The 55,370-nt window shown below is 59.1% G+C and carries 58 protein-coding genes, 1 tRNA gene and 1 pseudogene (1 of these 60 running past the window's edge); 30 read left to right on the forward strand and 30 right to left on the reverse strand.

The features are described 5' to 3' along the window. Positions 1-158 precede the first annotated feature (158 nt). Both AC13Q5_RS00005 and AC13Q5_RS00010 read right to left on the reverse strand, forming a co-directional pair. On the reverse strand, positions 159-2,168 hold the full coding sequence (locus tag AC13Q5_RS00005) for an acetyl-CoA carboxylase biotin carboxylase subunit (RefSeq protein WP_488500520.1): 2,010 nt from the start codon (positions 2,166-2,168) through the stop codon (positions 159-161). Between the two features lie 81 nt (positions 2,169-2,249). Next, the gene (locus tag AC13Q5_RS00010; protein ID WP_075856899.1) at positions 2,250-3,185 is read right to left on the reverse strand and encodes a DMT family transporter; all 936 of its coding nucleotides are present in this window, start codon (positions 3,183-3,185) and stop codon (positions 2,250-2,252) included. A 217-nt stretch (positions 3,186-3,402) separates the two neighbouring features. On the opposite strand from AC13Q5_RS00010, the gene AC13Q5_RS00015 reads away from it, so the two are divergent. Then, complete coding sequence (locus tag AC13Q5_RS00015; protein WP_488500521.1) at positions 3,403-3,825, forward strand: helix-turn-helix domain-containing protein; 423 nt, start codon at positions 3,403-3,405, stop codon at positions 3,823-3,825. A gap of 18 nt (positions 3,826-3,843) precedes the next feature. Here the strand turns inward: AC13Q5_RS00015 and AC13Q5_RS00020 are convergent, their stop codons facing one another. The 3 genes from AC13Q5_RS00020 to AC13Q5_RS00030 form a co-directional block, all read right to left on the reverse strand. Further along, a complete protein-coding gene (locus tag AC13Q5_RS00020; RefSeq protein ID WP_488500522.1) occupies positions 3,844-4,038 on the reverse strand; it encodes a hypothetical protein in 195 nt (64 codons plus the stop codon). A 76-nt stretch (positions 4,039-4,114) separates the two neighbouring features. Continuing rightward, a complete protein-coding gene (locus AC13Q5_RS00025; RefSeq protein WP_488500523.1) occupies positions 4,115-4,330 on the reverse strand; it encodes a hypothetical protein in 216 nt (71 codons plus the stop codon). Positions 4,331-4,551: 221 nt separating this feature from the next. Beyond that, positions 4,552-4,890 (reverse strand): hypothetical protein, encoded by a 339-nt coding sequence (locus tag AC13Q5_RS00030; protein ID WP_075856903.1) that lies wholly within the window; start codon positions 4,888-4,890, stop codon positions 4,552-4,554. A 313-nt stretch (positions 4,891-5,203) separates the two neighbouring features. Here AC13Q5_RS00030 and AC13Q5_RS00035 point away from each other — a divergent pair. After that, positions 5,204-5,677: pseudogene (locus AC13Q5_RS00035) on the forward strand (ribonuclease H family protein). Between the two features lie 204 nt (positions 5,678-5,881). Here AC13Q5_RS00035 and AC13Q5_RS00040 read toward each other — a convergent pair. Continuing rightward, positions 5,882-5,966: transfer RNA gene (locus AC13Q5_RS00040), tRNA-Leu, on the reverse strand. Between the two features lie 239 nt (positions 5,967-6,205). Between AC13Q5_RS00040 and lipB the strand changes: the two genes are divergently transcribed. The 3 genes from lipB (at position 6,206) to AC13Q5_RS00055 (ending at position 9,228) form a co-directional block, all read left to right on the forward strand. Beyond that, a complete protein-coding gene (gene lipB / locus AC13Q5_RS00045) occupies positions 6,206-6,922 on the forward strand; it encodes a lipoyl(octanoyl) transferase LipB (RefSeq protein WP_488500524.1) in 717 nt (238 codons plus the stop codon). Positions 6,923-7,785: 863 nt separating this feature from the next. Next, complete coding sequence (locus tag AC13Q5_RS00050) at positions 7,786-8,103, forward strand: hypothetical protein (protein WP_075856907.1); 318 nt, start codon at positions 7,786-7,788, stop codon at positions 8,101-8,103. 585 nt (positions 8,104-8,688) lie between these two features. Beyond that, positions 8,689-9,228: a hypothetical protein gene (locus tag AC13Q5_RS00055; RefSeq protein WP_488500525.1), complete on the forward strand. Its 540-nt coding sequence runs from the start codon at positions 8,689-8,691 to the stop codon at positions 9,226-9,228. Between the two features lie 60 nt (positions 9,229-9,288). Here AC13Q5_RS00055 and AC13Q5_RS00060 read toward each other — a convergent pair whose 3' ends face one another. Next, positions 9,289-9,783: a peptide deformylase gene (locus tag AC13Q5_RS00060; RefSeq protein WP_075856910.1), complete on the reverse strand. Its 495-nt coding sequence runs from the start codon at positions 9,781-9,783 to the stop codon at positions 9,289-9,291. A gap of 444 nt (positions 9,784-10,227) precedes the next feature. Here AC13Q5_RS00060 and AC13Q5_RS00065 point away from each other — a divergent pair, with 444 nt between their 5' ends. Together AC13Q5_RS00065 and AC13Q5_RS00070 are read left to right on the forward strand one after the other, a co-directional pair. Beyond that, positions 10,228-10,617: a MerR family transcriptional regulator gene (locus AC13Q5_RS00065; protein ID WP_069612249.1), complete on the forward strand. Its 390-nt coding sequence runs from the start codon at positions 10,228-10,230 to the stop codon at positions 10,615-10,617. Between the two features lie 94 nt (positions 10,618-10,711). Then, on the forward strand, positions 10,712-11,161 hold the full coding sequence (locus AC13Q5_RS00070; RefSeq protein ID WP_488500526.1) for a hypothetical protein: 450 nt from the start codon (positions 10,712-10,714) through the stop codon (positions 11,159-11,161). Between the two features lie 46 nt (positions 11,162-11,207). Here the strand turns inward: AC13Q5_RS00070 and AC13Q5_RS00075 are convergent, their stop codons facing one another. The 3 genes from AC13Q5_RS00075 to AC13Q5_RS00085 form a co-directional block, all read right to left on the reverse strand. Beyond that, positions 11,208-11,681 carry a methyltransferase family protein gene (locus AC13Q5_RS00075; protein WP_075856912.1) on the reverse strand — a complete coding sequence of 158 codons (474 nt, stop codon included), beginning with the start codon at positions 11,679-11,681 and terminating at the stop codon, positions 11,208-11,210. Between the two features lie 12 nt (positions 11,682-11,693). Next, positions 11,694-12,683 (reverse strand): heparan-alpha-glucosaminide N-acetyltransferase, encoded by a 990-nt coding sequence (locus AC13Q5_RS00080; RefSeq protein ID WP_488500527.1) that lies wholly within the window; start codon positions 12,681-12,683, stop codon positions 11,694-11,696. A gap of 61 nt (positions 12,684-12,744) precedes the next feature. After that, a complete protein-coding gene (locus AC13Q5_RS00085) occupies positions 12,745-13,437 on the reverse strand; it encodes a DUF599 domain-containing protein (RefSeq protein WP_457880760.1) in 693 nt (230 codons plus the stop codon). A 198-nt stretch (positions 13,438-13,635) separates the two neighbouring features. Here AC13Q5_RS00085 and AC13Q5_RS00090 point away from each other — a divergent pair, with 198 nt between their 5' ends. Continuing rightward, positions 13,636-15,045, forward strand: a complete 1,410-nt coding sequence (locus tag AC13Q5_RS00090; protein WP_488500528.1) for an L-serine ammonia-lyase — start codon at positions 13,636-13,638, stop codon at positions 15,043-15,045. A 36-nt stretch (positions 15,046-15,081) separates the two neighbouring features. Here the strand turns inward: AC13Q5_RS00090 and AC13Q5_RS00095 are convergent, their stop codons facing one another. Continuing rightward, positions 15,082-16,098, reverse strand: a complete 1,017-nt coding sequence (locus AC13Q5_RS00095; RefSeq protein WP_488500529.1) for a serine hydrolase domain-containing protein — start codon at positions 16,096-16,098, stop codon at positions 15,082-15,084. A 110-nt stretch (positions 16,099-16,208) separates the two neighbouring features. On the opposite strand from AC13Q5_RS00095, the gene AC13Q5_RS00100 reads away from it, so the two are divergent. Next, the gene (locus AC13Q5_RS00100; RefSeq protein ID WP_075856982.1) at positions 16,209-16,643 is read left to right on the forward strand and encodes a DUF1489 family protein; all 435 of its coding nucleotides are present in this window, start codon (positions 16,209-16,211) and stop codon (positions 16,641-16,643) included. 98 nt (positions 16,644-16,741) lie between these two features. On the opposite strand, the gene AC13Q5_RS00105 is transcribed toward AC13Q5_RS00100, so the two are convergent. The 7 genes from AC13Q5_RS00105 to AC13Q5_RS00135 form a co-directional block, all read right to left on the reverse strand. Beyond that, positions 16,742-17,017: a hypothetical protein gene (locus AC13Q5_RS00105; RefSeq protein ID WP_488500530.1), complete on the reverse strand. Its 276-nt coding sequence runs from the start codon at positions 17,015-17,017 to the stop codon at positions 16,742-16,744. Between the two features lie 126 nt (positions 17,018-17,143). Beyond that, a complete protein-coding gene (locus AC13Q5_RS00110) occupies positions 17,144-18,637 on the reverse strand; it encodes a D-alanyl-D-alanine carboxypeptidase (RefSeq protein WP_075856918.1) in 1,494 nt (497 codons plus the stop codon). Between the two features lie 117 nt (positions 18,638-18,754). Next, positions 18,755-19,498 (reverse strand): hypothetical protein, encoded by a 744-nt coding sequence (locus AC13Q5_RS00115; RefSeq protein ID WP_488500531.1) that lies wholly within the window; start codon positions 19,496-19,498, stop codon positions 18,755-18,757. Positions 19,499-19,864: 366 nt separating this feature from the next. After that, a complete protein-coding gene (locus AC13Q5_RS00120; RefSeq protein ID WP_457880765.1) occupies positions 19,865-20,470 on the reverse strand; it encodes a transglutaminase-like cysteine peptidase in 606 nt (201 codons plus the stop codon). 390 nt (positions 20,471-20,860) lie between these two features. After that, positions 20,861-21,823, reverse strand: coding sequence for a prolyl aminopeptidase (gene pip, locus AC13Q5_RS00125; protein WP_488500532.1), 963 nt, complete (start codon positions 21,821-21,823; stop codon positions 20,861-20,863). A gap of 73 nt (positions 21,824-21,896) precedes the next feature. Then, the gene (locus tag AC13Q5_RS00130; protein WP_075856922.1) at positions 21,897-22,526 is read right to left on the reverse strand and encodes a PilZ domain-containing protein; all 630 of its coding nucleotides are present in this window, start codon (positions 22,524-22,526) and stop codon (positions 21,897-21,899) included. A gap of 83 nt (positions 22,527-22,609) precedes the next feature. Beyond that, entirely contained in the window at positions 22,610-23,272 is a 663-nt protein-coding gene (locus AC13Q5_RS00135; RefSeq protein WP_244558012.1) for a PAS domain-containing protein, read from the reverse strand. 317 nt (positions 23,273-23,589) lie between these two features. Here AC13Q5_RS00135 and AC13Q5_RS00140 point away from each other — a divergent pair, with 317 nt between their 5' ends. Both AC13Q5_RS00140 and AC13Q5_RS00145 read left to right on the forward strand, forming a co-directional pair. Continuing rightward, positions 23,590-24,360: a rhomboid family intramembrane serine protease gene (locus AC13Q5_RS00140; RefSeq protein ID WP_488500533.1), complete on the forward strand. Its 771-nt coding sequence runs from the start codon at positions 23,590-23,592 to the stop codon at positions 24,358-24,360. A gap of 165 nt (positions 24,361-24,525) precedes the next feature. Then, on the forward strand, positions 24,526-24,960 hold the full coding sequence (locus AC13Q5_RS00145; protein WP_075856925.1) for a CBS domain-containing protein: 435 nt from the start codon (positions 24,526-24,528) through the stop codon (positions 24,958-24,960). A gap of 159 nt (positions 24,961-25,119) precedes the next feature. Here the strand turns inward: AC13Q5_RS00145 and AC13Q5_RS00150 are convergent, their stop codons facing one another. The 3 genes from AC13Q5_RS00150 to folE form a co-directional block, all read right to left on the reverse strand. After that, positions 25,120-26,079 (reverse strand): patatin-like phospholipase family protein, encoded by a 960-nt coding sequence (locus tag AC13Q5_RS00150; RefSeq protein WP_488500534.1) that lies wholly within the window; start codon positions 26,077-26,079, stop codon positions 25,120-25,122. Positions 26,080-26,186: 107 nt separating this feature from the next. After that, a complete protein-coding gene (gene hisI / locus AC13Q5_RS00155; RefSeq protein WP_075856927.1) occupies positions 26,187-26,636 on the reverse strand; it encodes a phosphoribosyl-AMP cyclohydrolase in 450 nt (149 codons plus the stop codon). Between the two features lie 25 nt (positions 26,637-26,661). Beyond that, positions 26,662-27,273: a GTP cyclohydrolase I FolE gene (gene folE / locus AC13Q5_RS00160; RefSeq protein WP_075856928.1), complete on the reverse strand. Its 612-nt coding sequence runs from the start codon at positions 27,271-27,273 to the stop codon at positions 26,662-26,664. A 289-nt stretch (positions 27,274-27,562) separates the two neighbouring features. On the opposite strand from folE, the gene AC13Q5_RS00165 reads away from it, so the two are divergent. The 5 genes from AC13Q5_RS00165 to AC13Q5_RS00185 all read left to right on the forward strand — a co-directional run bounded on the left by AC13Q5_RS00165 (position 27,563) and on the right by AC13Q5_RS00185 (position 32,094). Next, positions 27,563-28,027: an iron-sulfur cluster assembly scaffold protein gene (locus tag AC13Q5_RS00165; protein ID WP_143525598.1), complete on the forward strand. Its 465-nt coding sequence runs from the start codon at positions 27,563-27,565 to the stop codon at positions 28,025-28,027. 14 nt (positions 28,028-28,041) lie between these two features. Continuing rightward, positions 28,042-28,464 carry a membrane protein insertion efficiency factor YidD gene (gene yidD, locus AC13Q5_RS00170; RefSeq protein ID WP_488500535.1) on the forward strand — a complete coding sequence of 141 codons (423 nt, stop codon included), beginning with the start codon at positions 28,042-28,044 and terminating at the stop codon, positions 28,462-28,464. A gap of 4 nt (positions 28,465-28,468) precedes the next feature. Further along, positions 28,469-28,996: a DUF1697 domain-containing protein gene (locus AC13Q5_RS00175; RefSeq protein ID WP_488500536.1), complete on the forward strand. Its 528-nt coding sequence runs from the start codon at positions 28,469-28,471 to the stop codon at positions 28,994-28,996. Positions 28,997-29,122: 126 nt separating this feature from the next. After that, positions 29,123-31,111: a threonine--tRNA ligase gene (gene thrS, locus AC13Q5_RS00180; protein WP_488500537.1), complete on the forward strand. Its 1,989-nt coding sequence runs from the start codon at positions 29,123-29,125 to the stop codon at positions 31,109-31,111. Between the two features lie 143 nt (positions 31,112-31,254). After that, positions 31,255-32,094: a lysophospholipid acyltransferase family protein gene (locus AC13Q5_RS00185; RefSeq protein WP_075856934.1), complete on the forward strand. Its 840-nt coding sequence runs from the start codon at positions 31,255-31,257 to the stop codon at positions 32,092-32,094. An 83-nt stretch (positions 32,095-32,177) separates the two neighbouring features. Here AC13Q5_RS00185 and AC13Q5_RS00190 read toward each other — a convergent pair whose 3' ends face one another. Beyond that, positions 32,178-33,248 carry a hypothetical protein gene (locus AC13Q5_RS00190; protein WP_488500538.1) on the reverse strand — a complete coding sequence of 357 codons (1,071 nt, stop codon included), beginning with the start codon at positions 33,246-33,248 and terminating at the stop codon, positions 32,178-32,180. Positions 33,249-33,401: 153 nt separating this feature from the next. Here AC13Q5_RS00190 and AC13Q5_RS00195 point away from each other — a divergent pair, with 153 nt between their 5' ends. From AC13Q5_RS00195 to AC13Q5_RS00210, 4 genes are all read left to right on the forward strand, one after another. Beyond that, positions 33,402-33,989, forward strand: coding sequence for a nitroreductase family protein (locus AC13Q5_RS00195; RefSeq protein WP_488500539.1), 588 nt, complete (start codon positions 33,402-33,404; stop codon positions 33,987-33,989). Continuing rightward, the gene (locus AC13Q5_RS00200) at positions 33,989-34,594 is read left to right on the forward strand and encodes a flavin reductase family protein (RefSeq protein ID WP_457880773.1); all 606 of its coding nucleotides are present in this window, start codon (positions 33,989-33,991) and stop codon (positions 34,592-34,594) included. Before AC13Q5_RS00195 ends, AC13Q5_RS00200 begins: the two co-directional genes overlap by 1 nt. A gap of 113 nt (positions 34,595-34,707) precedes the next feature. Next, positions 34,708-35,862 (forward strand): DUF2336 domain-containing protein, encoded by a 1,155-nt coding sequence (locus AC13Q5_RS00205; RefSeq protein WP_075856938.1) that lies wholly within the window; start codon positions 34,708-34,710, stop codon positions 35,860-35,862. A 34-nt stretch (positions 35,863-35,896) separates the two neighbouring features. Continuing rightward, entirely contained in the window at positions 35,897-36,364 is a 468-nt protein-coding gene (locus AC13Q5_RS00210; RefSeq protein WP_208621608.1) for a GNAT family N-acetyltransferase, read from the forward strand. 4 nt (positions 36,365-36,368) lie between these two features. Here AC13Q5_RS00210 and AC13Q5_RS00215 read toward each other — a convergent pair whose 3' ends face one another. The 3 genes from AC13Q5_RS00215 to parE form a co-directional block, all read right to left on the reverse strand. Then, entirely contained in the window at positions 36,369-37,547 is a 1,179-nt protein-coding gene (locus AC13Q5_RS00215; protein ID WP_075856939.1) for an AI-2E family transporter, read from the reverse strand. A 127-nt stretch (positions 37,548-37,674) separates the two neighbouring features. Then, entirely contained in the window at positions 37,675-38,805 is a 1,131-nt protein-coding gene (locus tag AC13Q5_RS00220; RefSeq protein WP_488500540.1) for an esterase-like activity of phytase family protein, read from the reverse strand. Positions 38,806-38,958: 153 nt separating this feature from the next. Continuing rightward, a complete protein-coding gene (parE, locus tag AC13Q5_RS00225) occupies positions 38,959-41,022 on the reverse strand; it encodes a DNA topoisomerase IV subunit B (protein ID WP_075856941.1) in 2,064 nt (687 codons plus the stop codon). A gap of 206 nt (positions 41,023-41,228) precedes the next feature. Between parE and AC13Q5_RS00230 the strand changes: the two genes are divergently transcribed. The 4 genes from AC13Q5_RS00230 to pyrG all read left to right on the forward strand — a co-directional run bounded on the left by AC13Q5_RS00230 (position 41,229) and on the right by pyrG (position 45,439). Continuing rightward, positions 41,229-42,125, forward strand: coding sequence for an alpha/beta hydrolase (locus AC13Q5_RS00230; RefSeq protein ID WP_488500541.1), 897 nt, complete (start codon positions 41,229-41,231; stop codon positions 42,123-42,125). A 139-nt stretch (positions 42,126-42,264) separates the two neighbouring features. Next, entirely contained in the window at positions 42,265-43,035 is a 771-nt protein-coding gene (gene tpiA / locus AC13Q5_RS00235) for a triose-phosphate isomerase (protein WP_075856943.1), read from the forward strand. A 113-nt stretch (positions 43,036-43,148) separates the two neighbouring features. Further along, entirely contained in the window at positions 43,149-43,667 is a 519-nt protein-coding gene (gene secG, locus AC13Q5_RS00240) for a preprotein translocase subunit SecG (protein ID WP_075856944.1), read from the forward strand. A gap of 134 nt (positions 43,668-43,801) precedes the next feature. Beyond that, a complete protein-coding gene (pyrG, locus tag AC13Q5_RS00245) occupies positions 43,802-45,439 on the forward strand; it encodes a CTP synthase (RefSeq protein WP_488501145.1) in 1,638 nt (545 codons plus the stop codon). Positions 45,440-45,472: 33 nt separating this feature from the next. On the opposite strand, the gene ftrA is transcribed toward pyrG, so the two are convergent. After that, on the reverse strand, positions 45,473-46,525 hold the full coding sequence (gene ftrA / locus AC13Q5_RS00250) for a transcriptional regulator FtrA (protein WP_488500542.1): 1,053 nt from the start codon (positions 46,523-46,525) through the stop codon (positions 45,473-45,475). 65 nt (positions 46,526-46,590) lie between these two features. On the opposite strand from ftrA, the gene AC13Q5_RS00255 reads away from it, so the two are divergent. The 4 genes from AC13Q5_RS00255 (at position 46,591) to AC13Q5_RS00270 (ending at position 50,662) form a co-directional block, all read left to right on the forward strand. After that, the gene (locus AC13Q5_RS00255) at positions 46,591-46,983 is read left to right on the forward strand and encodes a rhodanese-like domain-containing protein (protein WP_488500543.1); all 393 of its coding nucleotides are present in this window, start codon (positions 46,591-46,593) and stop codon (positions 46,981-46,983) included. 143 nt (positions 46,984-47,126) lie between these two features. Continuing rightward, entirely contained in the window at positions 47,127-48,176 is a 1,050-nt protein-coding gene (locus AC13Q5_RS00260; RefSeq protein ID WP_488500544.1) for a HoxN/HupN/NixA family nickel/cobalt transporter, read from the forward strand. Positions 48,177-48,261: 85 nt separating this feature from the next. Beyond that, positions 48,262-48,795, forward strand: coding sequence for a FecR domain-containing protein (locus AC13Q5_RS00265; protein ID WP_488500545.1), 534 nt, complete (start codon positions 48,262-48,264; stop codon positions 48,793-48,795). A 13-nt stretch (positions 48,796-48,808) separates the two neighbouring features. Beyond that, a complete protein-coding gene (locus tag AC13Q5_RS00270) occupies positions 48,809-50,662 on the forward strand; it encodes a CHASE2 domain-containing protein (RefSeq protein ID WP_488500546.1) in 1,854 nt (617 codons plus the stop codon). 33 nt (positions 50,663-50,695) lie between these two features. On the opposite strand, the gene AC13Q5_RS00275 is transcribed toward AC13Q5_RS00270, so the two are convergent. Next, the gene (locus AC13Q5_RS00275) at positions 50,696-51,295 is read right to left on the reverse strand and encodes a LysE family translocator (RefSeq protein ID WP_488500547.1); all 600 of its coding nucleotides are present in this window, start codon (positions 51,293-51,295) and stop codon (positions 50,696-50,698) included. Between the two features lie 99 nt (positions 51,296-51,394). Between AC13Q5_RS00275 and AC13Q5_RS00280 the strand changes: the two genes are divergently transcribed. Beyond that, complete coding sequence (locus AC13Q5_RS00280; protein WP_488500548.1) at positions 51,395-52,270, forward strand: LysR family transcriptional regulator; 876 nt, start codon at positions 51,395-51,397, stop codon at positions 52,268-52,270. Positions 52,271-52,293: 23 nt separating this feature from the next. Here the strand turns inward: AC13Q5_RS00280 and AC13Q5_RS00285 are convergent, their stop codons facing one another. Then, positions 52,294-53,382 (reverse strand): citrate synthase/methylcitrate synthase, encoded by a 1,089-nt coding sequence (locus tag AC13Q5_RS00285; protein ID WP_488500549.1) that lies wholly within the window; start codon positions 53,380-53,382, stop codon positions 52,294-52,296. Positions 53,383-53,466: 84 nt separating this feature from the next. Here AC13Q5_RS00285 and AC13Q5_RS00290 point away from each other — a divergent pair, with 84 nt between their 5' ends. Further along, on the forward strand, positions 53,467-54,627 hold the full coding sequence (locus tag AC13Q5_RS00290) for a citrate synthase (RefSeq protein WP_488500550.1): 1,161 nt from the start codon (positions 53,467-53,469) through the stop codon (positions 54,625-54,627). A gap of 27 nt (positions 54,628-54,654) precedes the next feature. On the opposite strand, the gene AC13Q5_RS00295 is transcribed toward AC13Q5_RS00290, so the two are convergent. After that, complete coding sequence (locus tag AC13Q5_RS00295) at positions 54,655-55,215, reverse strand: alpha/beta hydrolase (RefSeq protein ID WP_244558013.1); 561 nt, start codon at positions 55,213-55,215, stop codon at positions 54,655-54,657. Positions 55,216-55,311: 96 nt separating this feature from the next. Then, on the reverse strand, positions 55,312-55,370 hold the 3' portion of the coding sequence (locus tag AC13Q5_RS00300) for a VOC family protein (protein ID WP_075856955.1). The gene runs 313 nt beyond the window's last position; the window shows 59 of its 372 coding nt (coding positions 314-372); the start codon falls outside the window, past its right edge; its stop codon occupies positions 55,312-55,314.

Below are 55,370 nucleotides of genomic sequence, written 5' to 3' on the forward strand. Positions count from 1 at the left end.
ATCTCATCCCTTCCTGCTGTGATTTGGTCCGCGCGACATTGCCATGGCCGCGCATCGCGGCTCAAGCCAAAATCAGACACTTAGCGTCGCAATCGTCAGGTTTTAGCCGAACAACCGCCGCGCAGTTTTCCGGAATTTACCCGGATGCTCTGATTGGATCACGCGAATTCCATGATGACGGCATCGACGGCGAGGCTTTCGCCCGGTCCGGCATTGATCTTGCCGATGACCAGATCGCGTTCGGCGCGCAGGACATTTTCCATCTTCATCGCTTCGACGATCGCCAGCGTCTCACCTGCCTTGACTTCCTGCCCCTCGGCAACGGCTATGGCGACGACCAGGCCGGGCATGGGGCAGAGCAGCAGTTTCGACGTATCCGGCGGCAGTTTGACCGGCATAAGCTTGTCGAGTTCGGCCTGACGCGGCGTGAACACCTTGGCCCGGACGGAAATACCTTGCCAATCGATGCGCAGGCCATTGAGCACGGTGCGGATCTGGGCCGTCAGCTTGCGGTCGCCGATGGTGCCGACCCATACGGAATCGCCGGGACGCCAATCGCTTGCGACAGTCACGGTCTTGCCGCCGATCTGCATGTCCGTTTCGAAGGGAATGGTCACGACGCTTTCAAGCAGCGTCACAGGCAAATAGTTGGCACCGAGCTTGACGACCCAGCTATCCCGCAGCGGCGCGGCGGCTGGACGCAGCCGGTCGCCATAGCGTTCGCGGCGGTTGGATTCGATCAGGCTGCAGGAAAGGGCGATTGCAGACAGTAAAGCGGTTTGGTCTTCGTCCGGCGTCACCGGCGCGAAACCGTCGGGATATTCCTCGGCAATGAAGCCGGTGGAGAGGCGGCCTTCGCGCCAGCGCGGATGCTTCATCAGCGCAGAGAGGAACGGCATGTTGTGCTCGATGCCGTCGACAACGAAGCCGTCCAAAGCTTCGCCCATGGCTTCGATCGCCTCAAGCCTCGTCGGCGCCCAAGTGCAGAGCTTGGCGATCATCGGATCGTAATACATCGAGATCTCGGCACCTTCGAAGACACCGGTGTCGTTGCGGACGACCGATTTCTCCGTTCGGCCTTCGCGCGGCGGGCGATAGCGCGTCAGGCGACCGATCGAAGGCAGGAAGTTGCGATAGGGATCTTCCGCATAGAGGCGGCTTTCGATCGCCCAGCCATTGAGCCTAATATCTGCCTGCTTGAGCGGCAATTTTTCGCCGGCGGCGACGCGGATCATCTGCTCGACGAGATCGATGGCCGTTACAAGCTCCGTCACCGGGTGCTCGACCTGCAGGCGGGTGTTCATTTCGAGGAAGTAGAAATTCCTGTCACGGTCGACGATGAATTCGACCGTGCCGGCGCTTTGATAGTCGACGGCCTTGGCCAGCGCCACCGACTGCTCGCCCATCGCCTTCCGCGTCGCTTCGTCGAGGAACGGTGAGGGCGCTTCTTCCACGACCTTCTGGTTCCGGCGCTGGATGGAGCATTCGCGCTCGCCGAGATAGACGACATTGCCATGAGCATCGGCCAGAACCTGTATCTCGATGTGCCGGGGGTCTACGACGAATTTCTCGATGAAGACGCGGTCGTCGCCGAAGGAGCTTTTCGCCTCCGAACGGGCGCGCTCGAAGCCGTCGCGCACTTCGTCCTTGCTCCAGGCGATGCGCATGCCCTTGCCGCCACCGCCGGCGGACGCCTTGATCATGACGGGATAACCGATTTCGCCTGCAATTCTCTCTGCATGATCCGCGTCATCGATGATGCCGAGGTAGCCTGGAACAGTGGAAACCTTGGCGGCATTGGCGAATTTCTTCGATTCGATCTTATCGCCCATGGCCTCGATCGCCTTCGGCTTCGGACCGATGAAAACGATGCCTTCCTTTTCCAGTGCCGCGCAGAAGGAGGCGCGCTCAGAGAGGAAGCCGTAACCCGGATGAACCGCCTCGGCGCCGGTCTCTTTACAGGCGGCGATGATCTTGTCGGCGACGAGATAGCTTTCGGAAGCAGGGGCTGGGCCGATATGGACTGATTCATCGGCCATTTCGACATGCAGAGCATCCCGATCGGCATCGGAGTAGACGGCGACCGTGAGGATGCCCATACGGCGTGCGGTCTTGATGACGCGGCAGGCGATCTCGCCGCGATTGGCGATCAGGATTTTCTTGAACATGCAATCTCCGCCCAATACTTCTGCTGTCTCAGTGTTTTAGCCACAAATTGTGCTGTCGGTCCATGTGCAAGATATTTGCGCTCACGCGGTTTTTTCCAATCTCGACTGAACGCGCTCTCGCCAGATGATGAAGAGGCCGGAGCTGACGATGATGGCGATGCCGATCCATTTGGAAAGATTGGGAAAATCGCCGAAGATCGCGTAGCCGAGGACGGTGGCGGAAATGATCTCGAAATATTGAAACGGTGCAAGCAGCGAGAGCGGCGCCAGCCGGAAGGCTCTGACGACGAGCATATGCGCATAGCCCGATATCGAGCCCAGAATCAGCAGAAGCACGAGGCCGAGGGCAGAGGCGGGCAGGGAAGGTTCGAAATCAGCGATGCCAGCGGATGCCCCGGCCAACAGGGTGACCGACATGAACAGCGTGCCGCCAACGCCGGCCATGACCTGCATCGTCATCGGCGAATCCGCCTCGCCGACCGCCCGGTTCATGAACAGGTAGAGCGCAAAGAGGAAGGCGCAGGCAACAGGCAGCAGCGCCTTCAGGCCGAAAATCTCAAAACTCGGCTGGATGACGATCATCGCTCCGACAAAACCGATGACGATCGCCAGCCAGCGCCTCCAGCCGACCTTGTCTCCGAGAAACAGCGCCGAAAGTGCCGTCAGCATGAAGGGTTCGACGAAGTAGATCGCGAAAACATCGGCAAGCGGCATGTATTTGACCGCCGCGAAGAATAGCAGGCTGGCAGCGCCGTGCAGCGCGCCGCGCAGCAGGTTCATCCAGGGGCGCTTTGCCGAAAAGGCCGACCGTCCGGCCATGGTCGCCAGCATCGGCAGCATGCAGACAAGCTGAAAGAAGAAGCGATAGAAGGTCACCTGGCCGGGCGACATGCCTTCGAAGCTCGCCATGTATTTGGCGATCGCATCCATCGTTGGCAGCAGGATCATGGCGCTTGCCATGATCGTCATGCCTCTAAGCGGATTTTGCTGCGTGGGGATGGCGGGAGAAACGGACATGCACGAACATCAAACACAGGACAGGCATGCAATCAAGGCGCGATCAGGAGTGGTTGCAAGTATCGGCAACTGTCATCGGAAAATGTCGCACTTTTCCAATTGGGACAGATCGCAATGGCGAGATGACGCCCTTAGACCTATCTGGAGCTTTGGAAACAGCTAAAACATGAATGCGCGGCACAAAATAGCTGGCGCGACCAGGAAAGGGATCGCACCGATGTTCAAACCAGAACAAGAGACGACCGTTTTTTCGGATGAAGGCGGCGATACGCTAGGTGGGCGTTTGTCCATGGCGCGCGACGCTGCGGGAATCAGTCTCGAAACACTGGCCCGACAACTTGGCGTCAGCGAGGAGACCATGCTCGCGTGGGAATCCGATCGTGCCGAGCCCAATGCTTCCGCGCTGATCAAGATGTCGGCTCTTTTCGATGTTTCTCCGGCGTGGCTGATGACCGGATCGGGTGACGGACCTGGAGAGGACAACGACGAGCGCGCCCTGGAAGCCGTCAGGAATGAGCTTTCGCGGTTGCGAACGGCCTATCAGGAAATCGGCCGGCTGATCGAGACAACGACAAGCCAGCTCGAACGCCTCGACCATCAGATCAAGCTGCGCAATCTCAGCAAGGACGTGGCGCATTGAGCGCGGTGCTGGTCATTTCTAGCTGAGGCGGGCAATCGTATCGTCGAGGTTGTCGATCGCGAGCTGCTCGCGGGCGATCATGCCGTCAAGGTCGATATCCTGGCTAGCCCCTTTTGTATTTGCATTCTGCATCTTCATCGCCAGCAGTTCGTTACGATGGGCGATCTTTTCGCCTCTGATTTTGATAAGCTTCAAGCGAAAATCATCATTCATCTCCAATCCCTCCGTTGGAATGAGTTATCCGCTGTTTCGAACTGTCATTCGTTTTCCGGACTTACCTCCGCTAGCTTCAGTCGTGCCCACGTCCGCGATAGGTCGTGGGAACGCCGGCCTGCTCATGGCATTGGGCGAGAGTTTCCAGCCAGGTTGCCAATCCAACCGGCACCTCGGCATTCCCAGCCTCCATCGCCTCCACCCATGAGAGGTCGCATTGCAGGGCGCTCGCCAGATTGATCGGCGTCCAGCGGATATGCAAAAGGCATTCGGAAAAGCGTTCTGGCGTCATGCATCCTCCAACGTCTCAGGAAATTTCACGGTGCCAGAGAGGAGCGCGAAGTCAAGTGAGCATGAAAATCCGGCCGCTTTTGCCATCAAGGGCGAGGAAGGCGAATTCGCTTGGATTTCAGCCTCCGCTTTGATTATTTTCGCTTCTCCCGTTTTGGATGAAGCCGCTTCGCTCCCACGGCTGCTACCCCATCGTTATGGTGGAAAGGTCCATCAACGAAGTCAGGTTAAAAAGGGCATGATATCGACGCCGTCGCCGGGAAAGACGGTAATATGGGGGTGGTCCTGGAAAAGCCTTGCGGCAGCATCTGCGGTTTCAGCCTCGACCACCAGGTAGCCGCAGAATGGATTGACCGCGTCGGCGACGCCGTTCCTGGTGATGCGAGTCGTCTTTCCCACCATGCCGCCACGATCAAGGATAGAGGCAGCGTTTCTTTCTTCCCACGCAGCCCACTGTGCGATGCCGATAGCATCGACAGCATCCTGCTCGGCTTTGGGTAGGCTTCGAAAAGACGCGAGATCTTCGGGCTTCATAGTGTAAACGGCAAGGAAACGGGGCATGAGCCACCTCCAAGGTTTTCAATGATTGCCAGCTTACACGCCGCGCGCCTGAAAACATCCATGGAAATCTATCATGGTGCGACGCATCGAATGGAACACGACGCGCGTTTTCGTCACCGTCGTCCGCTGCCTTCATTTCCCGCCGCATCATCCTGATAGACGGGCAGGGCATTTACATCGCCCCAAATCGGAGACCGGATTCCATCGTCGTTATCCGCGAGAAAGCGAGAGCGGCCTCTAAGCGAAGGAACCCGTTCGCGAAAGCCCTGGAACTCTCCCCTAGCCACTTCCCTGTTGATGTTATGTTCTCCGCATGACCGACTCGCTTCACATCTACACCGACGGCTCCTTCAACGCCGCCTCCCGCTCCGGAGGATGGGCGTTCGTGGTCTATCAAGGCGACCGACAGCTATATGCCGGTTGTGGCAAGGGGGCCGGCACATCGAACAACACGTTCGAAGTCCTCGCCGTTCTAAACGCAATGGCCTGGATCGCCGCCTAGACTCCGGCACAGCCGGCCACGCTCTGGACGGACGCCGCCCACGTCATAGAAGGCTGCTGTCGGTGGAGGGCAATCTGGCGCACCAACGGCTGGAAGCGGATTACTCCGAACCCGCACACGCGACGCCGGCGGATCCACGACATGGAGATCTGGCAACAACTCGACCGCCTGCTTGAACAGCATCCGAATGTGGTTGTGGAATGGTGCAAGGGGCATTCAGGAGCAGCAGGCAACGAGCTCGCCGACTTCCTGGCGCGCGATGCCGCGTGCTCAGCGGTGACTTAGCCCGCGCTCCTCAGTCACGGAGCGCGATCTGCCGCCTGTAGATGATCGGGTCACCCTTGGTACGAGCAGTTTTCCAAATTCTGGACCCAAAACTGAAGATCCGTTTGGAGGGCTGCAACGCGAGCGCCCAAATTGATGCAAGGCGCAGACCTTTGTGGTTTCGCCAAGGGCTAAAAACAAAAAACCCGGCCAAAGCCGGGTTCTTGGTGCGGTCGAGAAGACTCGAACTTCCACGGGTTGCCCCACAGCGACCTCAACGCTGCGCGTCTACCAATTCCGCCACGACCGCATCGTGGTAGGCCGGATTGCTCCGGCGCGGCTGCATGTAGCAAAAGCATTCGGGGGGCACAAGAGCGATATGTCAGTTTTTTTAAATTCCTTCACAGCTCCTCCGATCACGCCCGTCCGGATATGGCGGAAACGCCTTAGATGTTTGAATTCCCGCCCGAATGGCGCCATATGTGGACATCTCGCCGGCACGCAGGTTTTCCACATATGCGGTCGGCGCGGCGCGCAAAGGACTGCCATATGCTTCGCACAGAACTTTCTCATCAAATGTTTCCCGCCCAAGGCACGCCGCCCGTCCGCTGGCGGATCAGCGATCACCTCGTGCCATATGAAGAGGCAGTCGCCACCATGGAGGCGGAAGTGGCCGCGATTGCCGAGGGGCAGGCGTCGGAACTCGTCTGGCTGGTCGAACATCCGCCACTCTATACCGCAGGCACCAGCGCCAATGCCGCCGATCTGATCGAGCCGGATCGATTTCCGGTCTTTGCCACCGGACGCGGTGGCGAATATACCTATCACGGGCCAGGTCAGCGCGTGGCCTATGTCATGCTGGATCTCAAGTGTCGGCGGCAGGATATCCGCGCCTTCGTGGGCGCGCTCGAAGAGGTCATCATTCGCACGCTCGAATCGATGAATGTACGCGGCGAGAGGCGTGAAGATCGGGTCGGCGTATGGGTCAGGCGCCCAGAAAAGCCGATTCTGCCCGATGGTACCGTGGCCGAGGACAAGATCGCAGCGCTTGGCATCCGCGTGCGCAAATGGGTGACATTTCACGGTCTCTCGCTGAACGTCGATCCCGATCTCGGACATTTCACCGGTATTATTCCTTGCGGAATCTCGGCCTATGGCGTCACCAGCCTTGTCGATCTTGGCTTGCCGGTGATGATGGCGGATGTCGATATCCGCCTTCGTGACGCGTTCGAGCAAGTTTTCGGCGAAACGGTCAATGACGCGTGAAGCCGATCGGTGATCGCGTGAAGAAGACGATCACGGATGTTACGTTGAATTTCAATGCAAAGCGGGACAGGTCAAACGACCTGTCCGATTGACCGCGAAAAACTGCTGCGGCTCACAAGCGGCTCACAAGGGAGCGCCTTCTGCGTCCTCTGCTACGGGCACTTCCAACTCATCCGGAGTGCACCGTTTCGATTTCTCCAAAAGGTCTATCCTGTCTTCTGCCTTGAGAAGATCATGCAGTTTCTGATCGCTCAGTATATTGTCATGATTGTCATGCGAGGTCATGCGGGAAACTCCTTGACCTTCGCAGGCGAGAGCGCGTTGTCTCTCTCAGCCGCCGGCGCCTACGGATTCGGTAGCCAACGGTAAAGATAGCGTACGCCCATTTAGGAGCCGTGGCGAATCATTTGGTGCAATGGTCCATCCACTGCACCTCGCTCGCCAGGAAAAGTGCCCCGAAAGAAAAATGCCCTGGAAGGGAGAGCATCCAGGGCACAGAGAGGGGAACTGCACTAGGGAAGCTAGGGCGACGCGACTGCACTTCAAGATCTGAAGTTCATGATAGGTTGCATCCGCTCCGCAATCGCTCTTATTCCTCGCGAAACAGTGATCGCCAGCGGTTCTTTGATAGGGTCCTAATGACTTTTTCGCTCCGCGCCGTGGTGGTATTATCGTCAGTTAAGAGACGGACGAAAATCCCGATGGTTCCCCACCATCATGCCAAGGCAAGGCGCCTGCGACGTTCGGTGCATCTCATGGCTAGAAATTGCGGACGAGAAAGGTTCCGCAACAGACGGAGAAACGGAAGAAACATTCCGAAACTAGAATTCATTCCCAAACAAATTGCAGGATGGAGTAAGCATATGAGAGCCGTTGTTGGCGCAACCCGTTATTGGAAGACAGGCTGCAAGGCATTGTTTCTCTTTGTCGTGTCTGCTCTGCCGGTCATGGCGCAGACCACTGGTAACAACCAGAATGCCCAGAATTCGGCTTCGAGCTTCAGCTATCGGCGCGCGGATCTTGGCAGCGGCTATTCCACCTCGAGCATTCTGAAGATGCCGAACAACTCGTCCTATTTCGTAACGTGCAATTGCGACGATCGGACGTTGCAGGACATGACGTGCCCGACCCAGTCTTACGCATGCACCTGCGTTCCGCACGCCTATCTGATGTGCCAATAAGAAGGAGGGTGTGGACGAGATATGGTCAAGTCGGCTTCAAGACTGTTGATTGCGGTTTGCGGTACATTCTGCCTTCCTCTCACGGCGTTGGCCCAGCAGGATAACTCGCAGCAAAGCACCGCTTCGACCTATTCCTTCAGCGTCGGGTCTCGCCCGGCCGATATCGGCACCGGCTTTTCAATCTATAGCGCGACATCGGCGACGGCAGATCAACAGTTTCATGTCCAATGCAATTGTCAGGATTTCAGCCTTGCAACAGCAACCTGTCCGGCTTCCCGTTACGAGTGTTATTGCAGCCCAAGCGCATCGCTGACCTGCGAATAGCAGAATCAAGCCTGCCAATGTTTCAGATCGGGGCTGTGGCCTCTTCTACTTCCGGCTGAGCTCAGCGCACCGGCGAACCGCCATCAAAGATTGTCATTCTTGCCAAGCCACTCTTTTTGATGGCTATTTTTGTACAGTTTGCGTTCATGTTCGTCCGCATATGGTGTCTTCCGTCGCCCCCAGATCGCGCGTCGATTGACAATCGATATGGACGATACGATTAATAGTTTCGACATTCGTCATAGAGCGGAGGAAATGCCAATGACAAGTCGTGCCATTCTGTTGATGTCTCTTGCGTCTCTCACAGTTGTAGGCTCGATGGGCCTCGCTTCTTCGGCTTCTGCGCTAACCATGAAAGAGTGCAGCGCCAAATATCAGGCTGCCAAAACCGCTGGTACGTTGAACGGCCAGAAGTGGAATGACTTCCGCGCAACGCAGTGCAGCGCCGATGCCAGCGCCACTACGACGACCACCGCTCCCGCAACCACCGCGCCAGCGGCTACGACGCCTCCCAAGACGACGAAGACGACTGCGGCAGCCAAGGTCGATGCCAGCGAGCCCGACGCCACCAAGCCGCCGGCAGCAGAACCGGCAAAGCCGACGACGGCTGCTCCGGCAGGCGTAACCTTCCCGGCAAAGGTCGACGCCAAGTATGCCAGCGAGACGCCCGGCAAGGGCCGTTTCCACACCTGCGTTGACGCCTACAATGCCGCAAAGGCCAAGAATGCGCTCGGCGGTCTGAAGTGGATCCAGAAGGGCGGCGGCTACTACAGCCTCTGCAACACCAAGCTCAAGGGCTGATTGCCGAGTTTAGCGATGACAGGACGGGCGCTTTCGGGCGCCCGTTTTCGTTTGCAGATTTCAATCCCGCATCTTCTCCCATTTTTTGACAAGCCGGTCGCGCTTGAGCTTGGAAAGCCGCTGGAGCCAGAAAATGCCGTCCAGCTGGTCGATCTCGTGCTGGATGCAGATGGCCAGAAAGTCGTGCGCCTCCGCTTCATGTGTTTCGCCGGCGACATCCTGATAGCGAAAGCGGATCGATTTCGGCCTGACGATCTCCTCCGTCGCTCCGGGCATGGAAACGCTGCCCTCCATATGCCGCATGGTCTCCGGCGACGACCATAGGATTTCCGGATTGATATAGGTGCGCACGCCATCCTCGCGACCAAGTTCGATCACGACGACCCGCTTGAGGACGCCGATATGCGGGCCGGTGATGCCGACGCCGGGCGCGGCCCGCATTGTATCCAGCAGATCGTTGACGAGCGCTCGCAGATCGTCGTCGAAGGCCGTGATGGCGGTGCAGTTGGCTCGTAATAGCGGATCAGGAAAGCGGATGATGGGGCGGACGGGCACGGCACTCTCTATCGGATGGAGGACATAGGTAGAAGGCGGTCAGGATAAGCGAAGATGGCGGAGATGCTATCGTCTAGATGGCTGCGCTTCCCGATGAGCCTTCTCCATTATCCAGTTGTTTTATATCGATTTCAAAAAGGGTCAGTCAGGGGTGTCGGGCAAGCCAGAGGCCTTCCAGCGAAACGGTGTTTGCCATGATTGAGGGTGCGACCGCGGCATTCTAGCATTCCGTACGTCTGTCACATCGATTCGTGGATTGAGTCGCTGGGGCGTCACCTATCTTTGTGACCATTACTATCGAATTTACTGGAAATTTCGCCCCTTAGGCCTTGCGAGCCTATAGTTTTGCGCTGCGCTGGCGGGTTCGGAGCTGACTGGAACCCATGAAAATTGACTATTACGTAAAAGTCAATATTATCGTGGGAAGCAGATAGGGGCGGATTCTTGGTCGACGGATATTATAGCATAACGGAGCTCACTCGGGAATTCGGGGTTTCGACCCGGACCTTGAGGTTCTATGAGGACGAGGGTCTCATCCACCCTGAGCGCAGAGGCCGCACGCGCCTGTTCCGTCCGGCCGACCGGCGTCTCATCATGGAAATCCTGCGCGGCCGTCGCATCGGCTTCACCATCGCCGAGATTCGCGAGATCATTCAGGTCTACAAGGAGCCTCCGGGCGAAATCGGCCAGCTGAAGCTGCTGATGAAGCGCGTCGATGAGAAGCGCGACGAGTTGCGCCAGAAGCGTAAGGATATCGACGATACGCTGAGCGAACTCGATAATGTCGAGGAAGCCTGTCTCGGGCGCCTCGCCGAAATCGGCGTCGGGACGTGAACATCTCAATCACGGCTAAGCAGACAATTTCTCAGCCATAGTTCCCCCAAGAACGCTTTCTACAAGCGAAGCGTTCCGTGGGGGATTTCATGGCGTGGTAACAAGAATCTCGTCTGTCTTTGCTATTCTCGCTGCCGCTATCCTGGCGAGCCCCAATTGCGGTTCAGCCGCCGACGCAGCACAGTCTGATGTGCCAGTCGCCTATGGCCTTTTGCTTGACGGCAAGGACGCGACCTATGGCCAACAGATCTGCCATCTTTATTCTCGCTGCCAGCTTATCGACGATCAGAAGACCCAGATTGAAGTGAGCGTGACCATCGACTCCACGCAGCGTCTATCTGGCGAGGTCGCTGTTCAGTGCGGCAAACCCGACTGCTCCTTCCGAAACGAAAAAACGTCCACCAGGCTGGAAGGCGCCGTCGGTGGAGACAGGTCTCGCCAATTCGAACTCTATGCCGGCGACGGTCGGTCAGTCATGAGCAATCTAGTTTATCGCACGAGAACGAGTATCGGTCGGATCTTCTTTCTCTTTGGAAATCAGTAGGTAACGCCGGAACGATTCCTTCAGCCGTCCTCCAATCCCTTCGCTTTCAAAGCCAGCGGCGCGTGCGCTTGCAGTAGAATTCGAATTCGCAGCCGAAGCGCGAGAGGAGATGCATCTCTTCGCAGCGGATGACGAGCAAGGTCGTCAATGCCGCTGCCAAAGCAGCCGTCGCCAGGAACCAGAGATTGCCGATCAGCAGACCCATTCCTGCGGTCAGCAACGTATAGCCGAGATAAGTCGGATTGCGGGTAAGGCGGAAGGGGCCTGTGGTCACCAGATGCGCGCTGCAACGCTGGGTCAGTACCGTCGTGCGGCGCTCCAGCAACGTCTTGACGGCCCAGACGTTCAATGTCACCGCGAAGGCCGTCAAAAGGGCGCCGATAACCCATGAAACAAGCGCCCAGACAAAGGGCAACGGCAACGGATACAACCGCTGCAGGCACAGCGCCGCGACAATGGCGAGGCTATAGAGCAGCGGCGGCCACGGAAAACTCAGCGACTTCGAACGATAGGCATTCATCGAATAACCCTGTCATTGCGCTTCATCCGTACATTGTATCGCGATTCGGCTTACACGTTCATCGCTATCTGCTTTGATCGCCCCGGATTCGAGGGGTTTGAAAAGGTCCTGGGCCTGCAGTTTGTCGAGCGTGCATTGGCAGAAGCTGCGGCACATGGCTTCGCTGCCCGACCGCGTGCAGGACGCCACGCATTGCCTGATATAGCCGACAGCCGGGTCTTGCGGCGGAGCCGGAGCGACCAGCGACAGAAGATAGACGAGACCAAACAGCACCGGCTGGTGGACCAGATAGAAGATCAGGCTGTGGCGGCCCGCGCGGGCGACGAGATTGTGGCCAGGGCCGAATTTGGCCAGGCGCTCCAGCCAGCCCAGAGAGGTCGCCAATTGCGCCACGCCGAGGCCGAACAGGAATGGCGTCAACCATGGAAAAAGCGGCACATAGTCATTCGACCGTTGGATATTTTCCGAAAGACCGATCCACCACAGCCAGGGCGCGTCAAAAAACGTCGAATGCAGCGACAGCGGCGCAACGATATTGTCGATGATGATGCCGACCGCCAGCAGCGCAGCAATCAGAAGCGTGGCGAATGCCGGTAGGCGCAGGAACAGAAGTCCGATGAGACTTGCCGCCGCGATGCTGTGCAGGATACCGAAGAATATCCATTCGTCGCGCATGCCGATGAAGGTGACGAGCGAGATGGCAGCGGCCGCCGCGACGATCATGCCCAGCCGCCGCCAGTAGGAACGCCAGCGAATCTCCGGCATATTGGCAAGCACGAGGCTGAAGCCTGCCAGGAACAGGAAGGTGCTGGCGATCGCGCGGGCGTAAAGCTTCAGCCAGCCCGTTTCCGCCGTGCCGGAATCGAGATAGCCGAAGAATTCGAAATCCCAGGTGCAATGGTAGCTTGCCATGGCCAGGAGCGCGATGCCGCGCGCCGTGTCCAGAATGCCGATGCGGGGCGTCTTTTGCGGTGCATCGGCACTCTCGGCGATAGCGACCATTGGCGGGTCCTTCCAGGCATGAACTCAAATCACGAGCGCCGCTTGGGACGGCGCGAGCATGTCATGGCACATCGCCATCCATAATGGCCAGACGGGCATCGGAAAAAAACTGCCGGCGGACCAGCACGATGATGATGAACATGGTCGTGACCATGAAAACGTATGGGCTCAGAAACCAGCCGAGATAGCCGATCGACAGGAAGATGGCGCGCAGGCCGGAGTTGAAGTTCCGGGCTGCGATGATGTTCATGCGGATGACGCGCTCGGCGGCGCGTTCGGCGCGCACGGGATCACGGATGGCATCTTCCAGCATGGGCAGCGAGCCGAAGAGAATGGTGCAATAGTTGAACAGCCGGTAGGCCCAGCCGAATTTGAAGAAAGCATAGCCAAAGAGGCAGGCAAGCCCGGCCACTTTGATTTCGAAGGCTGCACGGCCGCCGTTGAAGATGAAGGGCATGTCGGAGAAGAAGGCATTGATCTTATCGGTGGCGCCGAGCAGCGCAAAGCAGCTGCCGATGGCGAAGATGGAGGTGGAGGCGAAGAAGCCGGTGCCGTTCTGCAAGCCTGAGAGGATCTGGGTGTCGATCATCTTCAGATCGCGGCGAAGCGAATTATAGATCCATTCCCGTCGGCGCTCGTTCATCGCCAGCGTCAGGCTGGTACGATTGAAGAAGCTGGCGCTGCTGACGATCCAGTTCAGCGCGACCCAGAGAAAGATGAAGAGGGCGAGGGCGACATAGTCGGCAGTCGTCATAAAGGGAGATTCTCCAGATCAATCCGATGTGGACTGTAGCGCAGCGCGTGCCGCGCGCAATGGCCTTCTGTTTGCCTACCCGAATGCCTATATGTAATGTCGCTGCCATGAAATCCGATGTCGGCCAATCGCCGTGCAAGCTTGCCCCGATAGCGTAGCGTTGCCGGAAATCGATTTGCCTGGAGGCACCAAAAGTCCATGTTTCTTTCAGTTTTCGATGTGTTCAAGATCGGTGTGGGACCGTCCAGCTCGCACACGATGGGGCCGATGTCGGCCGCGAATCGCTTCCTCGACCTCGTGCTTTCGAACGAATGGCCGCGCCCGTCTTCGAACGTGCATGTCGAGTCGATCAAGGTCAGCCTGCATGGCTCGCTCGCCCATACGGGCATCGGCCATGGAACGGGCAGGGCTGTCATTCTCGGCCTGATGGGCGAAAGGCCCGATAGCGTCGATCCCGACCATATGGACGGCATCATAGACGAGGTCGAGCGCAGCGGGCGCATCACGCCGCCCGGGCATCCGGCCTATCAGTTCCAGCCGAAGACCGACCTCATCTTCGACAAGAAGGTGCCTCTTCCAGGCCATGCCAACGGCATGAGCTTCTCGGCCTTCGACAAGGACGATCGCCTGCTTGTCAAGCGCATCTATTATTCCGTCGGCGGCGGCTTCGTTGTCACCGATACCGAGCTGGAGCAGATGAAGGCCGACCGGAAGAAGCCTGCCGCGGCAGGCGAGCGCGTTCCGTTTCCTTTCGCCAGCGCCAAGCAGATGCTGGAAATGTCCGAGCGTTCCGGCCTTTCCATCGCGCAGATGAAGCGCGCCAATGAAGAGACGCATATGAGTGCCGAGGAGCTGGATGCCGGCCTCGACCGCATCTGGGCTGCCATGAGCAGTTGCATCGATCGCGGCCTCAAAGTCGATGGCATCATGCCCGGCGGGCTGAAGGTGCGCCGACGTGCGCGGGCGATCCACGACAAGCTGCAGGAAGAATGGCGCAGCAACCGCATCAATCCGGTGCTCGCCAACGATTGGCTCAGCGTCTACGCCATGGCCGTCAACGAAGAGAATGCGGCCGGCGGCCGCGTCGTGACGGCGCCGACCAATGGTGCGGCCGGCGTCATTCCGGCGACGATCCGCTATTATCAGCATTTCCATGAGGATTGGGATCAGGACGGTATTCGCAACTACCTGCTGACGGCTGCTGCCGTTGGCGGCATCATCAAGCACAATGCCTCGATTTCCGGCGCCGAAGTCGGCTGTCAGGGCGAGGTGGGTTCGGCGGCTGCGATGGCAGCAGCGGGACTTGCCGCCGTCATGGGCGCGACGCCGGAGCAGATAGAAAATGCCGCCGAAATCGCGCTGGAGCATCACCTCGGCATGACCTGCGATCCGATCGCCGGTCTCGTTCAGGTGCCGTGCATCGAACGAAACGCGCTCGGCGCGGTCAAGGCGGTCACGGCTGCCTCGCTCGCCATTAAGGGTGACGGCCAGCATTTCGTGCCGCTCGACGCCTGTATCGAGACCATGCGTCAGACGGGTTACGACATGAGCGAGAAATACAAGGAAACCTCGACGGGTGGCCTTGCTGTGAATGTGGTGGAATGCTGATGCTGCCCAGGGTCGAAACGCAACCTTGGGCAAAGATCATTTGCTTATGGGAGTAGTGACGGGGACGCCGGCCACGCGGCTTCCCAGAAGCATGACTTGCAGCTGCTCGATTTGAGCACTGCTTGGCCCGTTATTGGCGTCGCAGACCCTGTGAACCAAGACCGTCGCTATGTCCGGAAACACCATGAGATATTGGTTTCCCATGCCGGACGCCCAGTAAAATGGCTTGTCCTTGACGATTTCGGCGGCGGCTGTCGGCGGCTGCAATGCGTATCGTCCGATCCACCAGCTATAGCCAAAACCCGCACCACGCCCGAGATCCGTATAAGGCACGGTGCTTCTGCTGATCCATTCCGCCGGAATGATCTGGGCATCACGCCATCGGCCGCTATTCACCAGGAGCACGCCCAAGCATGCCAGGTCACGCGCGGACATTCTGATCTTGTAGGCTGGATGGATCGATTGAGGTATCGTCTTGAAATAGAAGTGTTCCGGCCGGAAATCCTGCATTTGGAGCGGGATTGCAATACGGTGGGAAAAATCGTCAGCAAGCGGAACGCCGCTCAGTTGCTGGAGGATAACCCCCAGAATATTGAAGCTCCAATTGTTGTAGAACCATTGTTCTCCGGCGACATGGGCGCCTCGGGGCGGCAGGAGGGCCCGATCCTGATCGGCGGCGGCGTGATAGACCCCCGATCTCGACATCAAAAGATCAGCGATCGTCGCCTGCTTCTCTTTCGGTGTCAGTGCCGGTTCGCAATCATCGATATCCAGTTCGGCGAGAGTCATAGCCAGATCGATCGTACCCTCGATCTCATGCATGCCGATCAATGCGCTCAGCAGGCTTTTGCGCATCGAGGCGATGCCGGTCACATCGGCAATCTTACCCCATGAACTCACAATCAGGCCATCTTGCACGATCATGATCGCGGACGATCCGATGGTTTGCGCATAGCGGTAGGCATTTGCGAGAGCAGTGCTGGACCAGCCGAACTGGCCGGGATCATCCGCTGCCGTCCACTCGTTTGGTGGGTAATCCGATGCGCTGCCCATAATCGCCTCCGAAAGAATCACCTCTTGCGCTGTCAGAGGATGTTACCCACTCTGTGGATGTCGATAGCGAAAAGCTTGACGCTGCCGGGCAAAAGGATTTCAACGGCACTATGGCTTTACATCTCATCAAATTGTGCGTCGGCGCGGATTCATTGGAGGACCTGCGCGAATGGGTGTCCGAGCGGGCGATGAACGCCATTGCCGCCGGACTGGAGCCTCATACGACCCATACGACACGCATGGTGCCGAAGCGGGTGGAAGAGCTGCTGGACGGCGGCTCGCTCTATTGGGTGATCAAGGGGCAGGTGCAGGCAAGGCAGAAGCTTCTCGGGATCGAGACCTTCACCGACGCGGAAGGTATTCATCGCTGCCGGCTCATTCTCGATCCGAGCGTCATCGAAACGACCGGGCAGCCGCGGCGCCCATTTCAGGGCTGGCGTTATCTGCCGCAAGACGATGTGCCCCGCGACCTCGACAGTCTCGGCGCGGCGGCTGAATTGCCCGCCGATCTGCGGCGGGAGCTTTCCGAACTCGGTTTGCTGTAGGGCGTCTGCTCAGAGCGGCTCTGCTTTGAACCGCTCTATCCTGTTGTTTTCACGCGGCTCCAGATGGAAAACCGCTACGCATTTTTCCGAAAACTGCCTCAGCGCAGCCGCATCATGATCGGAGCTCGGCCGGTCGGCGCAGCGATGTGCAGATGAATATGCGCTTCCGGTTGCGAATAGCGCCAGGCGCGTGCGCCGTGGCAGAGCAGGATGCCGATCAGATCTTTCGTCTTGTTGCGCGAGCGCGAACGGCTGAGACCGAGGTCCGCCAGTCGCATCGCCGCTTCATGCAGCGGATGAAGAGCAAAGCTCTTCTGTTTCATCTTGCCCCCGCTATCGAGCGAGAAACCGGGAAAGTTCTCGTTCATTGCCATTTCAAAACCCCGTACACGTTACCAAATCAGGGCCGGCCCGTTTGACATTCGGGACCGGAAAGCCGGGCGAGACACAAAGCCCGGCCAATCTACAAACCATGCGGCGCGAAGATCGCGGCCGCATTCCTATTCCATGCTTGCCCAGCACTTCACGCCGGCGCGCTTGAGCGCCTTGCAGGCATTCATTGCTTCGCTCTGATCTTCAAAACCACCAAAACGGGCGCGGTAACCGCCATCGAAGGCGACCGCATAGGGCTTGGCCGAACGCAGGGCCTTCCCGCCCTTGTTCTTTGCCGTATCAAGCAGATCGGTCGCGCCATCCTTGCTGGAGGAAATGCCGATCTGAACAACCCAGCCCGTCGGCCCACGCTCAGCTTTGTCAGCCTTAGCAACCTTTTCGGATTTCTCGGCCCGCTGCAGCTTGACGAGTTTCGTATCACTCTTGGAGGTCGATGCGGTCGTTACGGTATCGACCTCGTCCTCATCGGCATCGTCTGAGGATCCGGCGGAGGCTGCTTCATCATAGGCAGGACGCTGGACAGGCTTTGCGGCGAGCAACGGATTACTCGACTGCGGTGCCACCGCCGCAAAAGCCGCCGCGCTGGATGGGCTGGAATCGGCGACTTCGGTCGTTCCGTCATTCTTGATCTTTGCGCGACTGATATCCGCCATGCGTGCGCTGGCTGCCTGCACATTCGGCGTCGCAGCCGGGACCTGGGCGATCACATTGGAAGCGATGTGCTTCGTCGATGCCGCAGGCAGATAGTCGGCGATCAGCTTACGCATCTGATTGTCTCGAGCCGGTGTTGAAGCGCCGCCAAGGACGACGCCGACGATGGAGCGACCATCGACTTTCACAGAGGTCGCGAGATTATAGCCGGCAGCACGCGTATAACCGGTCTTGATGCCATCGACGCCGCGCACGGAGCCAACCAGGCGATTGTGGCCAAGGATCGTGCGGTTGCCGAGCCGGAAGCTCGTTTCGGAGAAGAAACCGTAATATTCCGGGAAATGCTCGCGCAAGGCGATGCCAAGGCGGGCCTGGTCACGAGCCGTGGTCATCTGTGCGGTATTCGGCAAGCCATTCGGGTTGCGATAGGTCGTGCGCGTCATGCCGAGTGCCCGCGCCTTGTCGTTCATCATGCGGGCGAAGCCCTCTTCGGAGCCACCAAGCATTTCGCCGAGCGCCATTGCGGCATCATTGGCAGATTTGGTGACGATGCCGAGGATTGCCTCGCGAACGGTCACGGAGCGACCGGCACCAATACCGAGCTTGGTCGGCGCCTGAGCGGCGGCGTTCCTCGAAAATACAACGGGAGTATCGAGGGTGATGCGCCCGGCTTCAAGCGCTTCGAAGGTCAGATAGACCGTCATCATCTTGGTCAGCGAGGCGGGGTAGTGCAGCGTGTCGGCATTTTCACTGTAGAGAACGTTGCCGGTATTGGCGTCGATGACGATGCCGGCATATTTCGGACCGGCCGCGCTCGCATCAATGACAGTCACCGTGACCGTCGCAGTCGCGATCGAAAAACCAAGAAGCGCTCTCGCCAGAATCCTACCGGTTTGAGATGACGAAACGGAAAGAATGGATCTGGACACTAAATCACTCTCTGCTTGCATTTACATTCTCGATTATCCGGCCGCCGCCTCCATGAACGGCCATTCCGTTCAACAGTAGAGGCTTAGCGTTACCAATCGGTTTATGATGAACAGTTGGTTTCATGTTTCTGCGCCATTTTAGCGGCCGCCCACGGCTGTCGCCGCAGGCGCGACGTTATCCACAAGGCGCGTCTTGACGAAGTTCTGGACAGCTGCATCCATGGCGCGCCAGTCGCCCAACTGAGTGCTGGAAAAGCGGTAGAGAACGCTCAAATCCTTGCCGACCTTGATGTCTCTCTGACAGTCGCCACTGGTTGCCAGCGTCGGTGAAGAGGGTAGGAGGCAGCGCACGACATAATCGGTCTCGCCGGTCCGCGGCGCCGTCAAAAGGATTTCGTCATTATAGCCGGCATCCGCGCGAAGCCGATGCGCCGTCAGGCCGAAGGGGCCGGCATAGGCAGCCCCATCCATCAGCTGCGAATAGATCGGACCGAGCCGGCCGGACATGTCACGGGACATCGTGCTCTGGCTGATTTGCAGGAAGATCAGCGAGGATGATTGCGAGATATCGTCGAAGCGTATGCGATCGGATTCGCTGTAGCCCTGCATCTGCGGCCAGGTCAGATAGAGATCGACGCGCTCGGCGGTGCCGTCCGCGCGCTCGCTCGGAAAGCGGATCGTGTTTGCGGCGAGACGCATCGTGTCGTCGCCGATCGTAACAGAGATAGGCTTGGTATCGGTTGTGTGGCCTGCAAGCGAAATTTTCTCACCAAGCCAGTGTCCACCGACGGATATGGCGACAGTCAAGGCTGCCAGAACGGCAACACCTGCCGTGAGCCGATAGACAAATCCGCTCGATATCAGCGGTCTTTCTTCGACCATTGTTGCTGCGGGTGACAGAGGAGGAGCCATACTCTTGCCTTCATTACCTTCCGCTCCGATCGCCATCGTTGATGGCAAAACCTCGCGGTGTCTGACTTTTTTGAGTCTCGGTGGAAATGATGATTGGCGCCACGATAGTTAACCGACGGTTAAATATAAGTCGCAACCCATGCTAATGGCACACTTAAATTCCCGGGATATTTTCAGCGCTTGCCTTGAGGCCAGCCACCAAACGAAAAAGAGCCGTTCCCCGGGACAGTGGGAACGGCTCGGAGGCACCGGCCTGGACAGAAATCAGGGGACGAGACCGGGCCTCTGACTTTGACCATCGACGCTAGGCCGCCGATGATCCTGTGTGAAGAGCGCTTACTTCAAGCTGCCGACCGCGACGGCGCGACCATCCTGGATCTTGACCCAGCGGGCCGGGTGATCGGCGGACTGGCGCTTGAGGAAGGTATATTCGGTCTCGGACCAGAGCTTCACCTTGTTGCGCATATTATCGAGAATGAAATCGCCACGATCTGTGCGAACTGTCAGCACGGCATGGCCTTCGCCGTTCGGCTGCAGCACGACGGTCATGAGCAAATCGGAAGGCGAGAAGCCGGCATCGATGAGTTGCTTGCGCTTCAGGAGCGCAAAATCTTCGCAGTCGCCGGCGGTGGTCGGGATCGCCCACTTCTCTTCGACACCGTAAAGTTCCATATCGGTCATCGGCTTGATGGTCGTGTTGACCGTGTAATTGATCTTCAGGATCGTCTTCCAGCTGTCCTCGTTGAGGATCATCGGGCCTGCGTCACCGCCGGAATAGGCGCATTCACGCGGGTTTTCCTTGCAGAACTCATAGTGACCGATCGGAGGGGCAGCGTCGCCGGTGATCGTCATGTTGGCGGGTGCTGCCTGAGCAAGACCGAAGAAGCCAAAAGTGAAAAGCGCCAGAGCGGCAAAGCCGCGAAGTACGATTTGAAAGTTCATGTCCCTGTCCCTGTTTTTATTGGGATCAGAATGACACGCGTGATTTTATCTGACGCAAAATTGCACAGTCAAATTAATGGCTTAGTTGAATCAAATCTGGAGAAAATTCTCATAAAACACGCAGAAAACTTGATTCAAGTTCGCGGTAAATTCGACTAAAATTTGAATGAATTTGGTATCGAATACGAGGAGCCAAAATCACGCCTTGCGTTGTGTTGGAAGGAATCCCCGAAACGGATTTCTTAACGCCAGAATATCTGTTCTGGCGGAAGGTATCCCGGAACGATGCAGAACGGTGGCGACGAAGTGGTGTCTAAACACCAAAATTGACAGTTTTCGACCGGGTCTGTGCCATTTTGGGAAAGCCGGCTCAAAAAATATTTTTGATTTTTATTGCTGGATATCGCAGCGAAAAGCGTCGGTCGCGCGGATGATCGCGGCAGCCATCTCTGCGACTTCAGGCGAGTGGGCAGCGTTCGCAACGACCACCAGCTCCGCCCCCGGCCATGCCTGCGACAATTCCCAGGCGGTCACGAGCGGCGCCTCGAGGTCCATGCGGCCCTGGATCATCGTGCAGGGGATGCCGGCAAGCCGGTGGATGTCGCGCAGGATCTGCCGCTCCTCGAGCCAGGCCAGGTGATGGAAGTAGTGTGTGATGATCCGGGCGCGAGCCGTGAGATAACGCGGGTCGGACCAACGCGGCGAAAGGGCTGCGCGCGGATCGACCAGGATCGAGGCGGACTCCCATTCGTGCCAGTCTCTGGCGGCCCTCACATGGATTGCGGGATCGAGGTCGAGCAGAAGGCGATAATAAGCTGAAACCAGATCGCCATCGCGCTCCTGCTCCGGCACGGCAACCCGAAATCGAGCCCATTGCTCCGGAAAGAAACGGCCGAGACCTTGATAGAGCCAATCGATTTCCGATTGTCTCGTCATGGTGATACCAACGAGGAGCAAGCCTTCAACTCGTTGCGGATGGGTTTCGGCATAGGCAAGCGCAAGCGTGCAGCCCCAGGAATTGCCGAATACGATCCAACTTTCCACGCCGAGCCGCAATCGCAATAGCTCGATATCGGCAATTGTGTGCCAGGTGGTATTGGCCGAAAGATCGATCGCCGGTTCCGACGCATGCGGAAGGCTTTTGCCGCAGCCGCGCTGGTCGAACTGGATGATCCGGTAATAGTGCGGGTCAAAATAGCGCCGCGTTCCAGCAGAACTCCCGGACCCCGGCCCGCCGTGCAGGACAACGACAGGCCAACCTTCGGGATTGCCCGATTGCATCCAATAGATCTGCTGGCCGTCACCGACCTCAAGCAGGCCTTCGGCAAAAGGAGTTGTATCCGGATAAAGCATTGTGCCGTCACGCAATGAGGAGAAAGACAGGCGTCGCTATTTCGCGATGCCGCGTGACAGGACAATGACAGTATCAGAGAAATTCGCGCAAGGTCTCGCGCGACTGTAGCGAAAGGAACTCGATCGCCACGCCTTCCACGAAATGGCGCACGACGCGACCGCGCATATTGCCAAGGCGCACTGGCGTTCCGAGCGTGGGACGTACTTCGACGTCGACCGCTGCGCCAGATAGCGACAAGTCCATGATACGGCAGACATATTGCGTGCCATCATCCAGCGTGAGTTCGCTGCGGGTATTGCGCGGCGTCAGACGATCATGGCGGCGATCTTCCGGCAGGCCGAGTTCGTGTTTATTGGCAAGCCAGGTCAATTGCGCGGCAAGCTTTTCGCGTTTCCGCTCGGTCGCGTTGATCGACATGGTGAAACCGCGGCCATCGACCGCAACGACATTGCCTTCGACACGGCCGAGGTGATCGATGTAGGCGATGACACGCTCGCCGGCGCGCGGACGTCCCAAGCAGGTGACATGTAGGTCACCCGGCGACATCTCGGTGACCAGGCACTCGAATTCCTCGTAATTAGCCAGCATCAGGCGACCCTGCATATTGATCGGAACCCGTTGAAAGGTCCGCTGATCATTGCGAACAGCATTGCCTGTCATTTGGTTGGGCCGCGTCGCATGGGCCGGCTGGAATGAGTGCATGGAAGCGTCTTGAACCCTATTGCGTCTCTTCCAACTATTAGCCGCAACTCCTTAAAGTAAGGTTGTCTTTCCCGAGACATAGCTTAGAGATGATCGCCGATTTTGTTCCGAGCTGGGTCAATTCCGGCTCTCTCGCGCCCATTTTTTGCTTGAATTAACTTTCGACGCATCCATTCGCCCAGGCTGGTGCTTCCCTGATGCGGCAGAAGATCCGTCGGATCTGGATGCGGCGGCGCATCCACGAGCCGGGCAGTGCGGTCGCGAAGTAGGCGGCTGCGATCAAGTGCCAGAAATTCCAGGCGCTCGTTACCGAGCCACGTCGTGTAAACGGTAGGCGTCAGACAGCCAAGCAGTCTGTCGCAAGTATCGCTCGATGTGCGAACCGGCAGCAATATCATCTCGAAGGTCATGCTACGGCCGCTGATGCAATAACCCGTCGCGTGGATCGATGCGGGAACCACGTGCTTCATCACGCCGGCGGCAATGTGTACCGGATCGTCCTGCTGGCTGCCAGCCCAGAGCGCGGCGAAATCCTCGCCGCGAATCTCACGCCCCATGAGGTTGCAGATCGCCGTACCGGCCAGACGGAAGCGGGGATTGTCGTCCGCCGTGTTTTCCAGGATGAACAGCTCGGGAAGAATGTGGCCGATCGCCGATGGCTGTATCAAATTGCGCAAGGGGGCATCCGCGTTGCCGCGTATGTGCTCCCAATAGGTAAATATATCGATGCTTGTCTTCTGGCGCATAATGCGTCCGTGTCCCATTTCATTTCAAATACAAAGGCATTCATTGCCTTCGACTCCTACCTTGCGAATTCCATGCCAGAGCCGGGCCGTTAGGGTTAACAAGGAGTTTCAGTTGCCCGGCGCGGTGGCTGGTGTAAGGCTTTGTTCATCACTTCACCAAGTGACCTTCAGCACGAATTTCCCGGGTGCCATGCAGGCCATCGAGGTCCGATCCGGATAGGAGCATCCCGGCACGCCGCCCGATACTACGGGCGGCTTTTTTTTTGATTTTCGCTGCGCTATGTGTCGATGACTTCCATTGATAAGCCGAGCAAGACATGAACGATGAACAGCTGCCGCGCCCAGAGCCGGAAAATCCGCAGCCGCAGCAGCGTGCCCCGGCCTTCAATCTGCCTCCTGCCATTCTGGCGAGCCTTGCTGTCCTGATCGTCATCTTCGCGGTCATGAACCTGCCATGGTGGTCGGACGATACGCTGAACTGGATTTATTTTGCCTTCAGCTTCATCCCGGCCCGCTATGCCTTCCCCTTGTCGCAGCAGGGGCTGGAATGGCTGTGGACGCCTGTTACCTATTCACTGCTGCATGGCGGGGTGGAGCATATCGTCTTCAACAGCCTTTGGCTGATGGTCTTTGCCGCGCCGGTGGCGCGACGTATCGGGCCTCTACGCTATGTGATTTTCTGGATTTTCTCGTCCGCTGCCGCCGCCTTCCTGCATGCAGCGCTCTATTGGGGAGACCAGACGCTTCTGATCGGGGCGTCCGGCGTCGTCTCGGCGTTGATGGGGGCGGCTTGCCGCTTTGCCTTTCCGGCTATGGACGGTCGGCGGGTCTCCATGCGGCAGGCGCATCTCAACCCGCGTCTCAGTATTCTAGGGTCGCTTCGAAGCCGCACCGTCGTCGCCTATATCGTCATGTGGGTCGCCGGCAATGCACTCGTCGCCTTCGGGATCAACCTTGCCGGCGACAGCTCGCAGCCGGTGGCATGGGATGCTCATATCGGTGGATTCCTGTTCGGATTCCTGCTTTTTGCACCCTTCGACCGGCAGCCGCTTGTGGAAGCTCAGGAAGCTTTACCACCCGATGAATGAGCTGTTGCTTTCTTACTGACACAGGCGCACCATTGCTATCCGTCGGTCATGGGATGACAAGATCGACCGACCGACGGGCAAGGCGCCGGTTTGAGCTCCGGGGGTAATTTCGGAACATATCGGACGCTTCAAGTGTTCATCATGCTTTCGAGATGGGAGGATCGAATGTCAGTTTCCGTAAAGGCCATACTTGAAGCCAAGGGCCGCGACGTCGTCACGACGGGCGGTAATACGACCGTTGGCGAGGCCGCGAAGATTCTCAACGAGAATCGGATCGGTGCCATCGTGGTCGTCGGACCGGGCGGCAAGATTTCCGGCATCTTCACCGAGCGGGATGTCGTCAATGCGGTTGCCAAGCATGGCCATGAATGCCTCGATAAGCCGATCGCTTCGATGATGACGGCCAAGGTACATCGCTGTAAGGAAGATACGACGACCGACGAATTGATGGAGCTGATGACGATGCGCCGCTTCCGTCACGTTCCCGTCGAAGAGAAAGGCAAGCTTTCCGGCATCATTTCCATCGGCGACGTCGTCAAATGGCGTATCCGCGAGATCGAGCTCGAAGCCGAGCAGATCAAGGCCTATATCGCCGGGTGAGGGGCGGTTCGGTGCTATCGAAGCAATCGACCCTGTGGGTCGATTGCGGCAACGAATGTATGGTGTTCAAAACCAAGGGCCGCATTGTACCGCATCGACAGAGTCTCCATTGTTTGCGGCGGAGATGCCCAACCAATCTATATGCGTTTGATTTACGCCTTAGCGCGCGTAGGCTTCCTGCATGCGGCGGATTTCGGTCAATCGTGCCAACGTTTCTTCGTAGCCACGCTCTATAGCTTCGCCAGCACGGTGAAATTCAGACAGGCCGATATCGCTGAGCCGAGGATGCAACGCAAGATCTGGTGGATCTCCGGCCAAACGCGCGCGAGCGATCCTGTCCTGAATGATGTTGAAAGCCTGCACCATGACGCCGGTCATGCCGAGTTTCATGGAAGGAGGGTCCTCCCGGCGCAGCAGATCACCGTTCGGCGGTCCGACATTGTGTTTGACCACAGCAGAGCGGCCAAAGAGATCGTAGTGCAGATTGACGGCGACCACGAGCGGCTGTTCATATGTGCGGCACACCGAAACCGGTACGGGATTGACTAAGGCACCGTCGACCAGTGTGCGGCCGTTGGTGCGAACCGGCTCAAAAATGCCGGGCAGGGCATAGGAAGCCCTGAGCGCCGTGATGAGCGATCCATTGGCAATCCAGACTTCATGGCCTGTATTCAACTCCGACGCGACCGCGACAAAGGGACGGTCGAGATCTTCGATGGAAAATCCTTCCAGATGTTCCTGCATGCGCTTGGTCAGCCGCATGCCGCCGAACAGTCCGCTACCGCCGATGGTGAGGTCGAGCAGGCTGGCGATCCGACGCATGGTCAGCGAACGCGCGAAGGCCTCGAGCTCGTCAAGCTTGCCGGCAAGATAGCAGCCACCGACCAGGGCGCCGATCGACGTGCCAGCAATCATGCCGACTGCAATGCCGGCTTCATCGAGCGCGCGCAAGACGCCGATATGCGCCCAGCCGCGCGCAGCGCCACCGCCAAGCGCCAGGGCAATCTTCACTTTTTTAGGAGGGCTAGGAGGGAGAAGCGGGGTAGACGTATCCTGCGTGAGGCCTGAACCGGTCGAGCTCTGTCCGCCGATATGACGATTCAACCCCCAATTCAGCATGTTACGCCTCCTCCGAGGCTCCGTGTGCCTCGGCTAAAATACTGTCCCTTTTTCGTTTCCAAATCGTATACTGGTTGTGGCTTGTTGAAACACCATCACCGATAGGTCTATTGTTTGTAGACTTCTTCCGGATTGAAATGCAGGTGATCGTCGACCACGCTCAGCACCGGCTTCCCATCTTCGAGCTCAACCGTTCGATAGAAGCAGGAACGGCGACCAGTATGGCACGTCGCATCATGTCCGGCGACCTCCACTTTCAGCCAAATGGCGTCCTGATCGCAATCCGTTCGGATTTCCTTCACCGTCTGAAGGTTTCCCGAGGTTTCACCTTTTTTCCAGATTTTTCCGCGCGAGCGGCTGAAATAGTGCGCCGTGCCGGTCTTGATCGTCAGGGCGAGCGCCTCGGCATTCATATGCGCGACCATCAGCAATTCGCCATCATGCGCATCGGTCACGATCGCGGTAATCAGGCCGCGATCGTCGAAACGGGGCGTGAAATCGCCGGCATCCTCCAGCTCGGATTTATCTTCAGAAGGAGCATTGAAAATCACATTCATCTCCGGCTCTTTCGTTGAAGCCTGGTCAGCGGCCCCGGACCAAAGACATGAAACGGGCCTGTTCGGCCGGATCGGCCTTGAAGGCACCGGTGAAAGTCATCGTCAGCGTCGAGGAACCCTGCTTCTTTATGCCACGCATGGACATGCACATATGTTCGGCATCGATCATCACTGCGACGCCGCGCGGACGCAGCGACTCGTCGATCGCGTTGGCGATCTGAGCTGTCATGGCTTCCTGCGTCTGCAGACGGCGCGCGAAAATATCGACGACACGGGCGATCTTCGACAGGCCAAGAACACGGCCGCTCGGCAGATAGGCAACATGCGCCTTGCCGATGATCGGCACCATGTGATGTTCGCAATGCGAGTAGAATGGAACATCACGCTCGAGGACGATGTCATCGTAGCCGGAGACTTCTTCGAAAGTGCGGCCGAGCACATCCTCGGGATTCAGTTCGTAGCCGCCGAAGAGCTCGCGATAAGCCTTGGCAACGCGCGCGGGCGTATCGAGCAGGCCTTCGCGACGCGGATCATCACCGGCCCAGCGAAGGAGAACGCGGATTGCGTCTTCGGCTTCCTGCTGCGACGGGCGTTCGGAATCAGTGACTTGCGGAAAGTTCTTTACAATGGCGTCCATTACCTGTGGTTCTCCTGATCCGCTGCGCGGATATCATCTTGTCGGACTCGCCACTGGCATTCCCCGAGGTACGGAGATTTTGTACCTTTGGCGGGCTCCGGGGCGTTCTGGCTGGCGGACAAGCCTGCCGTCCTGCACGGTTTCCCATCAAACTTACAGAAGACCATTGCATTTCGTTGGTCTTCGAACGACATACATATAGTATGGCATTGTCCCTGTGAAAGTGTCCGAAATGGACACGCTGTGTTTTTTGTTACGAAACACGAACGGGTGCATCGGAGCAAAATCTGTGATGGACGACATCTACAACAGCAAAATCCTAGAGTTTGCCGGCAATATCGGCCGCATCGGCAATCTTTCTGACGCTGATGCCAGTGCCCAGGCCCATTCCAGACTGTGCGGTTCTCGCGTAAAAATCTGGCTGAAAATGGACGGCGATGTGGTGACCGATTTTGCCCATGACGTCAAGGCCTGTGCGCTCGGCCAGGCATCCTCTTCGATCATGGCCCTCCATGTCGTCGGCGCTTCGGCAGATGAAGTGCGCAAGGCCCGCGAAGACATGCTCGCCATGCTCAAGGCCGACGGCGAGGGGCCGGACGGACGTTTCGAGGACATGCGCTATCTGAGGCCGGTCAGGGACTATAAGGCCCGCCATGCCTCGACCATGCTGACATTCGATGCCGTCGTGGATGCGATCGGGCAGATCGAGGCGGCTCGCCAGGGCGAGAATGCCAAAACAGCCGCGGCGGTCTAGGCGGGCTGCGGACCATGTGCCAATTCTGTCTGATGCAGGACGACGGTGAGGACGAGGGCGGTGCCGCTCCTCCGAGGCACGCGCGTCGCGACACATCACCGGCGGGTGACAAGATCGCGAAATCGCGAAACTATTCAGGACCTTTTCGCAAGACACCGGACCGGCTTTTCGGAATGGGCCTCATTCGCCTTTATCAATTGACGCTTTCTGGCTTCATCGGCAATTCCTGCCGCCATATCCCAACCTGTTCGGAATATGGCTATGAAGCCGTTGCTCGCCACGGGCTCTGGGCTGGCGGCTGGATGACGCTGTTTCGCGTCGTCCGGTGCGGTCCTGGTGGGACGAGTGGGCTCGATCCGGTGCCCGATGAGCTGGAGCGCCGCTATCACTGGTGGACGCCCTGGCGCTATTTCCGTCTCGGGCACAAGGCTGCCTGACCGCATGGCGGTCTACGTCGCGCTGCTCTACAGCATTGTTCTCGGCCCGGGCCGCAGGGTCGTCATGGCCGACCTCAAGGCGATGGCGGAGAGTTTGGGTTTTCGCAATGCCCGCACTCTGGTGGCAACCGGCAATCTCGTTTTCGAGGCCGAGCCACAGCCGATCGCATCGATCGAGGCCGGGCTTGAATCCGGTTTTGCTGCGGCCTTCGGCAAGCATGTCGACATCATCGTCCGCGATGCCGATACATGGTTGAGGCTTGCCAACGGCAATCCCTTTCTCGACGGGATTGGCAGCGAGGTCATCGTTCGAGTGATGCGGCAGCCGCTCGAACCCGAAGTGCTGGTAACGCTTGCGAAATACCGCCGGGGCGAGCGTCTGGCTGTTGTCGACGGCGATCTATGGATCGATTTCGGTCTCAAGGCCAGCGAGACAAAAATGCTGCCGGCCCTGACGACGAAGAGGCTCGGCGTCGGAACGATGCGAAACTGGAACACGGTGCGCGGTTTGACCGAGATGATCCGCAGCTAACGCCGCTTTTTCTTTACTAGATCGAGAAATAAAGCTATCAGGCGCGCGGATATAAGTAAGTGGTTACTTAGTCCGCATTTTGAAACCACCCGCATTCGTTGGCGGGACTGGACAAGGAGAATATCGATGTCCCAACCCATTTCCCTGACATTTCCCGATGATTCCGTGCGCAGCTTCGCTGCCGGCACGACCGGTCGCGATGTCGCCGAATCCATTTCCAAGTCGCTGGCCAAGAAGGCTGTCGCCATTGCCATCGACGGCACCGTGCGCGACCTTTCTGATCCGGTGACCGACGGCAGGATCGAGATCATTACCCGTTCGGACGACCGTGCGCTGGAGCTGATCCGCCACGATACCGCGCACGTTCTCGCCGAAGCCGTGCAGGAACTTTGGCCGGGAACGCAGGTGACGATCGGCCCGGTCATCGAAAACGGCTTCTATTACGACTTTGCCAAGAACGAGCCTTTTACGCCCGATGATCTGCCTGTCATCGAGAAGCGGATGCGCGAGATCATTCTGCGCAACAAGCCGTTCACCAAGGAAATCTGGTCGCGCGAGAAGGCGAAGGAAGTCTTTGCCTCCAAAGGCGAGCGCTACAAGGTGGAGTTGGTCGACGCTATCCCCGAAGGTCAGGATCTGAAGATCTATTACCAGGGTGACTGGTTCGATCTTTGTCGCGGTCCGCACATGGCCTCGACCGGCCAGATTGGCAATGCCTTCAAGCTGATGAAGGTGGCCGGTGCCTATTGGCGTGGCGACAGCAACAATCCGATGCTGACCCGCATCTATGGCACGGCATTCGCCGAGCAGGCGGATCTCGACAACTATCTGCACATCCTGGCCGAAGCCGAAAAGCGCGACCATCGCCGTCTCGGCCGCGAAATGGACCTGTTCCATTTCCAGGAAGAAGGCCCAGGGGTCGTCTTCTGGCACGGCAAGGGCTGGCGCATGTTCCAGACGCTGGTGTCCTATATGCGCCGGCGGCTGCAGGGCGACTATCAGGAAGTCAACGCGCCGCAGGTGCTCGACAAGTCGCTTTGGGAGACTTCTGGTCACTGGGGCTGGTACCGCGACAACATGTTCAAGGTTACCGTCGCTGGTGATGACACTGACGACGACCGCGTCTTTGCGCTGAAGCCGATGAACTGCCCGGGCCATATCCAGATCTTCAAGCATGGCTTGAAGTCTTACCGCGAACTGCCGATCCGCCTTGCGGAATTCGGTGCGGTTCATCGCTACGAACCTTCGGGTGCGCTGCATGGTCTGATGCGTGTGCGCGGCTTCACGCAGGACGATGCTCACATCTTCTGCACCGACGAGCAGATGGCCGCCGAATGCCTGAAGATCAACGATCTCATCCTGTCCGTCTATGAAGACTTCGGCTTCAAGGAGATCGTCGTCAAGCTCTCGACCCGCCCGGAAAAGCGCGTTGGTTCGGACGAGCTCTGGGATCGCGCCGAAAGCGTGATGATGGACGTGCTGAAGACGATCGAGGCGCAGTCCGAAGGGCGTATCAAGACCGGTATTCTGCCGGGCGAGGGCGCGTTCTACGGGCCGAAGTTCGAATATACGCTGAAGGATGCCATCGGCCGTGAATGGCAGTGTGGCACGACGCAGGTCGACTTCAACCTGCCGGAGCGCTTCGGTGCCTTCTATATCGACCAGCACTCCGAAAAGACGCAGCCGGTGATGATCCATCGCGCCATCTGCGGCTCGATGGAGCGCTTCCTCGGCATTCTGATCGAGAACTTCGCCGGCCATATGCCGCTCTGGGTATCTCCTCTGCAGGTCGTTGTCGCGACGATCACCTCGGAGGCCGATGCCTATGGCGAAGAAGTCGCCGAAGCGCTGCGCGATGCCGGTCTCACGGTTGAGACCGACTTCCGCAACGAGAAGATCAACTACAAGATCCGCGAGCATTCGGTGACGAAGGTTCCGGTCATCATCGTCTGCGGCAAGAAGGAAGCCGAGGAGCGGTCGGTCAACATCCGCCGTCTTGGCAGCCAGTCGCAGACCTCGATGTCGCTCGACGAAGCGATCGCGTCGCTGTCTCTCGAAGCGACGCCGCCGGACGTTCTGCGCAAGCGCGAAGCACGACGCGTCAGGGCCGCTTGACGGCCACCTTATCTGGCGGCACCTTCAGGGTGCCGTCAGAGAAGTGACATACAGCTTTCATATAGTTGATGAATCAACGCGTTGCTGTGGCTGCAACATGTGACGCAACTGAACCATAGGAGCGGGGCAGCCCCGTCGCGCACTTGGAATTCAAAGAATTATCCTACGCCAATGAACGGGACACGCGGATCAAGCGCTGGCTCATCCGCTCCATCGAAGGCCTTTCCGGCCGAGACCGTTACGCCCGGCTCTACGATATCTGGCGCACTGATATTGTCGGCAAGAGCGAGCGGGTTTTTGGCAAGATGCTTGATCTCATCGATGTGCGCCTGCTCATCAAGGGCGAGTGGCCGCCCAATCAAATTCCCGAAGCGCCGATCGTCATCGTCGCCAATCACCCTTACGGCATCGGCGACGGAATTGCCGTCCTAGCGCTTGCCGAGCAATTGGGGCGCCCCTTCAAGGTCCTCATCAACAACGAATTGTTGAAAGTACCTGAGATGCTCGACTATTCGCTGCCGGTTTCCTTCGAGGAAACCAAGGAGGCGATGGCGATCAATATGAAGACTCGGCATGAAGCCGTTCGCCTGCTCAAGGAAGGCACGACGATCATCGTCTTTCCGGCCGGCGGCGTGGCAACCGCCAAGAAGGGTTTCGGTCGCGCAGAAGATCTGCCCTGGAAAATATTCCCGGCAAAGCTCATCCAGGCGGCACGGGCGAGCGTCATTCCCATCTATTTCGAGGGACAGAACGGCCGGCTGTTCCATCTGGCGAGCCGCATCTCGATGACCCTGCGCATTTCGCTGCTAATCCGCGAATTCCGGCGCCTCTCGGGCAGTACGATCACCGCCCATATCGGCGCCCTCAGAAGCTGGGAAGCACTCAGCGAGGGTAGCGACCGCAAGGATCTGCTGACGAAGCTCTATGGGGCGGTCTTCTCCATGGCACCCCCTAGAAAGGTGCTGCGGCGCAAGGCTGGATGAGCAGCAAGGGGACCGGGCTTCTCCTCACCGAACGGTGACTACTGCGATAACTTCAGCCGGCGACCAAACTCGGGTCGCCGTCGTCAATCCATGCTATCGCCATCATCGCCGCCTGTAGCAGGTGCCAATTGTTCATAGGTCGGCAGCGGCTGCTGATTGGTCGTCGCCGGCGGTGTCTGGCTTTGGCGCATCGGCGGCATCTGGATCGGCAGCTGGCGGGCGGGCTGTTCGGTATCGGCATCCTGCGGCTGCTGCTGCTTCATCAGCACTTCCACATCCGTATTCATGCCGGCGGCGACGGTGAAGTCGCGCTGATAGATCTTGTCCTTGTTGCGAGCGACGGCCGTGTAGCGACCTTCTGCGAGCACCATGGTCGGAAAGGCGCTGACGCTTTCCCCGACGATATCGCCCGCCGATGTCAGGATCGACCAGGCAGTATCGGCGATCGCCTCACCGCCGGAATCCGAGACGAGCTTGAACGTGATCTTTGCCGCTCTGTGCTGAATAGTCGCCTCGGTCACCTTACCGGCTTCCACCTGGATGTCGGCGCGGATGACGGCATTGACCTCGCCATATTCTGAAACGACATGGTAGGTGCCGGCGCTGAGGCCGACCAGCGTATTCGGCTTGACGTCGTCCATGACGAGACCGCGTTCGCCGTCTTCCTTGGCTTCGCTCGAATAGATCGAGAAGCTCAGCTCATTCGGCGGAATGCGGACATCAGGTCCGGATACGGCATTCAAGACCATGCCGCCGGCGTCGAGAACCATCGTCTGCTTCTGGGTGTCGCCAGTCTCCGGAACACTCAGTCGCTTGGTAACGCCGGCGCGGCCGAAGGAGACATTGACGAAATAATCGCCGGGCAAAAGGTGGAAAGAGGCCGAGCCTCCACGCGAACTGGCGACCAGCGGCAGCTTGCCGTCGGTACCCGCTATCGGACTGAAGACATACCAGGCAAGGCCCTGCTGCTGCGGGCCGCTCTGCGGCGTGAGCTTGGCCTCGAGGGAAACGTCACGCAATGTACGCGCGGACGAATTCTCGCCATTCGGCGCTACGAAAGCATTGAGCTTTGGCATCTTGACGCTGCCGTCGAGCTGCTTGAATTCCTTGAACGCTTCCTGTGCCGAGACGGCCGTACTCATGCTCGCAAGCATTACGAAAACCGCGCTCAATCGGCGAGCGGATGAAATGCCTGACATGGATACCAACCGATTGACTTCCGATAAAACACACGCCACTTCAAAACCAATGCGGTGGCAAATTCAAGACCTCATCCTACCACAAGCCAAAATGAAGGCAGTTCCTCAATGAAAACCGATATCAAGCTGGTCGATTATCTCGCCGTGCGCCGATCTATTCCTGCGTTCCAGATGTCGGAACCGGGGCCGGGCAAGGCCGAGATCGGGGAGATTCTGCGGTTGGCCTCGCGCGTGCCGGATCATGGCAAGCTCGCCCCCTGGCGCTTCATCGTCTATCGCGGCGAGGAGCGTGCGCGTATCAGCGAGGAGCTGCTGAAGCTCGCGCTGGAAGCCAAGCCTGACCTGTCGGAGGAGATGATCCAGGTCGAGCGGACTCGCTTTACCCGTGCCCCCGTCGTCATCGCAGTCGTCAGCAAGGCAGCGCCGCATTTCAAGATTCCGGAATGGGAGCAGCTGATGTCGGCAGGTGCGCTGTGCATGAATCTGCTGATTGCGGCCAATGCCCATGGCTGGGTCTCTAACTGGCTGACCGAATGGTTCGCCTTCGATGAGCGCGCCTATCCGCTTCTCGGCGTCCAGCCGGGCGAGAAGGTTGCCGGCTTCATCCATATCGGCTCGACAAGCTTTCCGCCGGTCGAACGTCCGCGCCCGGAACTTGCTGAAACGGTAACATGGGTCGGCGGCGAGGACGCGTGATGTTCTATACGACGGACACCAATCGTCATGGCCTGGCACACGATCCCTTCAAAGCCATCGTCGCGCCACGGCCGATCGGCTGGATCGGCAGCAAGGGCAGGGATGGTTCGCTGAACCTGTCCCCCTATTCCTTTTTCAACGCCGTCAGCGACCGGCCGAAGCTTGTGATGTTTTCTTCCGCCGGCAGAAAGGACAGCGTGCGCAATGTCGAGGAAACCGGTGTCTTTACCGCCAACCTCGTCAGCCGCCATATCGTCGAGAAGATGAACCATTCATCCATTGCCGTTCCCTATGGCATCAACGAATTCGAGCTGGCTGGCCTGACGGCGAAACCAGGCAAGCTCGTGGATGCACCTTATGTCGGCGAAGCCTTCGCGGTTCTCGAATGCCGGGTGACGGAAGTGCTGGAGCCGAAGGGCCTTGATGGCGAGCCGTCGGAAAACATCATGGTCATCGGCCAGGTCGTCGGCATCCATATCGACGAGACGATCATTCGCAACGGCAGGCTGGACATGGCGCTGGCGCGTCCCGTCGCGCGCATGGGCTACATGGATTATAGCGAGGGCAGCGACGTCTTTGAGATGATCAGGCCAAAGGCGCCCTGAGGGGCGCCACTCATGTCTATGGGCGAAAGGTTAATAAGCAAGGTAAACGTCCCGTAAACCTTTGCCCGATAACATGATGCATATGAATTTGCGGGGCAAGAATCGCCTCGTCGATATCGGGGCGTTACGTGATTATAGAAGCATTCCTTCGCTGGGCTGAAACCGCCAAGGCAGAAAGCAGAAGCCGGGCGGCCAATGCGCTCGGCAGGGCCTATCTGCAGTCGGAGATGCCGAAAGAAGAGCGTGACGCCGCCCAGATGGCCATGACCTATCTGCTCGACGATCCGTCTCCTCGGGTGCGGCTGGCGCTCGCTGAAGCCGTCGCCCATTCGGCTAGCGCGCCGCGCAATGTCATTCTGTCCCTTGCCCAGGATCAGCCTGAGATTGCGGGGCAGATCATCCTGTTTTCGCCTGTGTTCACCGATGCCGATCTTGTCGACCTTGCATTGCATGGCAGCGATGTGGCGCGGATTCTCATCGCCTCCCGCGGGCAGGTGCCGCGTGCAGTTTGCGCTGCGCTTGCCGAGATCGGTGGAGAAAGCGAAATCCTGTGTCTGCTCGAGAATGACGGCGCATTGCTTTCACAGGCTTCGCTCAAACGTATTGCCGAGCGTCTGGGCGATTGCGCCGACATACGCGGGCTGCTTCTTTCCCGAGACATTCTGTCTTTGGATATCAGGCACCTTTTGATGCGTCAGATCAGCGACGCGCTTTCGGAATCGGCTCTCGTCCAGAGCTTTGTCGGTAACTCCAGGCTGCAGCAGGTAACGCGTGAAGCAACCGAAGCCGCAACCGTCACGATCGCGGGAACGGCACAGCACGAGCAATTGCCAGATCTGGTCGAGCACCTGAGGCAGAGTGGCTGGCTGACACCGGCTTTCCTGATGCATGCGTTGTGCTCCGGCAAGGTCGATTTCTTCGCCAGCGCGATCACCAATCTTTCCGGCTACGACGAGCGGCGCGTGCGCTCCATCATTTCAAGAGGCCGCGTCTATGCGATCCGGGCACTCTATGAAAGCGCGGGCCTGTCCAAGGATATCAGCACGATCTTCGTCGAGGCGACGATGATATGGCGCGAATCCTCCCGCAAGAACGGCAATGCGATGCTGGAAGATATTTCTTCGCGCCTGATGCGCAAATTCCGCCTGGCGGAGCCTGCGCCCGGCGCTGCGACACAGCTCCTCGACATGGTGGAGAGGCTTGCAAACGCCGAACGGCGGCAGGCCGCGCGCAGCTTCGCTGCACTGGCAGCGCTTGCCGCTGCATGATATCCAGCAGTCGGTTTATTTTCCGAGGTTTATCTTGTCGCTGACGATTGCTGTCGAATCCCCGCGTCAGGAAGGCGTGATCCGTCTTCTCGACATGTCGAGCGCCTATGCGGAGTCGCTTTATCCGCCTGAGAGCAACCATATGCTTGATCTGTCTTCGCTGGAGAAGGCGGACGTGACCTTCTGGGTTGCCAGAGTTGAAGATGTGATCGTCGGATGTTGCGCGCTGGTGGAAGCCGGTGACGGCACAGCCGAGATCAAGCGTATGTTCGTCGATCCGGCCGCCAGGGGCCGCAACGTCGCGCGCAAGCTCATGGAGACGCTCGAAGCAACAGCACACGAAAGAGGCCTTTCGGCGGTCCGGCTGGAAACTGGTATATATCAGCCGGAAGCGATCGGCCTTTACCGAAAATTCGGGTATTTCGAAATTCCCGCGTTCGGCAGCTATCAACCGGACCCGTTGAGCCTATTCATGGAAAAGCGGCTGGAGCAGACCAGCTAAACAACTAGCCTTCGGCAGCGTCCCGAACATGCAGCTGCAGTTCCGGTTCCTGCGCCTGCTGTTCCTCGGTCAGTTCGGCCTCGCGAATCCATTCGCGCCAGATGGCGACGATAATCGCCATCAGGACCGGGCCGATGAAGAGGCCAAGGAAACCCATGGTCTTCACGCCGCCCACCAGACCGAAGAAGGTTGGAAGGAACGGCAGCTTGATCGGTCCGCCGACAAGCTTGGGACGAAGCGTCTTGTCGACAATGAAAAGCTCGATCGTGCCCCAGAGGAAGAGGGCGATACCGGCCCAAAGCGAGCCGCTGGCAACGAGATAGATCGAGACGAGCGACATCGAAAGTGGCGCGCCGCCCGGCACCAGCGCCATGACGCCGGTGAGAACACCAAGCGTGATGGCCGAGGGAGCGCCGGCAATCCAATAGGCCACGCCGAGAACGATACCTTCACCGATGGCAATCAGCGTCATGCCCATGACGGTGGAGCTGATCGTCGCCGGCACGACACGGGAAATCCGCTCCCAACGATTGGGGAGGATGCGTTCGCCGAGCAGATCGACCTGGCGAACGAAGGTCGCGCCGTCACGATAGATGAAGAACAGCGCGATCAGCATGAAAAGCAAGGTCAGCACGACATGGAATGCACCACCGCCGGCTGCAAGCACGGCCCGGTAGATGTTGCCGATATGCGCGCCGCTTACGAGCTGAGCCAGTTCGCCGAGCGAGCCGGGGCTACCGACATATTGCACCCATTGCTCACCGAGCCAGGAGCCGATGACGGGCAGAGCCAAAATCCATTGCGGCGGCGGCGCCCCTTCGCGGTTGACATGGATCGCCCAGCCAAACCAGTCGCGCACCTCGCCGGCCATGTAGATGGCGGAAAGGACGATCGGCAAAACCAGGAAGGTGACGATGAATGCAATGGCGATGGTGGCGGCAAGCGTCGTATTGCCGCCGGTGCGGCGCACGATGTCGCTATAAAGCGGCCAGGTGGCAAAGCCGATCACCGCTGCGGCCAGAACCGGGACGAGAAAGCCGTAAAAGAAATAGATGCCGGCAATGGCAATCAGAATCAGCAGCCAGCGCGCAGCGGAAATGGACGGGATCAAAGGCATGCGCGCATGCGCGCTTGGTCCCAGCCACCGATGCTCCCTCGGCTTATGACGTTCAAATACACCCACCGGTCTTACTTCGCCCCTCTTTACTAGATCATCCGGTTATGGGGTATGATCTAGGCCGTTTCAAGAGCAACGGCTTTAAAGCCTCTCTATTATGCGGCCATGACATTAGCACGACTGAAGCGAGATATCAGGAAGGGCGCCTGATCACCTTGAACGCGAAAAACTGCGTCTTTTGTGTCGGATTGAAATTATTGTCGGCGACAAGGATCAATAGATCGCTGCCGTCTTTCGCTTTGCCGAAAGTAATGCCTTCAATATTGTCGGGGCCAAGACCGAGGGCACGCAGATCCATGATCTGCGTCTTGCGCACGGGCACGATGCGCTGATCAGTCTTCGCAAGCGATGGAATATTGGCGACGTCCGTGGCGCCATCGAGATCGAACATATTGATGACGACCGAATTGCCGATGCCTTGGGCAAAGCCGCGCTCGACCGACAGGAGATGACGATCATCGAGCGCCAGAATCTCGGACAAGCCGAAGTCATTCCAACCGTTCGCCATCGGCGGCGCCTGCGGAATAGGCGAGATTGGATAAACATATTGCGCCTTCTGCTGGCCGGTCGCCGCGTCATAGCGGATGAGGCGTGCAAGCGCGCCGTTTGTCAGAGTCGTGATGGGACCATCTTGGTAGAGCGCCGATTCCGTACCGATGAGAACGTCTCCGCCGGTAAGGAACGTGGTGCCCTCGAAGGCGAGATTATCGCGAATGCCCGCACTCTTGTCCGCGGACGGCGCAAAACCATCAGGCAAGGAGAATTCGCGAAGGAAACTGCCGTCGCGATTGGCGACGCGCACGAAGGGTGGCAGCAGCGCCTTGCCGTCGCCTTCGCTGGTCCAGTAGATCCCGTCCTTGCCCAGACGAATGGACTCGCCATCCACCTTTTTGATGGCAAAGGGCTGGCCATCCTTGTCCTTCAACGTGACATGATCGACAACCGCGACACCCTTCAAGCCGCTCGCATCGACATCGATGTCGAGATCGTAGAACCGGGCCGGTGCCTTTTCGGAGCGGTCGTCGCTGATGGCGATATAACGGCCAGTCGACGGATCGAAATCGATGCCCGAGAGGCCGCCGACCTCAACGCCATTCTCCATGAAACCCGTCGGAATATCGTAGTTGCCGAGATAGGAAAGACTGATGCCGGCCTTGCAATCGCCGAAAGGGCAGGGCACCTCGATCGTCGTTCCGATATCCAGCGCATAAGCGGCTTTAGCGAAGAGGAGAGCGGCGGCAGTCGTCAGGAATGGCTTCAACATGGCGAAATCGTCAACCCGAATAGTAAAATGGCAGCACCTAAAGCAATGCCGCCATCTACACATTCATCCATGACGCCTTCGTAACGGATACCCGACAATCCGGTAAAATATCGCGAGATCGCTCAGGCATAGCAATCAGTGATTGGCCTGCCGTCAGATATCGAGGTCTTCGGCAAAGGCGGCCCGCTCCTGAATGAAGCGAAAACGAGCGTCGGCCTTGGTGCCCATCAGATTGTCGACGGCATCGCGGGTTCCTTCGAAATCGACCTCGTCGATCTCGACGCGCAGGAGCGTACGCTTGGACGGATCCATCGTCGTTTCCTTGAGCTGGGCAGGCAACATTTCGCCCAGACCTTTGAAGCGGCTGATCTCGACCTTGCCCTTGCCCTTGAATTCCGTCGACATCAGCTCCTGTCGATGGGCGTCGTCGCGGGCGTAGATGGATTTCGACCCCTGCGTGATTTTGTAGAGCGGCGGGACGGCCAGGAAGAGATGACCCTGGCGGATCAGCTCGGGCATCTCCTGATAGAAGAAGGTGATCAGCAGCGAAGCGATGTGGGCGCCGTCGACGTCAGCATCGGTCATCACCACGATGCGCTGATAGCGAAGGTCTTCCTCGCGGTATTTCGTGCGGGTGCCGCAGCCAAGCGCCTGGACCAGGTCGGTGATCTGCTGGTTGGCCGACAGCTTTTCGCGGCCGGCGCTGGCGACGTTGAGGATCTTACCGCGCAGCGGCAGGATCGCCTGGTTCGTGCGGTTTCGCGCCTGCTTGGCCGAGCCACCTGCCGAATCGCCCTCGACGAGGAAAAGTTCGGCGCCTTCGGCAGCACTCTGCGAGCAATCCGCCAGCTTGCCGGGCAGGCGCAGCTTGCGCACGGCGGTCTTGCGGTTGACTTCCTTTTCCTTGCGGCGGCGCATGCGCTCTTCCGAGCGCTCGATCACCCATTCCAGCAGCTTTTCGGCTTCGCCCGGATTGTCGGTGAGGTAGTGATCGAAGGGGTCGCGCAGGGCGTTCTCGACGAGGCGCTGGGCCTCGACGGTCGCAAGCTTGTCCTTGGTCTGGCCGACGAATTCCGGCTCGCGGATGAAGATCGATAACATCCCGACGCCCGAAATCATCACGTCGTCCGTGGTGATATTGGCCGCGCGCTTGTTCTGGGTGAGGTCGGCGTAGTTTTTCAGGCCCTTGGTGAGAGCGATGCGGAATCCCGCCTCATGCGTGCCGCCTTCCGGGGTCGGAATGGTATTGCAATAGGAGTGGATCTGCGGGTCGCCACCGTACCAGGTCATCGCCCATTCGAGCGAGCCGTGGCCGCTTTCCTTTTCCGACTTGCCGGCAAAGATCTCGCGGGTAACGGTGAACTCATTGCCCATCGTCGCCTTGAGATAATCCTTCAGGCCACCGGGGAAATGGAAAACCGCCTTTTCCGGAACATCGGCGCCTTCCGGCGCCAGCTCGGGATCGCAGCTCCAGCGGATTTCGACGCCGCCGAACAGATAGGCCTTGGAACGGGCCATGCGGAAAACGCGGGCCGGCTCGAAGCGAGCGTGATCGCCGAAGATCTGCGGGTCTGGATGGAAGCGAACGCGCGTGCCGCGGCGGTTATGCACATCGCCCAGCTCCTCCAAGCCACCGACCGGCAGGCCGCGCGAGAAGCGCTGGCGATAGAGTTTGCGATTGCGGGCGACTTCGACTTCCAGATCATCCGACAGCGCATTGACGACGGAGACGCCGACGCCGTGCAGACCGCCCGAGGTCTCATAGGCCTTGCCATCGAATTTGCCGCCCGCATGCAGCTTGGTCATGATGACTTCGAGCGTCGACTTGCCGGGTACCTGCGGATGATTTTCCACGGGGATGCCGCGGCCGTTATCCGTGACGGTCAGATAGCCCTGCCGGTCGAGATAGACCTCGATGAAATTGGCGTGGCCGGCGACCGCCTCGTCCATGGCGTTGTCGATGACTTCGGCGAAAAGGTGGTGCAGCGCCTTTTCGTCCGTACCGCCGATATACATGCCGGGGCGCATGCGGACCGGCTCGAGCCCTTCGAGAACACGAATGGAGCTCGCGCCATATTCCTCCGACGAGGACGTCGTCGGAGCAGCCCGCTGCGCGGGCGCTGCGGCAGGCTTTTCTGCCTTTACGGCCGGCTTTTCCGCTGCTTCCGGTTTCGACGGGCGGGGGAGACCGGAGAAGAGATCGTTGCTGTTATCCATAGAACTTCGAGCTACTAGATTTGTCCTGGAGGGGCCAAAGCCCTTTATTATCGCATTTGTCGCCGCTATTCGCGAATCATCGTGATTCTGCCAGAAACGGCGCACAAGAGCGATGGCGCCCCGTTACGGGGCAAATTCAAGTAAAGAGATTTGCGTTGCCGGGTGAAGAATGGCAAGCCCGATGGCCGATCGGAGGAAGTATCCGCATGCCAATGTCCACAGCTCATTTGCCCATCCTGTCCGCAATCTCGGGCATTTTGCTTCTGGCGACAGGGCAGACCGCCTCGGCAGATATGTTGAAGCCGTTCAAGGACGAGCTGTTTTCCAATCAGACGGTCATCGAAAGCCACGACAACGGCGCCTTCCAGACGATCGATTACCAGGAGATGCGTGACATTAACGGCCGCGACCAGATTCCGGAAAAACGCGTGAAGCCGGCCTATGTCGATACCGGCGTGCGCTGGAAGGCGCAGGAAGACGAAACGTTACAACTCGGCGACCGCAAAGTGGATGTTACGCGCATAGGCCCGGCGTCGAAGCAGGCCTTTACCGTCATCTTCATCCACGGCCGCGGCGGCGACCGCAGGCTTGGCTCCAACGACTATACGTTCGGCGGCAATTTCAACCGGCTGAAGAACCTGGCTTACCGCAACGGCGGCACCTATTACGCACCGAGCGTAAAAGGGTTCGACAGCAACGGGGTTGCCGATATCACAGCGCTGATCCGCTATTCCTACGAGCAGTCGGGCGGCAAGCCTGTGATCCTCACTTGCGCCTCCATGGGCAGCTTCGTCTGCTGGGGCATTACCCGCGATGCCGAAAGCGTCAAGCGCCTGAAAGGCATGGCGATCCTGAGCGGCGTCACCGATCCGGATTTCACCAAGAGCGCCTTCTACAAGGCAAAACTGCCGCTCTGGTTCACGCATGGCAGCAAGGATCCGGTCTACGCGGCTGCGGACCAGCAGGCCCTGTTTGAGAAACTTTACAAAGCGCACTATCCGACACGCTTCACGCTTTTCGAAACCGGAAATCACGGAACGCCGGTGCGCATGACCGATTGGCGCAAGGTGCTCAACTGGATCGTCGATCCGCAGGCGTCGTGAAACATTCTCGCAATCCGACTTAATTTTCCGGATAAGCATTTTTTCAAACGATTTGAGCCGATTTCGACCGCATTCGATAACTTTCCTTTCCCTTTCCTTTTTGTTAGTCCGAAGACGGATCAAGGGGGAGAATATCGGAATGACGAAGACCATACGGCCGCTTCTGGCCGGAAACTGGAAGATGAACGGCACGCGCGCGAGCCTGGATCAGATCAAGGCGATCGCGGACGGCGTCAAGGCGCCGCTGTCGGAGAAGATCGATACGCTGCTCTGCCCCCCAGCCACCTTGCTCTATGTCGCGACGGCACTTTGCGACGACAGCCCGCTGGCCATCGGCGCACAGGATTGTCATCAGCAGGTCAGTGGCGCGCATACCGGCGATATTTCGGCCGAGATGATCGCCGACTGCTTTGGTACCCACGTCATCGTCGGCCATTCAGAGCGCCGGAGGAATCACGCGGAAAGCGACATGCTGGTGCGCGCCAAGGCGCAGGCGGCCCATGATGCTGGCCTCATCGCCATTGTCTGCATCGGCGAAACCGCTTACGAGCGCAACAGCGGCCAGACGCTCGAGGTGCTGAAGCGGGAGCTCGTGGGCTCTATTCCGGATGATTCCACGGCGCAGACGACTGTGATCGCCTACGAGCCGGTCTGGGCGATCGGCACCGGCGTAGTCCCAACCCAGGAGAACGTGGAGGAAGCACATGCGTTCATCCGAGCCGAGCTCATCGAGCGCTTCGGCAAGGAGGGGGCGAATATGCGAATCCTCTATGGTGGATCGGTCAGTGGCGCCAATGCGCGTGACCTTTTGGATGTTCCGCATGTCAACGGCGTGCTTGTCGGCGGCCAGAGCTTGAAAGCGGTCGACTTCCTTGCCATTTATGCCGCATTCGAACGGCAGTTCGCCTGAAGCAACAACTTGCCCGGAGTTCCGACCTTAAAAGGACTTGGAATAGGCGAGAGCCTCATGTAAAGAGCCGCGAGCTTTTATTTTTGATGCCCGCACCGGGCAGGACTGGACCTATGCAAACCGTACTGCTTGTCATCTATCTCATGGTTGTCGTCGCCCTTATCGGCGTGGTGCTGATTCAGCGCTCCGAAGGTGGCGGCCTCGGCATCGGCGGCGGATCGGGCTTCATGTCTGCGCGCGGTACGGCGAATGCGCTGACGCGTACGACGGCCATTCTAGCGGCGCTCTTCTTCGCACTCGCGCTCGGCATGAACGTGCTGTCCCGCTTCGAAGCTCGGCCGACCGACATTCTCAACCGTATCCCGAGCACGGCCGGTCAGGGTAACGGCATTCTTGATTCGCTTGGTGGCCAGAAGAGTTCCGCCCCGGCAACCACCCCGGCGAAGCCGGCCGACAATAGCGGCGTTCCGAACAGCGGTGCAGTCGCTCCGCAGTCGCAGGCGACGCCGCCCGCTGCGACGAATCAGGCAGCTCCTGCCCAGCAGGCTCCGACCGCGACCGGCCAGCAGACCGCGCCGGCGACGACGACTCCTGCGCCAGCCGACAACGGCGGCGTTCCGACCGGTAAGTAATTCCGGTCGCCGAAGATCATCCCCGGCAGGTCCTCGGATCTGCCGGTTTTGTTTTGTCCATATTCCGCGTTATGTAGCCAAAATTCCGGAAACGAATTTTAGGGCTAGCGGAATCATTTGTGAAAAGGTATCCGGTGACTCCCATGGCGCGATATGTATTCATCACTGGCGGCGTGGTTTCTTCCCTCGGAAAAGGAATTGCGGCTGCGGCTCTCGGAGCGTTGTTGCAGGCTCGTGGTTATCGAGTCCGCCTACGCAAACTCGACCCCTATCTGAACGTGGACCCGGGCACGATGAGCCCGACCCAGCACGGCGAGGTCTTCGTCACTGACGACGGTGCGGAAACCGACCTTGATCTCGGCCACTACGAGCGCTTCACCGGCCGATCGGCCACGAAGACCGACAACATCACCACCGGTCGCATCTACAAGAACATCATCGACAAGGAACGCCGCGGCGACTATCTCGGCGCAACCGTCCAGGTCATTCCGCACGTCACCAACGAGATCAAGGATTTCGTGACGGAAGGCAATGAGGACTACGATTTCGTGATCTGCGAAATCGGCGGCACGGTCGGCGATATCGAAGCTATGCCGTTCATGGAAGCGATCCGCCAGCTCGGCAACGATCTGCCGCGCGGCACCGCAGTCTACGTTCACCTGACGCTGATGCCGTATATTCCGGCCGCCGGCGAGCTGAAAACGAAGCCGACACAGCATTCCGTCAAGGAACTGCAGGCACTCGGCATTCATCCAGACATCCTGCTCGTGCGTGCCGACCGGGAAATCCCCGAAGCTGAACGCCGCAAGCTGTCGCTGTTCTGCAACGTGCGGGAATCTGCCGTTATTCAGGCGCTCGACGTCGCGAATATTTATGACGTGCCGATGGCCTACCACAAGGAAGGCCTCGACAATGAAGTGCTGGCCGCTTTCGGCATCGAGCCGGCTCCGAAGCCGCGCCTCGAGCAGTGGGAAGAGGTCTGCAACCGTATCCGTACGCCGGAAGGCGAGGTGACCATCGCCATCGTCGGCAAATATACCGGCCTGAAGGATGCCTATAAGTCGCTGATCGAGGCGCTGCATCACGGCGGCATCGCCAACCGAGTCAAGGTCAAGCTCGAATGGATCGAGTCCGAGGTCTTCGAAAAGGAAGATCCGGCGCCATATCTCGAGAAGGTTCATGGCATTCTCGTGCCCGGCGGCTTCGGCGAGCGCGGTTCGGAAGGCAAGATCCTGGCAGCCCGTTTCGCGCGCGAGCGCAAGGTGCCGTATTTCGGCATCTGCTTCGGCATGCAGATGGCCGTCATCGAAGCGGCCCGCAATCTGGCTGGTGTCGAACATGCCTCGTCGACCGAATTTGGTCCCACCAAGGAGCCGGTCGTCGGCTTGATGACCGAATGGCTGAAGGGTAACGAGCTGCAGAAGCGCACGGCATCCGGCGATCTCGGCGGCACCATGCGTCTCGGCGCCTACAAGGCAACTCTGAAGAAGGGCACGAAGATCTCCGAGATCTACGGCTCGACCGATATTTCGGAGCGCCATCGCCACCGCTATGAAGTCAACATCGACTACAAGGCGAAGCTGGAAGATTGCGGTCTGACCTTCTCCGGCATGTCGCCGGATGGCGTCCTGCCGGAGACGATCGAATATGCTGACCATCCGTGGTTCATCGGCGTGCAGTACCACCCGGAACTGAAGTCCCGGCCGCTGGAACCGCATCCGCTGTTCTCGAGCTTCATCGAAGCGGCGACGGAACAGAGCCGGCTGGTATAGAGCGCTTCATCGAAGCGCTCTACATCCTTGCTTTTACGCAGTTCCGGACGGAAAACCGCTAGGCGCTTTTCCTGGAACTGCTTTGAGGGCTGCAAATCGCTTGCGGTAGTCGCTAGGACTCACCGCAAGCCTCTCCCGAAAATGATGGCGCATGGTGGCGAGCGATCCAAAACCGCTGGCCGCCGCCACATCGTCAAGCGAAATGGCAGCTTGCTTTTCCAGCAGGTCTCGCGCTCGCCGCAGCCGCTCGCTGAGCAGCCATTCACCCGGCGCCATGCCGGTAGTCGCCTCGAAACGGCGCTGGAAGGTCCGGACGCTCATGCCGGCCCGCGCTGCCAGTGCGGTAATGGGTTGTTCTTCCTGCAGGCGTTCGCGCATCCATTCAAGCAAAGGCCCCAGACGCGCGCCTTCGCGCTGCCTCAGAACCGGAGTCTCGATATATTGCGCCTGGCCACCTTCGCGATGAGGTGGCACCACCAGACGACGCGCGACGCTGTTGGCGATGTCAGGTCCGAAATCGCGGCGCACCACATGCAGGCAGAGGTCGATGGCGGCAGCGCTGCCGGCGGCCGTCAGTACGCTATCCTCATCGACATAGAGAACATCAGCATCGACGGTGATGTCCGGATAGCGCTCGGCGATAGAATCGACATAACGCCAATGCGTCGTCGCCTTTCGGCCGACGAGCAATCCTGCCGCGGCAAGAACCGCCACGCCGGAGCAAAGTGACATGATGCGCACGCCGCGGCGGCTGGCCGCCTGCAGTTCGGCTACCAATGGGGTAGGGACCGGCGTCCCGATACCTCGCCATCCGGGCACGACGATCAGGTCGGCATCTGAAATGACTTCCAGCCCATGATCGACCTGCACCGTCAGCCCACCGGCGGCGCGCAGAGGGCCGTCCTCGATCGCGCAGGCGGAAAAGCGATACCAATCCTCCCCCATCTCCGGACGCGGCAGACCGAAGATTTCGTAAGCGACGCCGAATTCGAACGTGCACAGCCCGTCATAGACGAGGGCGACAACATGCGGGCCGAGAAGATTGGCGTGGTCTGCATTTGGCATGATTTTGACGCTATATGGCATTTCGGCCAATTTCAACCGCTGGATCGCTGAGGCATGAATGTCCCGAACCAAAGAAGGAGCGTTCCATGTCCCTAGTCAGTGATATCCCTGCCGCAGCGCCGAGCCTCGTCGCGGAGCACTATGCCCAGAAGCTTTCCTTCGAGACCGATTGCTCCGACGTCCATCAGTCAATGACATCGGGCAATGTCGATTTCGTTCTGCTCGATGTTCGCGGGCCGGCCATGTTCCAGGAGCAGCATATTCCCGGCGCGCTCAACCTGCCGCATGGCAAGATGACCGCGCGCAAGATGGCGGAGTGGCCGGACGATACGTTGTTCGTCGTCTATTGCGCCGGTCCACATTGCAACGGCACCGACAAAGCGGCCTTGCGTCTGGGCACGCTCGGCAAGCGCGTCAAGGTGATGATCGGCGGCATCACCGGTTGGGCGGATGAGGGCTATCCGTTCGAGGTGGGATGAAAGATCGACAGGGCAGGCCCAGTGTTCGCCGGGTCTGCCCATTTTTGTGACACTGCGAAAAACTTCGGCATCTACGTCATTTGACTATCGCGCCACTTCGGTTTCCGTGCCACTGTGCCAGTAAGCATAACGGGAACAAAAGTATGATCCTCAATCCATTTGACGATGGCGCCGAGCGGCCGAAAGCCAAGATCGCCATCACATTCATGCTTTTGATTGTTTTCAATATTGCTGCCTGGATCTGGGCCTGGATCGCCTTCGCCGACAGGCCGTCGCTGCTCGGCATTGCGCTACTCGCCTATATGTTCGGTCTTCGCCATGCCTTCGATGCCGATCATATCGCCGCCATCGACAATGTCGTGCGCAAGCTCATTCAGGAAAAGAAACAGCCCTATGCCGTCGGCTTCTTCTTCTCGCTCGGCCATTCCTCGATCGTCGTCATCGCCTCCATCCTGATTGCGGCGACGGCGGCGGCCATGCAGAGCCAGCTCGATTCCTTCCATGATGTCGGCGGTGTCATTGGCACGACGGTTTCGGCGGTATTCCTGCTGCTGATCGGCATTGCCAATCTCTTCGTCCTCAAAGGTGTATGGTCTGCCTTCCGGCGGGCGCAGAGGGGCGAGAGGATCGCGGATGAGGATATTGATACGTTGCTTGCCGGCGGCGGCTTTCTGGCGCGGATCTTCCGCCCGATGTTCAAGGTCGTCACTCGCTCCTGGCACATGTATCCGATCGGCTTCCTGTTCGGTCTCGGCTTCGATACCGCAACGGAGATAGGTGTTCTCGGCATTTCCGCCGCTCAGGCTGCGCAGGGCATGTCCTTCTGGACCATCCTTGTCTTTCCGGCGCTATTCACCGCTGGCATGTCGTTGATGGATACGCTCGATAGCACGCTGATGACCGGGGCCTATGGCTGGGCCTTCGTCAAGCCGGTGCGCAAGCTCTGGTACAATCTGACGATCACCGCGGCTTCCGTCGTCGTTGCCGTCTTCATCGGCGGCATTGAAGCCCTGGGTCTGATCGCCGACAAGCTTGGTCTCGAAGGGAGCTTCTGGAGCTTTGTCGGTGAACTCAACGACAATCTTGCCAATTTCGGTTTCGCCGTCGTCGGCATCTTCCTCTTGAGCTGGCTGGTTTCTACCGTCCTCTACAAAACCGGGGGCTACGACAACTTGCAGATCAATCGCTCCTGACGCATCATCGGCCCATAGATCAGGCATGCCGTGACCGGACATCGTTATTTACGATTCCAGTTATCTGCAGTGAGGGGTCATAGTCATGAATCATAACGACAATATTCTCAGCCTGGCGCTGACGGCCATAATCTTGTGCGGCGGTGGAGCCGGTACGGCTTCGGCTCAGACGGCAGCCACCTGCCCATCGCAGCCGACCGTCGCCGCGGAGCGGCAGACCTTGAACTGCGAGGCGGGGCTCAGCATCACCGTCGAGCGCGGCGCGCATTATCAGCTTGAAGACAGGAATGGCGACGGCCATGTGGATGCGATCAAGCTCGATGGCAAGGCAACGCTGATCGATGTCGATAGCAGCCGCCTGCAGGGCGGGTTCGAAGTGGTGACGCCGCAGGCAATCGCCGCGGTGCGCGGCACGCGATGGGCTGTCGACGTGAGGGGCGGCAGGACCTCCGTGCTGGTCTTGCGCGGCCGCGTTGCGGTCAACAAGGTGTCTACCGGACAGGGCGTGACGCTCGGCCAGTGGCAGGGCGTCGATGCCGATCGAGGCCGGGCGCCCCTGCATGTCACCAAATGGAAACAGTCGCGCATCAACGCATTGTTGGCTCGCCTCGGTCAGTGAGATCCTGACGATCATGCGCAGACCACCGCCGCAGACACTGATTGCGCTTCTCTTGACTGCCATCTGGGGACTGGGGCTCGGAATCGTGCATTTGCGTGGCGACATTCCGTTCATTGACGGCGCGGAAGCGACGCTGACGAACCTCCGCAATACGCTCGGTGGCAGCCGCAAGCCGCCCGATCTCGTCACCATTGTCGCCATCGATGACGAGACGTCGCGCGTTGCCGGCCACTATCCTTTGCCGCGCGTGATGCTCGCGAAGATCATCGACGCGATCGGTGCACTGCAGCCCAAGGCCATCGCGCTTGACGTGCTCCTCGTCGACGCAGCCGATGAGGCCGGTGATGCGGCTCTGGAACAATCCCTCAAACGAACCAATGTCGTGCTTGCCGCAGCCGGCATCTTTCCGGAGAGCCATCAGCAGGTCGTCATCGACAGCAAGGAGCCGCTCGCGCGCGTGCCCAGCGCTCTCCAGTTCCTCGAGCCGCAATCGCGCTTTGCCGCTGTGGCAAGTTACGGCATCGTCAACGTCCAGACCGACAAGACGGGAACGCCGCGTTTCGTCCCCATGCTGTTTCGCAACGGCGAGCGCATCGTTCCGTCGCTTTCGCTCCGCGTCTTCTCGCTGGCGAGCGGCGAACAGACGACCGTCATCTCGGATCACGTCAAAGTCGGCAGCCGTTCCATACTGACGGATAACGGCTATCTCGTGCCGCTTTCCTTCTATGGCCCCCGCGGCACGATCCGCACCGTCAGTGCCAGTGCGGCGCTGAATGGCCGGCTGCCCGAGGAGGCGATCCGGGACCACATTGTCGTCGTCGGTGCGACCGTTACCGGCGGTGGCGATGTCTTCCCGACTCCCTTCGATCCCGTTCTGCCCGGTGTCGAAGTCATCTCGACCTCGATCACGCATCTGCTTGCCGGCGACAGTCTCGTGCGCGATCAGGGAGTTCGGTTCATCGATCTCTATTTTGCGGTCGGCCTGCCGTTACTCGTCGTCGGTCTTCTCTCCTGGCGGCGCAATACGATCGGGCTCGCCATGGTGCTCGGCGTCATCCTCGTCTGGGCGGCGATCAATGTCGCCGCCTTCAAACACGGGATCTGGCTAAGCGCAGCACTGCCGATCGCGGCAACCGCACCGCCGGCACTGATCTCCGGTGCGACCCAACTTTGGCTCGGCCGCAGACAGGCAAAACGCTTCGCCGAGCAGAGCGAACGCCTGCAGCACATCCAGGCTCCCGGCCTTGCGGAACATCTCGCCCGCGATCCCGGTCTTCTTGCGACGCCGGTGCATCAGGAAGCCGCGATTGTTTTCATCGACATCAACGGCTTCACCAGCCTCAGTGAGGCAATCGGCCCGGCCGCAGTGCGGGAGTTGCTGAACGGCTTCTTCAATCTGGTCGACGAGGAAGTCACGGCCTGTGGCGGCGCCATCAACAGTTTCATGGGTGACGGCGCGATGATCCTTTTCGGCCTGCCGCAGCCGAAACCGGACGACCCCGCCAAGGCGGCGGATTGTTGCGTTCGCCTGGCAGCGCGGATGAGGGGCTGGCTCGGAACGCTTCCGGACGACGTTGCCTCTCGCATCGGCTTCAAGATAGGTGCCCATTTCGGCACCATCGTCGCTTCGAGGCTCGGTGGAGGCGATCGCCAGCAGATCACGGCGACCGGTGATACTGTCAATGTTGCCAGCCGCCTGATGGAAGTGGCCGCCAGCAATCACGTGGAGATCGCCCTCAGCGACGACCTCCTGCTTGCGGCCGGGACCGATAGCATGCCGTTCAAGCAAGGTCGCCTTGAGGGGCCGATCGAAACGAGCTTGCGCGGGCGTACCGGCTCGTCGACCGTATGGCTGTGGCGCAGCTAGTGCCAAGCCGGAACGCTGTCGGCATATCCGGTTTCAATCGAGCCACATCGGAACGATCGAGAGGACCAGGAGGCAGGCGAGGGCGATATTGACCAGACGCCACTGCCACGCGGTTTTCAGCACGCGCCCGAGCATTTGTCCGAGAATGCACCAGATCGTCAGAGAGAATGCGGCGAGAAGGCAGAAGATCGGCCCAAGCAGCATCGCGAGGCCGGCGGGATTATTTGCCAATGCAGCGAAGGACGCGGCCGCACTTAGTGTCATCGCCCAGGCCTTGGGATTGTGCCAAAGCATCCACACACCGGCGATAAAGCCGGTCGGCTTTGCTCTCTGTCCGGCCTCGCGCGGCTGGCCGCTTCCACCGATCCGAACGGCAAGCCAGATCAGGTAGAGCGAACCAAGCGTCTTCATGGCGACCTGCAGGATCGGCAAGGCCATCAAGATGCCGCCAAGTCCTGCGGCGGCGGCACAGGCCATGGAACCCAGGCCGAAGGCGATACCGCCCATGACGGGTATCGACCGGCGGAAGCCGAAATGCGCGCCGGACGCAGTCGCAAGCGTCGTCGCACCGCCCGGCGTTATGGTGGAAACCAGTGCGAAGAGGATCAGCGGCAGCAGGGGTTCGATCGTCATGTCCAGCTTTTCTCCATATCGAGAAAAGGCATAGACGGCACTTTTTCATCATGAAATCGAATATTGAAGGATTGATGTATTAGCAATTATAATGCCGGCATGATCCGAAACTTCGACATCGCTCTCATCAGAACCTTCGCCACCGTTGCCGACCAGGGCAGCATGACGATATCAGCCAATATGCTGCACATGACCCAAGGTGCCGTCAGCCAGCAGATCAAGCGACTGGAGGACATGCTCGGCTGCGCCTTGTTCGAGCGTGACAGACGTGGATTGCGGCTGACCGAAGCCGGTGAACGGTTGCGCGGTAATGCCCGCCGCCTGCTGGCATTGAATGACGAGATCTGGGACGACATGACGGAAAGCACGGTTCGCGGCAGCGTCCGGCTCGGCGTTCCCTATGATCTTGTCGGAGCAACGCTGGCGCCTGTACTCAAATCCTATGCCGAGCGCCATCCGCAGGTGGAGATTTCGCTGGTCTGCGCATCGTCGCCGGAACTGCTCGAAGAATTGGGGAAGGGAACTGTCGACCTATGCGTGGTGGAGGAGCCATACGGCACATCACAGGGCGAGTGCCTTGGTGTCGAGCGGCTTGTCTGGGTCGGCGCAAAGGCAGGCAATGCCCATCGCAAGGTGCCGCTGCCGATCTCGATGGTTGCCGATACCTGTGCCTTCCGCACATCGGTCTTTGCAGCGCTCGGCAAGGATGGTCTGCGCTGGCGGACAGTCTTTGAGAACGGTAATATCGAGGCGACCACGGCAACGGTGCGTACGGATCTGGCTGTCACCGCCTGGCTTGCTTCGACCGTTCCTGCCGATCTCGATATCCTCACCGTCGAGCAGGGCTTGCCCGAGCTTCCGGTCTTTGCGATCAATCTGCATTTGCCGAAGGGCAATCCGACGCCACAGGCGCTGGAGCTTGCCCGCCATATCCGCGAGGGCATGATGCGGCCGCGCCAATCCGCGGCCGCCTGAGTTTCATCCGTTGAAAGACCTGTCTACGCGGCCTTCGGCAGCGGGCCGACATAACGCGACTGCGGACGGATCAGGCGTCCGTCGAGCGTCTGCTCGCGGGCGTGGGCGATCCAGCCGACCGTGCGACCGATCGTGAAGACGCCGGTAAATGAATTGCGCGGGAACCCGAGTGCGTCGAGCAGCAGGGCGGTGTAATATTCGACATTGACGTCGAGGGGACGATCCGGCTTGCGCTCCTTGAGCAGCGCGAGGGCTGCTGCCTCGATCGCTTCCGCCAGTGCGATGCGCCCGGCATCCGCCTGTCCGCTCGTAAAGATCGGCTTCAATGCCGTCTTCAGGGCATCGGCGCGTGGATCGCGGACGCGATAGATGCGATGACCGAAGCCCATCAGCCGCTCGCCATGATCGAGAGCCTGCGACAGCCAGGCACGCGCATTTTCAGGCTTGCCGACCCCGTCGAGCATATCGAGGACCGGGCCGGGGGCGCCGCCATGCAGCGGGCCTTTAAGGGCGCTGATTGCGGCGAGAACGGAGGAGGTGAGGCCGGCATGGGTCGAGGCGATGACGCGCGAGGCGAATGTCGACGCGTTCAAGCCGTGATCGGAAATCGTCACCAGGTAGGCATCAAGGCCTGCCGTCTGCTCGGCCGTCGGCACCCGGCCCGTCAACATGCGCAGAATGTCGGCCGATTGCGAGAGCGAGGCATCCGGCGCGACCGGCCCGTCGCCCTTCTGCAATCGCAATACGGCCGGCAGGAAAACGGCGGGCGCCGCCATCAGGCGGATTGCCGTGGCGAAGTCTTCGCCGTCCGGGACACGAGCCAGCAGGGCACGCACGGCATCCACCGGCGGCAGCGCTAGGATAGCGGCGTCAGCGGCCTCCACGTGCGCGAAGAGGGCAACACGGGCCACGCCAAGCTTTGTTCGGATGGAAGCTGCATCAATATGTTCGTCAAACAGGCCATCAAGCAACAATGCAGCAACATCCTCGAAGCGGCTGGTTGCGACCAGATCGTCCAGCGATACGCCACGGATGATCAGACGACCGGCAGCGCCATCGACGTCGGATAGCTTGGTTTCTGCGGCAATGACATCTTCAAGACCACTTTTCATTACGGTTCTCCTTTGACTATCCGATTAGATCGGGCCTATTCCTATTGACGTCAATCTTGATGCAATTGATCAATATGAGGACCGATGAGCTGGCTGACCACGGAGCAGGCGTTGAACCTGCTGGGAACGAAATCACAGACGCTCTACGCCAATGTCAGCCGCGGTCGCATTCGCGCGAAAGCCGATCCTTCAGATACGCGGCGCAGCCTCTATTTTGCCGACGACGTCAAACGATTGGCCACCCGCCATGCCGGCCGGCGCAAGACCGAGGCCGTGGCAGCCGAGGCCATTCAATGGGGCGATCCCGTATTGCCGTCGGCGCTGTCGACGGTTTCGAACGGCAGGCTTTTCTATCGTGGCAAGGATGCGGCGGTGCTTGCCGAGAGCGCAAGCCTTGAAGAGGTCGCGCTGCTGCTTTGGGATATGAAGCGGCCATTGCGCTTCGAGCAAAGCGAGACGCGGCAGATGCCTCCTTCCTTGGATAGCGCCTTCTCCGTACTTGCCGAGCGCATAACAAGCGACCTACCATCCCTCGGACGTTCGCTTCCGGCGCTGCAGCATGAAGCCGAAAGCGTGTTCGGTACGGTGGCTGAAGCCTTGGCCCCGGGCGCGTGGGATCAGCCGCTGCATCGGCGCCTTGCCACTGCCTGGAACCGCCCCGATGCCGCCGATCTGATCCGCCGCAGTTTGGTCCTGCTTGCCGACCACGAGCTGAATGCCTCGACCTTCACTGCGCGGATCACTGCATCCGCCGGCGCGACGCTCTCTGCCGCCACTCTGTCCGGCCTCTCCACCTTGACGGGGCCGCTGCATGGTGGCGCATGGCAGAGCGTGCGCTCGCTGATCATGCGGGCGGCGACGATCGGGGTGGATGAGGCGGTGCGCAGCTATCTGGCGGAAGGGCGGCCATTGCCCGCCTTCGGCCATCAGCTTTATCCCGATGTCGATATCCGTGGTGAGGCTTTGCTTGGCTGTTTCACGTTGCCGCCGCTATTTGCCCAAGTCCGCGATGTCGGCGAGCAACTGGTCGGAGAGAGCGTCAATGTCGACTTTGCCTTGACGGCGATGACCCATGCCTATCATCTCCCGGAGGATGCGCCGCTAATCATTTTCGCGCTGGCTCGTACCGTGGGGTGGCTCGCGCATGCCATGGAGCAGGCGACCAGTGGCAGGCTCATCCGGCCGCGTGCGCGCTATGTCGGCCCGCCCGTGAGTGATTTCACCGCTGCCCGCGGTGAAGGCTAGAGAGCTCCAGAGAGGTGCAGATAGCCCCTATACAGAGAGGCTTTGGATGAAGGCGGCAATATCTGTGCGCAAGGGAGAGTTAGGCGTGGCAGCGTCAATCCGATAAAAATCGTGCGGCTTTCCTGGATAGGTTTTCCAATAAACCGGAAGAGTGTCGTTCCAGCTTTCGCTTGGCCGATATGGATCGGCCTCTCCCCAGAATACCATGGTGGGTATATTCAAGGGAGACGTTTCGAAGCGCAGTCTGGTTGATGAAACGCAGATCAACGCCTCGAGCTCCAAACCCTGCTTGACAGCTGTCCACAGAGCAGTTCCACCGGCGCTGAAGCCGATGCCCACACATGTACGTCCATCAATTTCAAGAAGTTCCCGAACTGCTTGCTGCACGCCATCTTTGCTGAAAAGGTGGTCGTGAAGGCTGTCTCCACTCAGGTCGGGACGGCCGCTGAGGCCGGCAAGCTGTAAACCGCGGTGCTCAAGGCACCCAACATCAAACAATTCAGCAAAAGTTCCGGGAAAGCCATGGATGTCGCTAACGACTAACAAGCGTTGCGTTCTTGAACGGCACATAGTCAGACCAATTTTCATCGTTTCGATAGCCGAATTGACTTCGCGCCAATTTGGCCGCGCGCGCTATGTCGGCCACCGGTACAGCGATTTTACCGAAAATGCAGTACCCGCCACTCAACTCGCCTGCAAGTGACAAACCGCTTCGATATTATGGCCATCCGGATCGAGAATGA

This window comes from Martinezella sp. CNPSo 3964, assembly GCF_057784375.1.

What these genes read in the sequence shown, in the direction of transcription:
- AC13Q5_RS00005 (WP_488500520.1), bottom strand. Translation starts at nt 2,168, where the DNA reads ATGTTCAAGAAAATCCTGATCGCCAATCGCGGCGAGATCGCCTGCCGC.
- AC13Q5_RS00010 (WP_075856899.1), bottom strand. Translation starts at nt 3,185, where the DNA reads ATGTCCGTTTCTCCCGCCATCCCCACGCAGCAAAATCCGCTTAGAGGC.
- AC13Q5_RS00015 (WP_488500521.1), top strand. Translation starts at nt 3,403, where the DNA reads ATGTTCAAACCAGAACAAGAGACGACCGTTTTTTCGGATGAAGGCGGC.
- AC13Q5_RS00020 (WP_488500522.1), bottom strand. Translation starts at nt 4,038, where the DNA reads ATGAATGATGATTTTCGCTTGAAGCTTATCAAAATCAGAGGCGAAAAG.
- AC13Q5_RS00025 (WP_488500523.1), bottom strand. Translation starts at nt 4,330, where the DNA reads ATGACGCCAGAACGCTTTTCCGAATGCCTTTTGCATATCCGCTGGACG.
- AC13Q5_RS00030 (WP_075856903.1), bottom strand. Translation starts at nt 4,890, where the DNA reads ATGCCCCGTTTCCTTGCCGTTTACACTATGAAGCCCGAAGATCTCGCG.
- lipB (WP_488500524.1), top strand. Translation starts at nt 6,206, where the DNA reads ATGCTTCGCACAGAACTTTCTCATCAAATGTTTCCCGCCCAAGGCACG.
- AC13Q5_RS00050 (WP_075856907.1), top strand. Translation starts at nt 7,786, where the DNA reads ATGAGAGCCGTTGTTGGCGCAACCCGTTATTGGAAGACAGGCTGCAAG.
- AC13Q5_RS00055 (WP_488500525.1), top strand. Translation starts at nt 8,689, where the DNA reads ATGACAAGTCGTGCCATTCTGTTGATGTCTCTTGCGTCTCTCACAGTT.
- AC13Q5_RS00075 (WP_075856912.1), bottom strand. Translation starts at nt 11,681, where the DNA reads ATGAATGCCTATCGTTCGAAGTCGCTGAGTTTTCCGTGGCCGCCGCTG.
- AC13Q5_RS00080 (WP_488500527.1), bottom strand. Translation starts at nt 12,683, where the DNA reads ATGGTCGCTATCGCCGAGAGTGCCGATGCACCGCAAAAGACGCCCCGC.
- AC13Q5_RS00085 (WP_457880760.1), bottom strand. Translation starts at nt 13,437, where the DNA reads ATGACGACTGCCGACTATGTCGCCCTCGCCCTCTTCATCTTTCTCTGG.
- AC13Q5_RS00090 (WP_488500528.1), top strand. Translation starts at nt 13,636, where the DNA reads ATGTTTCTTTCAGTTTTCGATGTGTTCAAGATCGGTGTGGGACCGTCC.
- AC13Q5_RS00095 (WP_488500529.1), bottom strand. Translation starts at nt 16,098, where the DNA reads ATGGGCAGCGCATCGGATTACCCACCAAACGAGTGGACGGCAGCGGAT.
- AC13Q5_RS00100 (WP_075856982.1), top strand. Translation starts at nt 16,209, where the DNA reads ATGGCTTTACATCTCATCAAATTGTGCGTCGGCGCGGATTCATTGGAG.
- AC13Q5_RS00105 (WP_488500530.1), bottom strand. Translation starts at nt 17,017, where the DNA reads ATGGCAATGAACGAGAACTTTCCCGGTTTCTCGCTCGATAGCGGGGGC.
- AC13Q5_RS00110 (WP_075856918.1), bottom strand. Translation starts at nt 18,637, where the DNA reads ATGCAAGCAGAGAGTGATTTAGTGTCCAGATCCATTCTTTCCGTTTCG.
- AC13Q5_RS00115 (WP_488500531.1), bottom strand. Translation starts at nt 19,498, where the DNA reads ATGGTCGAAGAAAGACCGCTGATATCGAGCGGATTTGTCTATCGGCTC.
- AC13Q5_RS00120 (WP_457880765.1), bottom strand. Translation starts at nt 20,470, where the DNA reads ATGAACTTTCAAATCGTACTTCGCGGCTTTGCCGCTCTGGCGCTTTTC.
- pip (WP_488500532.1), bottom strand. Translation starts at nt 21,823, where the DNA reads ATGCTTTATCCGGATACAACTCCTTTTGCCGAAGGCCTGCTTGAGGTC.
- AC13Q5_RS00130 (WP_075856922.1), bottom strand. Translation starts at nt 22,526, where the DNA reads ATGCACTCATTCCAGCCGGCCCATGCGACGCGGCCCAACCAAATGACA.
- AC13Q5_RS00135 (WP_244558012.1), bottom strand. Translation starts at nt 23,272, where the DNA reads ATGCGCCAGAAGACAAGCATCGATATATTTACCTATTGGGAGCACATA.
- AC13Q5_RS00140 (WP_488500533.1), top strand. Translation starts at nt 23,590, where the DNA reads ATGAACGATGAACAGCTGCCGCGCCCAGAGCCGGAAAATCCGCAGCCG.
- AC13Q5_RS00145 (WP_075856925.1), top strand. Translation starts at nt 24,526, where the DNA reads ATGTCAGTTTCCGTAAAGGCCATACTTGAAGCCAAGGGCCGCGACGTC.
- AC13Q5_RS00150 (WP_488500534.1), bottom strand. Translation starts at nt 26,079, where the DNA reads ATGCTGAATTGGGGGTTGAATCGTCATATCGGCGGACAGAGCTCGACC.
- hisI (WP_075856927.1), bottom strand. Translation starts at nt 26,636, where the DNA reads ATGAATGTGATTTTCAATGCTCCTTCTGAAGATAAATCCGAGCTGGAG.
- folE (WP_075856928.1), bottom strand. Translation starts at nt 27,273, where the DNA reads ATGGACGCCATTGTAAAGAACTTTCCGCAAGTCACTGATTCCGAACGC.
- yidD (WP_488500535.1), top strand. Translation starts at nt 28,042, where the DNA reads ATGTGCCAATTCTGTCTGATGCAGGACGACGGTGAGGACGAGGGCGGT.
- AC13Q5_RS00175 (WP_488500536.1), top strand. Translation starts at nt 28,469, where the DNA reads ATGGCGGTCTACGTCGCGCTGCTCTACAGCATTGTTCTCGGCCCGGGC.
- thrS (WP_488500537.1), top strand. Translation starts at nt 29,123, where the DNA reads ATGTCCCAACCCATTTCCCTGACATTTCCCGATGATTCCGTGCGCAGC.
- AC13Q5_RS00190 (WP_488500538.1), bottom strand. Translation starts at nt 33,248, where the DNA reads ATGCTTGCGAGCATGAGTACGGCCGTCTCGGCACAGGAAGCGTTCAAG.
- AC13Q5_RS00195 (WP_488500539.1), top strand. Translation starts at nt 33,402, where the DNA reads ATGAAAACCGATATCAAGCTGGTCGATTATCTCGCCGTGCGCCGATCT.
- AC13Q5_RS00200 (WP_457880773.1), top strand. Translation starts at nt 33,989, where the DNA reads ATGTTCTATACGACGGACACCAATCGTCATGGCCTGGCACACGATCCC.
- AC13Q5_RS00220 (WP_488500540.1), bottom strand. Translation starts at nt 38,805, where the DNA reads ATGTTGAAGCCATTCCTGACGACTGCCGCCGCTCTCCTCTTCGCTAAA.
- parE (WP_075856941.1), bottom strand. Translation starts at nt 41,022, where the DNA reads ATGGATAACAGCAACGATCTCTTCTCCGGTCTCCCCCGCCCGTCGAAA.
- AC13Q5_RS00230 (WP_488500541.1), top strand. Translation starts at nt 41,229, where the DNA reads ATGCCAATGTCCACAGCTCATTTGCCCATCCTGTCCGCAATCTCGGGC.
- tpiA (WP_075856943.1), top strand. Translation starts at nt 42,265, where the DNA reads ATGACGAAGACCATACGGCCGCTTCTGGCCGGAAACTGGAAGATGAAC.
- secG (WP_075856944.1), top strand. Translation starts at nt 43,149, where the DNA reads ATGCAAACCGTACTGCTTGTCATCTATCTCATGGTTGTCGTCGCCCTT.
- ftrA (WP_488500542.1), bottom strand. Translation starts at nt 46,525, where the DNA reads ATGCCATATAGCGTCAAAATCATGCCAAATGCAGACCACGCCAATCTT.
- AC13Q5_RS00255 (WP_488500543.1), top strand. Translation starts at nt 46,591, where the DNA reads ATGTCCCTAGTCAGTGATATCCCTGCCGCAGCGCCGAGCCTCGTCGCG.
- AC13Q5_RS00260 (WP_488500544.1), top strand. Translation starts at nt 47,127, where the DNA reads ATGATCCTCAATCCATTTGACGATGGCGCCGAGCGGCCGAAAGCCAAG.
- AC13Q5_RS00265 (WP_488500545.1), top strand. Translation starts at nt 48,262, where the DNA reads ATGAATCATAACGACAATATTCTCAGCCTGGCGCTGACGGCCATAATC.
- AC13Q5_RS00270 (WP_488500546.1), top strand. Translation starts at nt 48,809, where the DNA reads ATGCGCAGACCACCGCCGCAGACACTGATTGCGCTTCTCTTGACTGCC.
- AC13Q5_RS00275 (WP_488500547.1), bottom strand. Translation starts at nt 51,295, where the DNA reads ATGACGATCGAACCCCTGCTGCCGCTGATCCTCTTCGCACTGGTTTCC.
- AC13Q5_RS00280 (WP_488500548.1), top strand. Translation starts at nt 51,395, where the DNA reads ATGATCCGAAACTTCGACATCGCTCTCATCAGAACCTTCGCCACCGTT.
- AC13Q5_RS00285 (WP_488500549.1), bottom strand. Translation starts at nt 53,382, where the DNA reads ATGAAAAGTGGTCTTGAAGATGTCATTGCCGCAGAAACCAAGCTATCC.
- AC13Q5_RS00290 (WP_488500550.1), top strand. Translation starts at nt 53,467, where the DNA reads ATGAGCTGGCTGACCACGGAGCAGGCGTTGAACCTGCTGGGAACGAAA.
- AC13Q5_RS00295 (WP_244558013.1), bottom strand. Translation starts at nt 55,215, where the DNA reads ATGAAAATTGGTCTGACTATGTGCCGTTCAAGAACGCAACGCTTGTTA.